Below are 54852 nucleotides of genomic sequence, written 5' to 3' on the forward strand. Positions count from 1 at the left end.
GGTCGTGGCGGATCTGGCCAGATAGCACGTTGAAGAACGTTCTCTTCATCTGCAGCCAGAATCGCTTGCGCAGCCCGACGGCGGAGCAGGTGTTTTCCAAGCGGCGGGACATCGAGGTCGCTTCGGCCGGCACCAATCACGATGCCGACACTCCGTTGACGCATGAACTCGTCGCCTGGGCCGACATCATCTTCGTGATGGAAAAAACGCACCGCGCCAAACTGCAGCAGAAATTCAAGACAAGCCTGAAAAAGGCTCGAGTAATCTGCCTCGATATTCCCGACGACTATGCGTTCATGGACCCGGCTCTGGTGGGCCTGCTGGAGGCGCGTGTCTCCAAGTATCTGGGTTGAATGATACGTCGCGGGGCATCGCAACCGCGCTTCGAGAACTGCCTCGACCAATCACTAAGGTTTGCGGGGGTCAAGCCTCGTGCTTGTGGCGGTGTTTGGCGCGATCTTTTTCGCTGGTCTCTCCGGAACGGGCCGGCTTGATCTCGCTTTTGTCACGCGAGGCATGGTGCTGGTCGTCTGTGGGATGTGATGCTGCACCGTCGCGGGCGCTTTTTGTTTCGAGGCGGGTGATGAAAATGTCGAAGCGATTGGGCATCGTCCGGTCAGTGCTCCGTCGTGCTGTCGGTTTCGGTTGCGGGCTTGCTCTCTGCCGATCGCTGGCGTGCAAGCGGCTTCTTGGCTCTGCCATCTACGGCTTCGGCAGGCCGGGCCGAAGAGCATGGCGCGGCAAAGCGCTTGCGGCCGGCATAGTAGGGTTCGAAAACGTCCTGTATCGCCAGGCTGTCCATCCTGCTCCTCCCGAGATCAGGGGTAAAATTCGCCGGCAACGGTTTCGTTCCCTACTATGGCGAAGGCATGGCGGCCGGTTCACATCGGCATCCCTTTTAGAACCCGGGCGTTCGCAACCCAGACTTTTGCAACCAAGCGTGAGCCGTGCCAAACAGGGTCGAACGGAGTTGTGCAGGTGACCGGCGAATTGGCCAAACGCAGTTATGTGGTCGGACAGACCGAGATTGCCGCCCGGCCGCTCGAGCCGGCGCTCTATCTGGTGGCGACGCCGATCGGCAATCTTGCCGACATCACGCTTCGCGCGCTGGAAACGCTCGCCGCCGCCGATATCGTCGCCTGCGAGGACACACGTGTCAGCCGCGTGCTGCTCGATCGCTATGGCATCCGCCGCCGCACTACCGCCTACCATGAGCATAATGCCGGCGAGGCCGGGCCGAAGCTGATCGCAGCACTCCTGGCCGGGCAGAGCGTGGCGCTGATCTCGGATGCCGGCACGCCGCTCATCTCCGACCCCGGCTACCGGCTGGTCGGCGAGGCGCTGGAACGCGGCATTCGTGTCGTGCCGATCCCCGGCCCATCAGCAGCACTTGCCGCTTTGACGGCATCCGGCCTGCCTTCGGATGCCTTTCTGTTTGCCGGCTTCCTGCCGGTGAAGACCGGGCAGCGGCTGACGCGGCTGGAAGCGTTGAAGGCGGTGCCGGCAACGTTGATCTTCTTCGAATCACCGCGCCGGCTGGCCGAGACGCTCAATGCCATGGTCGAGGCACTGGGCGGTGTCCGCAAGGCGGCGATCGGCCGCGAGCTGACCAAGACTTTCGAGGAGATGCGGACCGGCACCCTGCAGTCGCTTGCCAGCCACTACGCCGCCGCAGACACGCCGAAAGGCGAAATCGTTATTTGCGTCGGCCCGGCCGATGCGGTCGCTGATGAGCCTGAAGACATCGACCGGCTTCTGCTTTCGCTGGCCGCCGAGATGCCGGCCTCCAAGGCAGCGGCGGAAGCCGCCAAGATGACGGGTGGCCAGAAGCAGGCGCTCTACCGGCGGCTGCTCGACCTCAAGAATGCCGGAAGAGATGGAGCCGGCGGAGACGGCGATGGCTGAACGGCCGAGCGCCAGCCGGCAAAAGGCCTACCGGCGCGGCCATCACGGTGAATGGCTGGCGGCAGCGGCGCTGATGCTGAAGGGCTATCGGATTTTGGCCCGCCGCCACCGCACTAGGTTCGGCGAGATCGACCTGATCGCGCGGCGCGGCGATCTGGTACTGATCGTCGAGGTCAAGGCGCGCCGCACGCTGATGGAGGCAATGGAAGCAGTCGGCCGCGAATCGGAGCGCCGCATCGAGGGTGCCGCCGATTTCTGGCTGTCGCGCCAATCCGACTACGGAAAATTATCGGTGCGCTTCGACATGGTGGCGGTGCTGCCGTGGCGCTGGCCGGTGCATGTCGAGAACGTTTTCTACGGGCGGAGCTAGGCTATTCCCGAAGTGGGGCCGGTTTTGCTGCGATCTCCGGTTCAGATCATGTTGCCTGTCGTCTCGTCGATGGGAACAAGGAAGTCGTGCCGTTTGCTGACCTTCGATGCGCCGCGCAAAGCGGACGTCCGGCAGGAGGCGTTCGGGGTTTTTCGTCGGCAGCCCTCGATCATGTGCCGGCGCTCACCTGCGTTCGCTCAATTGTTCAGTTTGTCTACCTGACTGGAACAAAAGCGTTCCGGCGTTGTTCTCCAATCGTCCTGATGTTCGACGGGCTGGTTCAAATGCCGGCCAGGGCAGTCCTCGTGGCAGCTATGCGAGGACAAGGGATGGCGAGGCAAATGGATCCTGACGATCTCAACCCGGAACGGATCGTCACCGTGTTCGGCGGAACCGGCTTTCTCGGGCGAAGGATCGTGAAGCGGCTCCTGGAAAGGGGTTTCACGGTCCGTGCCGTATCTCGCCATCCGGCTCGCGTGGCACTGGTCTTTTCCCCGATTACAAGGATGCCCGAAGCAGTCGAGGCGGATATATTGGATACGTCCTCGATCGGGTCGGCCATTACCGGATCACAGGTGATCGTGAATGCCGTCAGTCTTTACGTCGAGCAGGGCGTCCAGACCTTTGAACGCGTCCATGTGAAAGCCGCGGCCGATCTCGCTGCCGCGTCGCGCAACGGCGAGGTCGACCAGTTCGTCCAGATTTCAGGGATCGGCTCCGATCCTCAATCGGATTCGAATTACATAAGGGCACGTGGGCGCGGAGAAGTTGCCGTGGAAAGCGCCTTTCCCGGCGCTTTCATTGTGCGTCCCGCCGTCATACAGGACCTGACGACGCTTTCCTCACGACCATTGTGAGGATGATACGCCTCCTGCCGGTCTATCCGCTGTTCGGCGATGGTGGCACACGGCTTCAGCCGGTCTATGTGGCAGACGTCGCAGAAGCAGTGAGCCGGCTGATCGACGGGCGAACCCACAAGGGTTCATCCATATTCGAATTCGGTGGCCCGCGTATCTATACCTATAAGGAACTGCTTCGGGAGATCGCCCGACAGCTCGATACGCACGTCAAGCTGATGCCGGTGCCGTTTGCGGTATGGGACGCCTTGGCTGGCGTCGCGGAACTCCTCCCGGCCGCCCCCATAACGCGCAGCCAGATCGATCTTATGCGTCAGGATAATGTGGCAGCAATTGACGCGCCGGGCCTGAAGGAACTCGACGTCGAGCCGCGGGACATCGACGAGGTGATCCGCGCGATCGAACAGCGCCGTGGCGCAGGCTCGCACTCGTCTCCATAGGACGGCCCCCTGATCCTGGCGGGAACCTATCGCCGCGCGACAGGTTGGTCGAGCTTGAAGCCAATGAAAGAAGGAAAAGAACTATGGCCAGATGCGATCAATGCGGGAATGACTACGATAAGGCTTTCAAAGTGACGATGGCCGAGGAGACCTACACATTCGACAGCTTCGAATGCGCGGTCCAGAAACTTGCTCCGATATGTCCGCACTGCGCATGCCGGATCATCGGACATGGCGTCGAACAGGATGACATCATCTACTGCTGCGCACATTGCGCCGCGGAGGAAGGTGCGAACGCGCTAACCGATCGCGCGCCTTGACGCACCTCCTTTGGCGTCTCCAGGGCGAGCATTCCGAATGACTGCGCCGGTTCACCCCATACGGCCGGTGCTGCCAGCCCAACGACGACCAGCCGAGGTCAAGGCCGCCGCAGGCTGATGGAGGCAATGGATGCAGTCGGCTGCGAATCGAAGCGCCGTATCGAAGGTGCCGGCGATTTCTGGCTGTCGCACCAATCGGACTACAGAAAATTGTCGGTGCGTTTCGACAAAAGGCAGCGTGCGTCGTCTTGATCGCACCAGAGCTGTCATGTTCTTGCACGTTCAACAACCCGCGTTCGACGGCTCGGTTAGACGCCGTTCCGTGGCAAGTCGGCTCCCGCCTGGACAAGCCGCTCCACGACGGCGGCCACCTCCTCTGGAATGGCCGGTATGGTGCCCGACTTCCGCGTCGATCCGAAATCGAGGCCGGCGAAAAAGAGACCTGGAACAGCGCCGACGCCATCCTCGTGGACGGGCTGGCCGGCTGCATCAAGCGCGCCGGCAAGCCGAACCCATGAGAAATCGCCGGTGAAGCCCGTGCACCAGATCACCGACCTGATGCCGCTCGCCGTCCATTCGAGGGAGCGGATCGGCGGATCGGGCAAGCGCGGTTCAATCGTCTCACCCGGATCGTCCTCTGCCGGTGGCGCATCGAGGCCGGTGCGCTCTATGTACTCGTCAACCAGGCGCTTGGCATTCGCCGAAACCTCGTCGGCAAATCGCATATGGTCGTCGAGTTCGTCGCCGAAGACGAGGCTGCCGTTCTCCACGCCCCTGAAGCGGCCGAGCAGCACCACGCCCTGCGCACTCAGCGATTGCAGGCTGATCGTATGGGTCGCGCCGACCAGCGCGCGGGCCTGCAGCTTGCCGGAGGGGAGGACGAGTTCCTTGCGCGGAACGTCGAGAAAACCGGACAGCGTCAACCATTTAAGTATGTTGCCCCCGCGGTAGCGCCGCACCCAACGGCCGTTGCGGCTGGTCGCCAAAAAGACCACACGTCCGGCCAGCGCCAGATCCTCGGCGATCTGGCCGCCCGACTGGCCACTGCCGACCACTAGCACCGCGCCACTCTCGAACTCGGCCGGGTTGCGATAAGCCGAGGAATCGACTTGGCGAATTGCGGTTGGCAAATCAGTCGACCCCGGTGGCCGGACCTGCCGGTTTTGATCGCCAGTAGCGATCACCACATTGCGCGCCAGAAATGCCCTGTCCGTCGTGGTGATGCGAAAGATCCCATCGTCTCTCGTCAGCTCTTGCACCGGAGTTTGGGTGCTTACCGGCAGGCGGTGCCGCTCGACATAGCCTTCGAGGTATGCGACGAACTCGTGGTGGGTTATCGCGCCCCACGGCTCCGGCCCCTCGTAGGAATCACCGGGTAAGATGGAGCGAATGGTGGGCGAATTCAGTCGAAACGAGTTCCACCGCTGCGTTCGCCACGTCTCGCCGATTCGGCCTCGATCGAGCACGCGGTGGTCGCGGCCCTGCCGTTTCAAGAAATAGCTGACGCCGAGCCCCGCCGGACCGGCGCCAATAACGAGGGCGTCAAGAACTTCGCTCATGCTTTCCCCCTGCCAACCATACGTCCACAAGATCGTATGGCTCGGCGTGGGGCAAGAATAGAGTTCCGGCTGGGATTGCGCTATCCGCGCCGGCTCACCCCCAGATTACCAGCCCCGTCAGGCCGACGATGCCGACGACCAGCCGCCACCAGCCGAACAGCGCATAGCCATGGCGCGAGACGTAGTCGAGCAGGAAGCGCACGACGATTAGCGCGGTGACGAAGGCGGCGACGAAGCCGACGGCGATGATGGGCAGGTCGGCGCTGCTCAGTACATTGCGGTTCTTGAACAGATCGAAGGCGAAGGCGCCGACCATCGTCGGGATGGCAAGGAAGAAGGAGAATTCCGCCGCCGCCCGCTTGTCGACGCCGAGCAGCAGCGCGCCGACGATCGTCGAGCCCGAGCGCGACGTGCCGGGGATCAGCGACAAGCACTGAAACAGCCCGATCTGCAGATAAAGCCTGGTCGGGAACCGCTCGACATCGTGGTAATACGGCTTCGGCTTCATGCGATCGACCAGCAGCAGGATGACGCCGCCGATGATCAGCATGATGCAGATCAGCCGCGGCGATTCGAACAGCACCGTCTTGATGAAATCATGCGCCAGCGCGCCTATGATTGCCGCCGGCAGGAATGCGATAAGGATGCCAAGGACGAAATGCCGCGTCAGCCGGTCATAGGGCAGCTCGAGCAGCATTGTCCAGAGACGGCGGAAGTAGACGCTGAGGATCGCCAATATGGCGCCGAGCTGGATCAGGATTTCGAAGGCCTTGCCGGTCGAATGAAAGCCGAGGAAATGGCCGGCGAGCAGGATATGACCGGTCGAAGACACCGGAATAAACTCGGTCAGGCCCTCGAGCATGCCGAGCAGCAGCGCTTCAACGACAGTCTGGCTTTCCATGGCAACCTCGGCGTTGGAGGGAGGGCTTGAGAAAACGGCTTGCTTGTCACGGCGCGGAACTCCCCCTATAGGTCGCAGCACCCTGACAGCCCCTGAATCGGGCGGCCAAGACTTACCGGCGCAGCCGGCGATTTGCCAGTGCGCTCTATTATCGCGGGACCATGCTGACGCTTTTCCACCATCCGATGTTCGCCAGCTGCCGCTTCGTCCGCCTCGCCTTTGGCGAGTATGGCGAGGAACTGGCGCTGATCGAAGAGAAGCCGTGGACGCGGCGCAAGGAGTTCCTGGCGCTGAACCCGGCCGGCACGCTGCCGATCCTGCTTGCCGAAGGCGACGTGCCGATCGTCGGCGCAGCTGTCATTGCCGAATATCTCGACGAGACGCGCGGCGTACTCAAGCGCGACAAGCGGCTGTTCGCCGAGGATCCGATGGAGCGCGCCGAAATCCGCCGGCTAACCGACTGGTACCTCAACAAGGCGGAAAGCGAGGTTACCCGGCATCTGGTGCGCGAACGCGTCCTGAAGCCGGTGATGCCGGAAACGGCAGGCGGTGGCTCGCCCGATTCGGCGGCGATCCGCGCCGCCCGCGCCAATATCCGCCAGCACATGAAATACACCAACTGGCTGGCTGGCACCCGTCATTGGCTGGCCGGCAACAAGGTCACCTATGCCGATCTCGCGGCGGCGGCAGCACTGTCGGTGCTCGACTATCTCGGCGAGATCGACTGGCGCGAACACAGCGCCGCGCGCGAATGGTATACAAGGGTGAAATCACGGCCTTCGTTCCGGCCGCTTCTGTCCGACCGGGTGCGCGGCCTGTCGCCGGTGTCACATTATGCGGACCTCGATTTCTGATACGGCAAAGCTGCGCGCGCTGATCGACCGCGAGGCGCGGAATGCCGGCTTTGACGCCGTTGCCGTCACAACGCCCGATGCGATTCCGCAGGCGCCGGAACGGCTGGCCGAATTCGTTGCCGACGGCTTTCACGGCTCGATGGGCTGGATTGCCGAAACGCTCGAGCGGCGAGGCAAACCGACGACGCTTTGGCCAGAGGTCCGCTCGATCATCGTGCTGGCGATGAATTACGGCCCCGACCACGACCCACGCGAGGTGCTGGCGAAGCGCGACCGCGGCGCGATCTCGGCCTATGCGCAGAACCGCGATTACCATGACGTGATGAAAGGCCGGCTGAAGGAGATCGCCGGCAAGATCGTGGCGCGCGCCGGCGGGGACGTGAAAGTGTTTGTCGACACCGCGCCGGTGATGGAAAAGCCGCTGGCCGAGGCGGCCGGCCTTGGCTGGCAAGGCAAGCACACCAACCTGGTCAGCCGAACGCATGGCTCCTGGCTGTTCCTCGGCACCATCTTCACGACGGCCGAACTGGTGCCGGACGCGCCTGAGGACGATCATTGCGGCTCCTGCCGGGCCTGTCTCGACGCCTGCCCGACGGACGCCTTTCCGGCGCCTTACCGGCTCGATGCGCGGCGCTGCATTTCATACCTCACCATCGAGAACAAAGGACCGATCCCACATGAGTTCCGGGAAAAGATCGGCAACCGTATCTATGGCTGCGACGACTGCCTGGCTGCCTGCCCGTGGAACAAGTTCGCCCAAGCCGCTTCGGAGGCAAAGCTTGCCGCCCGCGCGGACTTGCGCGAACCGCCGCTCGCCGAGCTGCTGCGCCTCGACGACGCTGCCTTCCGCGCGCTTTTTTCGGGCTCGCCGGTCAAGCGCATCGGCCGCGACCGTTTTATCCGCAACGTGCTGATCGCCGCCGGCAATTCCCAGGACTTGTCGCTTGCCGGCGCCGTTCGCGCGCTGCTCGACGACGCCTCGCCCCTGGTTCGCGGAGCCGCGGTATGGGCGCTGTCGCGGCTGGTGCCGCGTCGGGAGTTTGCCGAACGTGCCGCAGCCGCTTTGCAAGCAGAACATGACGAGGCGGTGAGAGGCGAATGGCTTCTGGCCCTGCCAAAGCCTATCGAGGCGCATACATGACCAAACAGCAGATTTTCATCTTCGGCGCCGGTTATTCGGGCAAGGCTTTCGCCCGCGCCAACAAGGATGCCGATACAACGATCTTCGGTACAACACGGTCGCAGGGAAAATTGGCGGCGCTGCGGCAAGCCGGTATCGTGCCGCTGCGTTTCGATGGCACGCTGACCTCCGAAATCGGCGATGCGCTTGGGAAGATAACCCATCTCATCGTCTCGGTCGCGCCGGACGAGGCCGGCGACCCGGTCCTGGGCGCGGCACGCGCGGTGATCGCGGCCAACATGCCGGAGCTCGAATGGATCGCCTATCTCTCCACCGTCGGCGTCTATGGCGACCATGGCGGCAATTGGGTGGACGAGGCCGCCGAATGCCGGCCAGTATCGAAGCGATCAGTGATGAGGGTTGCCGCCGAGCAGGATTGGCTGAAACTGGGCCACGACATCGACCGGCCGGTGGCGATCCTGCGGCTTTCCGGCATTTATGGGCCGGGCCGCAACGCCCTGGTCAATCTCGAAAACGGCACCGCCCGGCGACTGGTCAAGCCGGGCCAGGTGTTCAACCGCATCCATTGCGACGACATTGCCGGCGCTCTCTGGCATCTCGCCGAAGGCAATCGCGGCGGCGTCTTCAACGTCACCGACGACCTGCCGGCGCCGCCGCAGGACGTCGTCGCCTATGCCGCCCGATTGATGGGCATCGAGCCGCCGCCCGAAATTCCGTTCGAGACCGCCCAACTTTCGCCCATGGCGCGGTCCTTCTATGGCGAGAACAAGCGTGTCGCCAACGCGGCGATCAAGGCGGCCGGCTATGGCTTTCGCTTCCCCGACTACCGCTCGGCTCTCGACGCCATGTGGGCGAGTGGCGGCTGGCGCGACGGCGAGGCGCGCAGCCCGATGAAACGGTCATGATCGATACGTAGCGCGGGCCGTGGTATGATGCGGTTCAAATCGCGGAGGGGTCCAGCTTGCAGAAGACGTTAACGCGAGCCTTGCGGGGAAAAACACTGCTGCTGACGGCAGCACTGGCCGTCGCCGGCCTAACGCTTGCCGTGCAGACGGCGAGCGCCGAGCAACGGGCAAAAGACCTGTTCGGCGCCAAAAAGCTGCCGGCACTCGCAGCAGCGCAATCGATCGGCTTTTATTCCAAAGGCTGTTTTTCCGGCGGCGTCGCCCTGCCCATGGACGGCCGGCACTGGGAGGTGATGCGACCGTCGCGCAACCGCCGCTGGGGCCATCCGGCAATGATCGCGCTGATCGAGAAACTGTCGCGCGATGCCGCGGCCGACGGCTGGCCGGGCCTGCTGATCGGCGACATCTCGCAACCGCGCGGCGGACCGATGCTGACCGGCCATGCCTCGCACCAGATCGGCCTCGACGCCGACATCTGGCTGACGCCGATGCCCGACCGCAAGCTTTCGACCGAAGAGCGCGAAAACATCAGCGCTACCTTGATGGTCGATGAAAAGACCCATCTGGTGAAGGACGGGCTGTGGACGCCGATGCATACGCGGCTGTTGAAGCGCGCTGCGAGCTATCCCGAAGTGGAGCGCATCCTGGTCAATCCAGGGATCAAGAAGAAGCTCTGCGACACGGTCAAAGGCGACCGCAGCTGGTTGCGCAAGGTCAGGCCATTCTGGGGCCACGATTACCACTTCCATATTCGCATCGGCTGCCAGCCTCGGTCACCCGACTGCAAGGCGCAGGAAGCGACGGCGCCGGGCGATGGCTGCGACCAGGCGCTGGCCTGGTGGTTCACCGAGGAGCCGTGGCGCCCCAACAAAAATCCGGACAAGCCGAAGGCACGCGACGTGATGACGATGGCGAACCTGCCCAGGCAATGCCAGTTCGTGCTCGACGCGCCGGCTCCGGCCTCGGCGGAAGCAGTCACCTACTATGGCGACGGCGTACCGATCGCGGCCGCACCTGCTCCCGCGGCAGAGCCTTCGCCACCGCCGACGGTCGCAGCCGGCGCGGCAGCGCTTCCAGCCTCGGCGAGCGCCTTTGTGGCGACCCCCGAGATCGGCATTCCGCTGCCGCGGCCACGACCGGGGCACTGATGCGGACAGCGCGTTCGCTGTCTGCATCTGTGCATCTCCACTTCGAAAACCGATTTCTCTTTTTGCGGTCATGCGCTAGTCAACGAGAGACCGGCGATACGCGTCGGGAACGGACGAGAGCATGCCAGGCGTAAGCGACGACGACACTCTGTTGCGATTTCCGATCCTGATCGGCGACATAGGCGGCACCAATGCGCGCTTCTCGATCGTGCTCGACGCGAATTCCGAAGCCGGCGAGCCGACGATCGTGCAGACCGCCAACTTCAATACGATCGACGAGGCGATCCAGTCGGCCGTGCTCGACCGCTCGTCGGTCCGGCCGAATTCAGCTGTGCTGGCGGTAGCCGGTCCTGTCGAAAGCGACGAGATCCCGCTTACCAATTGCCCATGGATCGTCAAGCCGAGACAGATGTTCGCCAGTCTCGGTCTCAGCGACGTCGTGGTGCTCAACGACTTCGAGGCGCAGGCGCTGGCCGTCGTCGCGCTCGGCGACGAGCATATGGAGAAGATCGGCGGTGACGCGCCGGAACCGAATTCCGGGCGGGTGGTGCTCGGCCCGGGAACCGGGCTCGGCGTCGCCGGGCTGGTTTATGCGCTGCATCACTGGATACCGGTGCCCGGCGAGGGCGGCCATATGGATATCGGCCCGCGCTCGCCGCGCGATTTCCAGGTGTTTCCGCATATCGAGAAGCTCGAGGGCCGCATCTCCGGCGAACAGATTCTGTCAGGGCGCGGCCTGGTCAATGCCTACCGGGCGGTGGCCAAGGCGGACGGCAAGCCGTCGCCCTTCACCACGCCCGCCGAGGTCACCGCCGCGGCGCTGGCAAAGAACGATCCGGTGGCCGAAGAGGCGCTGTCGATCTTCGTCACCTGCCTGGGGCGCACCGCCGGCGACCTCGCTCTGGTGTTCATGAGCCGCGGCGGCGTGTTTCTCACCGGCGGCATCGCGCAAAAAATCCTGCCGGCGCTGCGCACCGGCAGTTTCCGCGCCGCCTTCGAGGATAAGGCGCCGCACAGCGCCCTGATGCGCAGCATGCCGGTCTACGTCATCACCCATCCGCTGGCGGCGCTTTTAGGGCTGGCCGCCTATGCCAGAAATCCGTCGCTGTTCGGCGTGCAGACGGCGGGGCGGCGCTGGCGGGTCTAGGACATAAGCTGCGCCGCGACGAAGTTTCGCCGTCCCCGGCCATAGGCAAGCCGCCATTGGGGCGTTAAGAGGTTGCCGAATTGCAGCCCGGCCGAACCGAAACCACAAAGCGCTCCAACTTTGACAATTCCAGCACCAACCAAAGGGAAAGTCCGTCCCAGCGAGATCGTGGCAGTGATCCGCCGCATCATCGCCGAGAACAGCCGCGATTATCGCTGGTACTATGCTCTTGCCGTGCTGTGCCTGGTGACGATCGCGGCAACGACCGCCTTCACAGCCTGGATCATGAAGGATGTCATCGATCAGATATTCTACCAACAGCGCGGCGATCTTATCGCGCTGATCAGCGTGTCGATCCTGGCCGCCTTCATGCTGCGCGGGCTGGCCAGCTACGGCCAGGCAGTGACGCTGGCCAAAATCGGCAACAATCTGGTGGCGCGCTATCAACGCCGCATCTTCGACCACCTGATGAAGCTCGGCGTCAGCTTCTTCAACGACACCCGCTCGGGCCGGCTCGCCGCACAGATCAACGAGAACGTCAACGGCATCCGCGATCTCCTGTCGATGACGCTGACATCGCTGGCGCGCGATGCCGTATCGCTTGTCGCGCTGGTCGGCGTCATGATCTGGCAGGACCCGATGCTCTCGGCGATGTCGCTGCTGATCGGCCCGCCTTTGATCTACAGTGTCACCTATCTGATGCGCCGGGTGCGTCGCATCACCCGTGAATCGGTGCAGATCAACTCGCGGCTGATCGGCGCCATGCAGGAAGCGACGCAAGGCATCGCTATCGTCAAGGCCTTCACCCTGGAAGACGAACTGTCGCGCCGCATCGGCGGCCTCGTCGCGGGCGCCGAGCAGCGGGCAAACAAGATCGCCCGCGTCTCGGAACGGCTGACGCCGATCTCCGAAATGCTGGCCGGCTTCGCCGTCGCCGGCGTCATCGCCTATTCCGGCTACCGGGCGACCGTCGGCGGCCAGCCGCCGGGCGCGGTGTTTGCCTTCATCACCGCCCTGCTGCTTGCCTATGACCCGGCCAGGCGACTGGCGCGTATGCAGGTCGGCATGGAGAAGTCGCTGGTCAATGCGCGCATGATCTACGAGCTTCTCGACCTCGAGCCGCAGCAGGGTGACGTGCCGGGAGCCGCCGAGGCAAAATTCACCTCTGGCGAAGTGCGCTTCAACAATGTGTCCTTCCGCTATGTCGAAGAGGCGCCGGTCCTCCAGGACCTGAGCTTTGTCGCCGCCGCCGGCAAGGTGACCGCGATCGTCGGCGCCACGGGCGCCGGCAAGACGACTCTGGTTGCGCTGCTGCAGCGCTTCTACGACGTCGAGTCGGGCAGCATCGAAATCGACGGCCAGGACATTTCAAAGATCACCAAGCATTCGCTGCGCGGCTCGATCGCCTATGTTTCGCAGCAGCCCTATCTGTTCGAAGGCACCATCCGCGACAACATCCGCTACGGGCGACTGAGCGCGACCGACGCCGAGATTGAACGCGCCGCGCAACAGGCCGCGGCAGACGATTTCATCCGCCAGCAGCCGCAAGGCTACGACACGCCCGTCGGCGAGAACGGCGTGACGCTGTCGGGCGGCCAGCGCCAGCGCGTATCGATTGCACGCGCTATCGTGCGGCAGGCGCCGATCCTGCTGCTCGATGAAGCCACCTCGGCGCTCGACAACGAGGCCGAGGCCCGCGTCCAGGAAGCGCTGACCCATGTCATGGAAGGGCGCACCACCATCGTCATCGCGCACCGGCTGTCGACGGTGGTCAATGCCGACCATATCATCGTGCTGGAGCAGGGCCGGCTGGTCGAACAGGGCACGCATGCCTCGCTGATGGCCGACCCGCGCAGCGTCTATGCGCGGTTCCACCGGGTGCAAGGCAGGAAAGGGCTGGGGCTTGTCGATGACGCCAAGCCAATCCAGACTGCGGCGCAAAATGGTCGCGCGAAAAAGGCGGCCGGGAGACATTCATGAGTGACACGCCGACCGCCAACATCAATGAAACGGAGGAAATGGGCCTGGTGGTGGTGGGTGCGGCCGGCCGTATGGGCCAGGCGCTGATCCGCGCCATCCACACGATACCGGGCGCGCGTGTCGCCGGCGCGATCGAGCGGGCCGGTTCGCCCCATATCGGCAAGGATGCCGGCGAGCTGGCCGGCGTCGGCAGGCTCGAGGTGGCGATCGGCGACGATCCGCTGCCGGCCTTCGCCAAGGCCGACGGCGTGCTCGATTTCACCACGCCGGCAGCGACGGTCGAATTCGCCGGCTATGCCGCGCAGGCGCGCATCGCCCATATCATCGGCACCACCGGCTGCTCGGCCGAAGACAATGCCAAGATCGCGGCGGCGGCGCGGCACGCGACGATCGTCAAGTCAGGCAATATGAGCCTCGGCGTCAATCTGCTGGCGGTGCTGGTTGAGCAGGCCGCGCGCGCGCTCGACGCCGACGATTTCGACATCGAGATCCTGGAAATGCACCACCGGCACAAGGTCGATGCGCCGTCGGGCACTGCGCTGCTGCTCGGCGAAGCCGCCGCTGCCGGGCGCGGCGTAGCACTTGCCGGCAACGATGTTCGCGTGCGCGACGGCCACACCGGCGTGCGCAAGAGCGGCTCGATCGGTTTCGCCAGCTTGCGTGGCGGCTCGGTGGTCGGCGACCACAGTGTGGTGCTGGCCGGTACCGGCGAGCGCATCACGCTTGCCCATCATGCCGAGGACCGAGCGATCTTTGCCCGTGGCGCGGTCAAGGCAGCCCTGTGGGCGCGCGGCCGCAAGCCGGGCCTCTATTCGATGCGGGACGTACTCGGCCTGACAATCTGATCAACAGAATTGGCTGATCCACAAGATTTGATCCACAAAATTTGAAGGAGCAAATATGTCGAGAACTCTCGTGCTCGTGCGCCACGGCCAGAGCGAATGGAACCTGAAGAACCTTTTTACCGGCTGGCGCGACGTCGACCTGACCGAATTGGGCCATGCCGAGGCCAAGCAAGCCGGCGCCAAGCTCAGGGCGCGCGGCATGAAATTCGATATCGCCTTCACGTCGTCGCTGATCCGGGCGCAGAAGACCTGCCAGCATATTCTCGACGCCGTCGGCCAGAGCGACCTCGAGACCATTCGCGACCAGGCGCTGAACGAGCGCGACTATGGCGATCTCTCCGGCCTCAACAAGGATGATGCGCGCAAGAAATGGGGCGAGGAGCAGGTGCATATATGGCGCCGCTCCTACGACGTGGCGCCGCCCGGCGGGGAAAGCCTGAAGGATACCGGCGCGCGCGTCTGGCCCTATTACCTGCACGATCTGCAGCCGTATGTGCTGCGCGGCGGCACCGTGCTGGTGGCGGCGCACGGCAATTCGCTGCGCGCGCTGATCATGGCGCTGGACGGCAAATCGGGCGAGGAGATCGTCAAGCTCGAACTCGGCACCGGCGTGCCGGTCATCTACACGCTCAACGCCGATTCCACGGTGGCATCGAAGGAAGTGCTGGAGGGCTGAAGCGGAGAAGCAACGCGGCTTTCAAAAAAGCGCGTTGACACTCATCCCTCGCCCGCTTAATGAGCGCGCACCAGCCCAGATGGCGGAATTGGTAGACGCGCACGGTTCAGGTCCGTGTTCCGCAAGGAGTGGAGGTTCGAGTCCTCTTCTGGGCACCAAATTCCCGTTTCGAACTTTTTGATGAGGTTCAGAAACCCAAGAAAAAGCCCGGTTTTGCCGGGCTTTTTCTTGTTTCGCGGCCTTTTTTGGGTCCGGTCGGGGGTGTGCTGCCCTTACTGTTAAGCGCGCCGGCTAGCGGCAACAGACATTGCGGACATAATTGTTGCCATAAGTGACGTAGGCGTCGTTGGGGATCGACCCGTTTTCCTTCATCGCCTTGGCTAGGTTCTTAGCGGTATCCTGGGCATAGGTGCCGCGTAGCGTGATGGCGAACCACCCGTTGGTGGCGAGATAACCGACAAGCGGGATTGATGCCGATCGCACATAGGCTTCCGCATCGGCAAGATTGTCGAAGCTCTTGACCTGGATATGACGCTGTCCGAAGGGGCCGCTCTCATACTGGTCGACGTAGACCCAGGTGTCATGCATGTAGCCGACCTGACCGTCTGCACGGACGCGGTACCATCGCTCGACATTACCCAAGATCACGACTGAGCTGCCGTTTCGCACATTGACGAGGGTGGCAGATCTTACCTCAGGGAGCGCCTTTAAAGGCGCCGCGCCCTGGGAGCGGAGAACCCGGCCCGAGCGGGCCTGGGGAATAACAAGTGAAGGATTCGTGGAAGCAGGCGGCAAAGACGCGACAGGGGGTTGTCGCGGCGCTTGCTGGGACGATGGCGTCGAAGATGGTGGCTGGCTTGCGACCGGCGGCCAGCTCGCTTCGGGTTCCAAGGTAACGACCTTGTACTTCGCCATCTCGCTCCTAGAAAGATAACGTATGTCGTCACTGTCATATTGCAGCGAAAGCTGAAGCAGAGCGGGGTCCACGCCCATTTCGATCATGTAGGTGATGATGTCGGCGGTCACCTGCTGAACGCCGGAAACGGCGTCCTTGGTGTTTACGGGAATGTCGCCACTGAATGAGGACCTGTGGACGCCGATGGAACCCGGCTCGGCGTAGCGCACAACGCCACCAAGGAACGCCAGGGAACAGGCCGAAGCACACTCGACAGCCCTGAATTGAGCCGTGCTGAGATGGAGCCTGCGAATAAGGCGGCCAAGCTCCATAGCCTTCTGGATGTTGCCGCCGGGGGACTGGAGGGTGACAGCGACTGATGCATTGGACCGCGCCAATGCCTCGAAAACCGATAGGTCATCCTGATACGAGAAATCACCCGATACGAGTATATACCGGAATCCGGAATCGGTCTGCCCAACTTGAAACTGCAAACCGGCATGGGCCGCCGGAGCTCCCAGCAGCACCGATGCAACACACAACATGACGCGAACGACCAAGGCGCGAGACATGACCCCAAGAACAACCCCAAAACCCAGCCTACCCCCGGTGAACGCGACTGTCGAATCTTCGATGCAGATCTGGTGCTAGCAACTTTAAGCCCATGCTTTGGTCGCGACCGGCAGGGGAGCGCCGTCATCTCTTTTCGAGGCATCAGGGCAATCTTCCAATGTGGCCGTCTCAATTGTCCACCTATCCTACAGAAACTGCGGCACACTTTTGGCGCAGCTGCGTACACCAACCGCCGAACCCTATGGTGTAATTTTTCATCGAGTAGTCCTCTTCTGGGCACCAGATTCCAGTTTCGAACTTCTGATAACGTTCAGAGCCCAAGAAAAAGCCCGGTTTTGCCGGGCTTTTTTGTTGGTGATGTCCTAGACTAGGCTGTCCGATAAGATATCCAATAATTATCCCTCCGGGTTAGGCAGCGATCTGTCGTTGCGGCAGCGCGCCAGCGGAAGGATTTGGCCCGAGATCACTCTGGTGATCTTTTGCTGCTTGGCGTTGGTCGCGACGGTCATGCACGCACATCCGTAGCCGTGGCCCGAACCAGGCACATTGGTCTCGACGAATTGTCGCTCGTCAAAGGCCGGCACATTGTCGATGCCTTTGGGATCCGGCCGTCCCTGCATCTGGATCCACCAATCCCCGTCACTGTCGGCCAGGACGAGGTTGCCTGGTGTCGGGCTGGAGTACCAGCCACAACGACGCTCGGCATGGGCGGCAGCAGGCAAGGACATGATGGTCAGGCCGAAACACATAGCGAACAATGGCCGCATGGAGAATCTTTACCTCCCTTGAGCAAAGCAGGTCATGCCGCCGATAATCTGCGTTGGCGCCGGTAACGAGTCGGCATGATTTTGTGTGCCTTATGGCCTCAACTTCGTGTCCACATTTTCTTCGATCAATCCGCAATGAAGCGTCACAGGCTTCCTTTGGACATCGCTTAGTGGACCGTCGATGAAATCGCAGCTGAGCAGATTGTCCGGACTGCTCTTGCGCGCCGACGCAACGTTGACGTTGACCTCGGGAGGGCCGGCAAGCCAGTCGAGACGCTTCGTGTCGACCTTTGTGCCGCTGATGCGGGCGTGGCCCGCTGTGCCCGCTATTTCGATCTCTTCGTCCTGCGGCGTGAGATCGATCTGGCCGACTTCGTTGGCGTGCTTCTCGGCGCCCCGCTTCGGATCGCCGTAATAGGAGGCGAGGACAACGATCGCTTCCTTTTTAGCCGCGAGCTTGGCGGCTGCTTTTTTGGACAGCGTGACGTTGACGTCGAAGCCAAGGTCGCCCTGCGCTGTCGCCGGCACAGCACATGCCAACAGCGCAGATGCTGCAATCGTTACTGCGGGCAGTGATCTATAGCGTTTCACAATCCACCTCCTTTAGCCCCTCACGCAATGCCGATACCCCGCATCCTTTCGTGCCTGGCTCCGGCATCGCGCTCGCCGCCGGCTTCATCATTCAGTTTCCTCGTGATGCAACATTCAGAGCAACGCGCGACAGTTGAGGATCTGCTGGAGGCAGATTCAAACGCTTCAATCTGTCGGCGGTTTCCTGCTCGATGTGCAGCCCCCAATCGGAAAAGAACCGGGTCAGGTCCTGATTTGCGACCGTGCTGGCACGCAGGATGAAGGTTTGTACCTTGACCGTATCCTGCTCATTGGCATCATCCAGTGGATGCTCGCGATAATATCGGTGAAGCTTCGGATAGAAATCCTCGCCGAGACCCCGGCGCAATTGATCGAACATGACCAGCCGCGCCCAAAGCTCATCGTCGTCATCCGCGTTGACACGCATCTGTTTTTCATTGTCGAAATCGCGCGTCTTCCGCGCCAGATATCGCGCCGCCAGATCCAGCGGCGTCTTGCCGGTAGAGTCGTCGCGCTCTTTCAGGCGGGACGGATGGCCAAAATGTGCTTGGGCATTGAGCGAATAGATATTGACCGTGGTTTCTACGATCTCGCCCCAGGTCCAATCTTGCTGCTGGTACATATGGCCGGTTTCATGCCAGATCGACCACGCTTGCCGCAGCTTATTCACGTCCAGCAAATCACCCATGTTGCTGCCGGGGACACCCATAAAATAGTTGCCTGCGTACATGTATACGCCGTCGTCGAAGACCTTCGCCGGTGTCACCGTGTCCTGCTGATAGTGCGTGCGCAAACGGGAAGGCCGATGAAGTTTGGAGGAACCGTCGAGGCCGGATAGCGCATCGTACCAGCCTAGAATTTGCTCGAGTGTGTCGAGAATTTCCGCGGGGTCGTCCTGAGGCGCCCTCATATAGACTTTGCGGGTCGCGGTAATGGCAACACGCTCGCTTATCATCTCGACGAATGGCGCACCGGGCATGTCGGTGAGCATTTTACGCCAGCCTTCGAAGCTTGTTTTTCCCTTGACGTAGAGGGGGATCGAACTGCCGCCGCGCACGATGGCCACGTCGATCGGAGGCGGAGCCGCACTGAAGCCGCTGTCGACGTAGCGGAAATAGATCAGCCCGTCGCGCTTCGCCGTGAAATCGGTGCGCCCTTGCTTGGCAATGACCAATTGCGGGTCATCCTGGGGTCTTTCGTCATAGAAGCTGTTCATCGGGCCGATCATGATCATCAAGCCGTCCGGGGAACGCGGCAGGCCTTCGGCCGTAACCGATACTGCCTCTCCCTTTTTCACGAACACACCGCTTGGCTGATCGTCCATCAGCTTCGTGCGTCTCAGCCTATTGGCCTCGGGTGTGGCTGCAGGCATTGGGGCGAGGCGATAGCGTTTGTTCAGATTGTCGAATTCCGACACCGCTGCCGACGCCGCTGCCGGTTGGTCGCCATTGCCGGCCGGATAAAGCAACCACTGGGCATTATCGTCCAGGCTGGCGTCATAGACGATGATCCGAGCGTTGTCCGCACGTTCATTGGCCCTGACGTTGAGCGTCGTGCCGCTGTCATTCAGCTCGACGCCATAGCTGTTCAGATGCGGCTTGAAGCGCCACCCTCCGGCGGGCTGTTCATTCTCGAGGACGACACTCGTGTCCCCGTTTTCGTCTTCGTCGCCGCCGGCAAGATACGTCCCGTATCGTAGAGACCGGATCTGATAGGTTGCGCCGTTCGTTTCCCCGGTCGCCCTGGTGATGGTCCACAGCTGCGCGGGACCATCCTTGGGTTTGCGAGCGGACTGACCAAGCACGACCTCGCCATGCCCGTCTTCAAAGGCGGTGAGCGCTTTGTAGGAATGCTTCGCGACGATGTAATAGTCCCCTTCGGGGATCTCAGCGGCACTTGCGACCGCAACAATTGCCGCCAGCAACAGCCCAGCTATCAAGTGCACTGCAGATACGATGAAGGTCTTCATCCCGGCACCGAGGTGTCAATTCGCGGCCGGAACGGGACAACTCATCGGATCGCCCTGCTTGCCGCATTTCAGGTAACCCTCGAAGGCTTTGACCCGGGATTGCGCCAGGCTGTCCATGCACTGCGCGGTGAGCATCGGCATTACGCTTCCTCCGGCCGCTCCTGAAGTCTGGAAACTGCACTCGGCGTCGCGAAATTTGTCCCAATCCCGTTGAGCTTGGACAAGAAGCTTCCTGGTATCCGCATCGTCCTTCAGGCGGGCTTCGATCTGCTTGTAAAGCTCATTGAGCTTCTTGTCGGATTTCTTGAACGCCGCATCGGCGCACGCATTCAGCGAGGCCTGATCCTTGGCGGCGTCGTAGCACTTGTCCTGGGCAAAGGCGAAAGTCGGCATGGCCAGAACCACGGCAGCAGTCAGAATTGCGGTTTTCATCGATTTCCCTTTCCCGATTATCTGGTTTTCATTGGATCAGCTTTGCCACCTTCGGCGACCATGACGCTGCCGAGCGTTCCTAAGCCGGTCAGCCTGCCGCCTTCCTTGACCGTGACTTTGCCGGAGGCCTCCCCGTCAACGACAAGCAATCCCGAGACGGAAATGTCACCGGTCAAAGAGCCGGTCACGCGCAACTGCGCCCCTGACGCGACTTCCGTCACGCCGGAATAGTTGTTCTTGCCGCTCAGCGTCAGCTTGCCGCCGGCGACAACGAGGCCGCCGCTCATGCCGCCGGCGTCATCAAAGTCCGCTATGGTTCCATCAAATTGCCCGTTGGCTTCTGTCAGGATCAGTCTGCCCGCACCCAGATAGACATTGCCTTTACCGCTAAGGTTGCGAATGGCCGTATCGTTCATGGAGTGCGCCACTCCCCAGGGCTTCAGGTGGTTTCCTTTCTGATCGATGTTGAGCACACCGTCGACCATGACGCGCGAGGAATGCTCAATGCTGCCCGGCCCGGCCAGAGTAAGATACCCATCGGCCGCGATATGGGTTGTGCCGGTGTAGGTATTGGCCCCGGTCAAGCGCACGTCGGCGTCCTTCTCGATCGTGAAGTCGCCGGCGCCGGAGATGATGCCGGCCAGTCCGAGCCATCCTTTGCTTCCAGCAGCGCTGGTCGCGCGATTCAGCTGCACTTGATCCTCGGCAGCCGCGTCTGTCGTGAAGTTAGCAGCGCTGACAAAATAGGGTGAATATGCGGTCGTTCTGTTTTCCAGATCATACATTACGGAGTTGGACTGAAAGAAGGGTATGCCGACAGTAACTCCATTGCCGTCACCCTCATTGCTTTGGCGATCGATAACGATGTCGCTGTATTCATTGTTGTTGAAACTATCTTCAAATCCCAAAAACTTAAAATTGCTTATAGTTGAATTATATTCATTAAGCTCGAATCCTCTCGATCGAAGCTTAGTTAAAACTTCTTCTGAGGTAATGGAGACAAAGGTCGACGTTCCTGTATCCAATAAAACAGGCCCACTGAAATCAACCGATTGCTTCTTTCCCTTATGATCAAAAGAAATTGTATAACGGTAAGACCCTTCTAACTCATTGGATGCGTTCGCGCCTGATCGTGGAAATTTCCTCTGAGCGTCTTTGTAGTCCAGCTTGCCCCACGGGGTCAGGGCCGTGAACTGAGACCTCAGACTGGGGGACAAATTCAGCGTTAGGCAGGGAACGCAGCCCGGTGTGGTCTTCTTTTTTCCAAGATTTGCATTGGCGGAGACCACATAGCCGCTTTGGGTTTGACTGCCGGGGGCAGTGGTCTGGTCTCCTGCAAAGATAAAATCGCCAGCTCCAAAGATGCCGTAAAACGTCGTCGAACCACCGGGTTCGCCTTTCTGCATGCTCTCGCGAGCATTAAGATCCGCATAGACCGGCGTATCGCCATGGTAGCCCACGGGCTTTTGCGTCAATTTCAAATCCTCGAGGTCGCCGAAACCCTTGGTGTAGACGTAATCCACCACCCGAGCAGCGCCAAAGCCGCCATCGAGGGTTACGACAGGCTTTGAGGGATCATCCGGATCGTAATAGGACAGGCTGTCGAAACGGACCTGTTGTACCCAATCGCCATAGGTGCCGTCTCCATAGGGGTACATTTCAGGCTTGCTGCCGGGCACCGGCTTTATGCCGGGGACACTCGAATCGATCTCCGCGTTGAACTCATCCGACCCGGTGTCGAATTCGTACAGACGAGGCTTGGCACCATTGATGCCCACCACGATCCCGAGTTTGTGATAGATGACTTCATCACTGTCGGTTCCGTAGTCCCTGACATGTTGCAATGGAACGGGTATCGGGTCGGCAGCCTGGGCAAGGCCGGTCTGGCCGTTCTCATCGGCCACGGCAGGTACGGCAGGTGGTGTGTTCGCTGCCGGAACGGGGCAGCTCGGATCGCCTTCCTGGCATTTCAGGTAGCCCTCGAAGTCTTTGACACGGGATTGCGTCAGGCTGTCCATGCACTGGGCGATGAGCATTGGCACCACGCTTCCTCCAGCCGCTCCCGCGGTCTGGAAACCGCACTCGGCGTCGCGAAATTTGACCCAATCGCGCTGTGCCTGAACAAGAAGCGTCCTGGTATCCGCATCGTCCTTCAGGCGGGCTTCGATCTGCTGGTAAAGCTCGTTCAGCTTGTCGTCGGATTTCCTGGACGCGGCATCGGCGCACGCGTTCGGGGCGGCCTGATCCTTGGCGGCGCACTTGTCCTGGGCAAATGCTAAACCTGGCATGGCCAGAACCATGGCAGCGGTCAGCATCGCGGGTTTCATCGATTGTCCTCCGTTTAGAGTTACCGGCACGGTCGGCCGCTAGTTGGCATCGTCATCGTCCGATCCGTCAGCGTCGTCGGTACTGCCATCCGACGCATCGTCATTCGTGCTATCGTCGTCGGTGTCGGTGCTGTCTTGATCATCATCACCGGCCGTTGAGTCTTCATCGTCGTTCTGATCGGTCGAATCATCCTGATCATCGGAATTATTGTCGTCGGTATTGTCATCCGAGCTATCGTCGTCGGTGTTGTTGTCGTCATCACCATCATCGTCATTCTGATCGCTCGAATCGCCCTGATCATTGGAACTGTCGTCGTCGGTGCTGTCGTCCGAGCTATCGCCATCGGTGTCCGCGTTGTTATCGTCGGAATCGTCATCAGCATCGGGAGGAGTTACGTCTGGACTGGCGTCGCCGGGCAGCGAGTCGTCTTCGCGATAGCTTGTGTCTTCGAGGCTTGTCTCCATCTCGTCGTCGTACTGATCGACGATCTGCGTCCACTCCTCATGGTTATCGACGCTCGTCCATTGCGAGATATTGTTGACCGAGATGTTGGTATTGAAGTTGTTGACGGTGATGTTGGTATTGACCTCGACGACATCTGCGGCTTCTGTTCCGCGGTTCACGCCAAACAGAAAACTGGTAGCGCTCACGGCAAGAGCGGCCCAAACGAGTCGGTCGACATCGGTCGGCGTCGAAATCGGTTGATGCCGCACTGTGGCAAGCACGTCACCCGGCCGGATGCCTTGCCGCGCGGCAACGCCATGGGGTGCAACGGCCAAGACATACACCCCGCGAAGCTTGGGCGGTATCTGGTAGCGGTGCCGAGAGGCGTGGTTGATGGGTATCAAAACCGCGTTAAGAGCCCGGGAAACATAGGGTTTCGGCAGATCATATTTGCTGGCATACGCAATATTGATCGTCTGCGGGACAGCTACGCTGACGACAGCCACCATTTTCACTGAAGTTGCCAACGCGCGGGCGAACTGCACGATCAGTCTGGATTTTCGAAGAGCGAGCATTTTTCTACATCCTTCCGCAGGCGCCGGTGGCTAGAACAAGACGTCGAGCTTGGGTTGAAGCCGTTCTCGTGGACACCCGAACTGGCCCCGATAGGAGACGCCCAAGGCTGCGGTCTCAGTCATGTCGAGATCGAGGCCCGCTTTTCTGATCGTCGTGAAGGGCTGAACCCTGTTGCGGGAAATGAACACCGGCCTTCCTTCCTCTATCGACATCAGTCGTTAATGGCGATGATCCTGATCGTCTGCTGTTCGCAGGCTTGGTTGCTGCAAATGCCGCTGAACCAGATTTCTCCATCGCCGATGGAAACGCCCTGCCAGTTCGCAAAAAGCGTCGCGTAGGTTTGCTTGGTCACAGCACCCTTCACCTTCGGGGTGATAATCTGGTCGTAATCGGTCAAGAACTGCTTCTGATCCTTGATCTTCAGGGCCTTTCCCTTGATGCGGGCCTGGAACGGATAGGCGACCAATGCGGCAACGGTCGCCTTGTCATCGGAACCGACCGCTTTTTTCAACTTGTCGAAGAAGGTCTGGTACGGAGCATGACTTCCGAACAGCGTGTCCAGGTTGCCGTTCACCTCCGCAGCCGATTGCGCGGACGCTGATCCGGTGCTGATTGCTGAGATCATCCCCAACGCAAAGAGAAAAGCGTGTCTTCTGGCCATTGTTCGAATCTCCTCGATGTGTGAACCCTTGACGGTCATGCAGTCCTTGATCAGTTTCTGCTGATCCATGCCTTTTCGATGCCATTTGCTACGCCGGCGCCACCGCGGCGATCGCCAGCGATCATCACCGTCATTCCGTAACTTCGTCGGCAAAACACTTTGCCAGGTCTTGCGGCGCTCCGAGTTTCTTTGCCCAGGATACGAGTTCAGGCTTTTCCGATGGGTCGGCATAGCCGCCCCATACGTCGCGAAACTGCTTCTTTCCGTTGACTGTCTGGAAGAACATCACGCCGTCATCGCTCACCGGCGTGGAGACGTAGGCGGCACTCCAACTGCCGCTCTCCATGATCGTGATGAACTTCGCCTGAGCGGGCTTGAACTTTTTGTCCAACGCCGAGACGACGAGAGGGGCATACTCCTGCTTGCGCGCCTTCGTCACTTCGACCTTTACACCGTCACAGGCGCTATTCGTGGCGAAAGCGGACGTCAGCGTCATTCCCAGCCCCGCAAGGCCGACCATGACGATTTTGGCAGGCCGACGGATGAGACCGTTCAATTCAGACATGAGTGGCTATCCTCTTCCTTGTTCGTTGCAGGGCCATCAATCGGAATCGTCATCTTCTGGCGCATCGACCTCGCAGCCGATGCCGCGGCAGCCTTGGTAGTTGCCTTGGGTATCGAAGTTGGGATTGCCTTCCTTGTCGTACTGCGGTCTGTCGTCGATGCTTTGATCCCCGTCATCAGGATCGTCGACTTTACATCCGAGCCCATGGCAACCGATGTAACGGCCCCTGGTATCGAAGTTGGGATTGCCGTTCCTGTCGAACTGCGGCCGGTCGTCTACCTTCCGGCTCCCCTTATGGGACCGATCAACCAGGCAACCCCTTCCCCGGCAACCATCGTAGTCGTCGGTGGTACAACCGGAGATCGCCATCAAAGCAGTGGCCAGGGTCGCATAGATTACGAATTTCATGGTTCATTCCTCCGACTGCCTGGCGGCTGGGGGATCGTTCGTATCCGAAAACTATTGCAGGCGGCGGTCCCCGCTCTTATCGGCCGCCGCGAAGTCCTTCATCACCCGGTTCATGAATTCGTCCCGACTGACACGGCCGTTCCCGTTCGCATCGGTTGCTGCGAACTGATCGGCGTTCAGGACGTCGGCGGTTTCGGCTTGGCTGAGAGCGCCGTTATTATCGGCGTCCAGCTTTTCGAAGGCCCTGGTCATGAAGGCCTGATACTCCTGTCGGTTCACCGCGCCGTTGTCATCGGTATCAAGTTGGTCTTGGTGACCCTCGTACATGGACTGCTGTGCCGTGGCCGCGCCGGCGCAAAGCAGGAGCAAGGAAACTGTGGTCGCGATTATGGATTTCATTGTCTTGTCCCTTTCTTCTCGTCTCAGCCGCAGGCAAGACGATTGCCGAGGTAGCCACCACCGCCGATGCCAATCGCGGAACCGATCACACGTCCGGTTCCACCACCAATGGTGCTGCCGATCAGGCCGCCCACGATCGCGCCACCGACAGTACCGGCGATGCAGCCGAACTCGCTGTTGCGCGCCTGAACTTCCGGGTTGGATGACGACTGGCACGCCGTAAGCGCGAAAGTGCCCGCGAGCACGATTGCCAAGGTTGATTTCCTCATCGCTCTTTCCTGATCTGATTGCTGATTGGTGCCATCCGCGGAGGACAGAGCTTCGCCGGCCTCGAAAGAGCCAGACCGTGGCCATGCATTCGAAGACTTAGTCGCTGGCTGTCGTGATCTCTTACGTCGAGGGGAAACGCTCCCCACGGGGGGCCGCATTAGCGAATATCGATTTCCCTCTCCATGCTTCGCGCCCGTCCGCCCAAGCATGCCAGCAACCAACTAACGCGGCTGCTGTTGCCAGAAAGTTGCATCCGAAGTCGGCGTATGGCAAGGAAAAATTGCAGTATCGCGGGTTGAATTTCGCAAATGCTTAATAATTAAGAACCAATGCCGGCTATCTTAGCGGATACTGAAATCCGCTTCACAGCAATGAACCAGCACAGAAAATCGACTTTATTCCATTGGCTGTATGTTGTTACAAGTAATATACCACGTTGTTATGCATTTACGCAGATCGAAAAAAGCCAATGGCGAAATCGCTTCTTATACGATTGCCTGTATCCTGATCTATTGTCGGTATCTTTTTTTGACCGAGCCCATCCGGCTGCGCAGGTCGAAAGAAACGTTGCTCACTTATTCGAGTTTTTTCAACGCTGCGGCGCGCCACATCGAGGCGCAGTGGGGGTGCTGCGGCCGCGTTGTGAGCATCTTCCCAGCCGGATTGTCATCGGGTAGCGTGCAGGGGCGGCACGTGAAGGCGCTCTCTTTGGCGAACGCACTGCTGCACCTTCAGCCGTTGCCCGTCAGAAGATAGGGCTGGTGCTGCCTCGTGGACACCGACGGCAACGTCAAATCGGTTGAGCCCGTCTGATCCGCTCCGGTCGATGAATTTTGCGACCGATCTGACCATTGGCGCCTTGGGCTGCGGACATGACGATGTTTGGGGCGGCCAGCCGAGATGAGCGGTTTAGAGAACCCGGCTAACCGCGCCTGCTTCACCCGAGCCCGATCCGCCTGGCGCCTTGCCGGAACAGCGCCTCGGCGCCCGGCTCGAAGCGGAAGGTGCCGATGAAATCGTCGGCGCAGTAGTTCGGCAGCATCTTGCGCAGCGCAGCGGCGAAACTTCGTGCCTCGTCCAGCCGCCCCGCCAGCGCAAGGCACTGCGCGGCAATCGCGAGGATGATGGCGTGGGCGTTGGGACGCGCGGCTGCTTTCAGCGCCCATTCGGCGGCTTCGTCGAACTGGCCGAGCCGGACATGCGACATCGCCCTGGCGCCCAGCATGCCGAACAGCAGCGGATCGAAGGGGCTCAGACGCCTGGAATGGTCGGATGAGCCGATCGCGGCCTTCGGGTCGCCGGACTGCGAGTGGACGAAAGACAGCGCATAGTGACCGAGCGCGAAATTCGGGCTGAGGTCGACGGCGCGTTCCAGCTCAATGAGGGAGCTGTCCTGCTCGCCGCGCAGCCACAGCGCCCGCCCCATGGCCCAGTGAGCGGCCGGATTGTGATCGTCGACGAGCAGGCTCTGGCCGGCTGCCTCGAAGGCCAGGGCGCTTTCCTGGTCGCGGTCGCCCCAACGCTGGAAGGCATTTTGCCAATGGGTGAAGGAGAGCCCGGCATAGGCGCGGGCGAAGGTCGGATCGAGCTTCAAGGCTATGTCGAAGAAATGCCGGGCCTGCTCGTTTTCCGTGCGAGTGAAGCGATACATGTGCCAGAGGCCGCGGTGGTAGGCTTCCCAGGCGTTCAGCGAATTGGGCGCCTTCAGCATGGCGCGATTGCGCTCGACCGTCTCGATCTCGGTCGAGATCGACGAGACGATGCTGTTGCCGATATCGTCGAGCACGGCAAAGATGTCGTCCGGCTTGCGCTCGAACGTCTCGGCCCAGACGATCCTGGCCGTGCCCACTTCGACCAGCTCGACCGCGACGGTGACGCGGCCAGTCTGGCTGCGTACCGTGCCGGTGGCGACATAATCGACATTGAGCCGACGGCCGGCATCTTCCGGCGCAATGTTTTTTTCGGCGAGCGCAAACACCGAGCCGCGCGCGATGACGAAAAAGTCCCTGAGCTTGGCCAGGCGGGTGATGATGTCGTGGGTGAGGCCGTCGGCCAATCCACCGCGCGAGCCGCCGACAGCCGCCTCTTCGGCAAACGGCATCACCGCGAGCGAAGCCTTCTGCGATGCAGCAATATCGGAACGGGGATGCATAATTGACGCGTGCGGGGCCGCGGGTACGAGTGACGGTCGCGCCCTGAGCGTCGCGGCAGGTCGTTCGCCGCGGATCGTGCGCCATGCCTCACGAACGGCTCCGAAATCCAGATCCTCCGAAGTAAACAGCCGCGCCGCGGAAGCGAGATGTTCCTCGCCCGCGTCAAACTGGCCGCGCTGCGCCAGCCTGCTCAGAAGAGCCACATGTGCGCGCCCGTCGAACGGAGCGAGTTCCAGCCATTTGTCCAGATACGCAGACATTTCGTCGGCATCCGCCGGAAGCTTGTTGACGAGATGTTCCAGGATGGCGGCGTGCCCCGAGGTGAAGCGGCGGCGCTGAGCGATCAGCCAGCTGTTGAAATGCGGGCTGCGGTCGATCTCCAGCCCATCGAGAAAGTCGCCGGCGAACCTTCCGGAAAGAGCCCGCAGCCGCTCTAGATCGAGCGTCTCAACGCCCTTGGCGGCGGCCGAGGCTATGTCGACAGCGTCGACGGAAGCACCTCTCAGATCAAGCGCGATCGTGTCGCCTGGTGTCTCTACCCTGCGATGATGCGGTTCATCGAGGATGCCTCTAAGCTTGCTCAGGCACCAGCGAAGCTCGCCGCGCGGGTCGTTCGGCACATCCCACAAAAGCTCGCACAGGCGGCTGCGGCCGACCGGATGCGGCGCCAGCGCCAGATAGGCGAACAGCGCACGCAGTTTGCGCGATTTTGGGAGCTGGATGATGATGCCGTTGCGTGCGATTGTCAGCGGTCCGAGCAGACGCACGGAAAGACCGGCCATCTCGCCGCCGAGGCTCGATCGGGCGGATTCCACGTACGTTTCCACGCCTGCTCCCACGCTGGCCAGTCGGCCATTGTTTTATCACCAAACGCGACACGGTGCATCCGGCAGCGAATTCCCGCGCCGGATGCTGGCATTGCCGGGAGGCAAATGTAGCGCGGCAAGGTCTCGAAACCTCGCCGCCCAAGCCACCGGTCTGTAACCGGCCCGTGACCACAAGAGACAACGACAAAGCGAGGAGCTCGACATGTTGCATCAACAGAAAATCAGAACCACCGCCGGGCGCGGCCGTCTCTTCGACAGCATTCTCGACACGGTCGGCGACACGCCGGTGATCCGCATCAACAATCTCGGACCGGACCATGCCACGATCTATGTGAAGGCCGAATTCTTCAATCCCGCCGCCTCGGTGAAGGACCGCCTGGCGCTCAACATCATCGAGGAGGGCGAGCGCAGCGGCGCCTTGAAGCCGGGCCAGACCGTGGTCGAGGCGACCAGCGGCAACACCGGCATCGGCCTGGCAATGGTCTGCGCCCAGAAGGGCTATCCGCTGGTGGTGACGATGGCCGACAGTTTTTCCATCGAACGCCGCAAGCTGATGCGCATGCTGGGCGCCAAGGTGGTGCTGACGCCGCGCGCCCAGAAGGGCTTTGGCATGTACAAGAAGGCGGTGGAGCTCGCCGAAGCCAATGGCTGGTTCCTTGCCCGCCAGTTCGAGACCAAGGCCAATGCCGCCATTCACGAAGCGACGACGGCGCGCGAGATCATCAACGATTTCGCCGGGGCCCGGCTCGACTGCTTCGTCACCGGCTACGGCACGGGCGGCACCGTGGCCGGCGTCGGACGCGTGCTGCGCCGCGAGCGGCCGGAGACCCGGATCGTGCTCGCCGAACCGGCCAATGCCCAGCTTATCGGCAGCGGCAAGCCGCAGCAGCGCGGCGCCGGCGGCGCGCCTGCCGCCAGCCATCCGGCGTTCGAGCCGCATCCGATCCAGGGCTGGACGCCCGACTTCATTCCGGACGTGCTGCAGGAGGCGATCGACGCCGGCCTCTATGACGAGGTGGTGCCTATTGCCGGGCCCGAGGGCACGAAATGGGCCAAGGCGCTGGCGCAGAAGGAAGGCATTTTCACCGGCATCTCCGGCGGGGCGACATTTGCTGTCGCGCGGCAGATCGCGGAAAAGGCGGCGCCCGGCTCGGTGATCCTGTGCATGCTGCCCGACACCGGCGAGCGCTACATGACGACGCCGCTGTTCGACGGCATCGAAGCGGAGATGGACGCCGAGGAGACTGCGCTTTCGCAGTCGACGCCCGGCTGCCAGTTTCCGGCGTGACGGCGGCACATCGGGAGCGGCCTGCATGGACACGAAGCCTGGACTGGCCGTCACGGCCACCGAGGAAACGCTTGACCCCTCGAACTGGCCCGACGTGCAGGTCTTGTCGCATCGGATCGTCGATGATGCCGTCGCTTACCTGCGCAATGTCAGAGAGCGTCCGGTGTGGCAGGAGATGCCGGTTGATGTGAGGACCTTCTTCACATCGCCGCTGCCGCGTTCGCCGGCGCCGCTGGCAGAAATCTATGGCGACGTCTCCAGGAGCTTGATGCCCTATGCGATGGGCAACATCCATCCGCGCTTCTGGTCCTGGTATATGGGCTCGAGCAATTTCACCGGCGCGCTCGGCGATTTCCTGGCAGCGATCCAAGGCTCCAACCTCGGCGGCGGCAACCATGCCGCCGCGTTGATGGACAACCAGGTCGTCGACTGGTGCAAGGAAATGATGGGCTTTCCGCAATCGGCCAGCGGCACGCTGGTCAGCGGCGGCTCGATGGCTAACATCATAGGACTGACCGTGGCGCGCAACGCCACAGCGGGTATCGACATACGCGAGCATGGCGTTGCTGGCATCGACAAGCCGCTGCGTTTCTACGGCTCCGACCAGCTTCACTCCTGTCACCGCAAGGCGATGGAAGCGCTCGGCCTCGGCAACCGGGCGCTGCGTCGCATCCCGAGCGATGCCGGGCTGCGGATCGACATCGCTGCGTTGCGGGCGGCGATCGCCGAGGACCGCGACGCCGGCTTCAAGCCGGCCTGCGTAATCGGTACGGCCGGCACTGTGAACACCGGCGCAATCGACGATCTGCAAGCGTTGGCTGACCTGGCGGCAAAAGAGGATCTGTGGTTTCACGTCGACGGCTGCATCGGCGCCCTGCTTGCGATTGCGCCGGACAATTCGCATCGCGTCGCCGGCATCGAGCACGCCCACTCGATCGCGCTCGATCCGCATAAATGGCTGCACGCGCCCTTCGAGGTCGGCTGCGCGCTGATCCGGGATGCCTCCGCGCATCGCGGCACGGTCGCGGTGACGCCGGAATATCTGGAATCGACGCCGCGCGGCCTGGCCTCCGGCCAATGGCTGCACGATTACGGCCTGCAGACGACGCGCGGCTTCCGGGCGCTGAAGGTGTGGATGGCGCTGCGAGAGCACGGCATCGAAAAGTTCGGCCGGCTGATCGACCAGAACATCGCGCAAGGGCATTATCTCGGTGCGCTGATCGAGGCCGAACCGGCGCTCGAACTGGTGGCGCCGGTGAACATCAACATCGTCTGCTTTCGCTACAGCGCCGATGGGTTGGACGCTGAGCGCCTGAAAGCGCTCAACACCGAGATCATGCTGAGGCTGCAGGAAGACGGCATCGCCGCCATTTCCGACACGACGGTGCATGGCCAGCATTGCCTCAGGGTGGCGATCAACAACCACCGCACCCGGCGCGAGGATCTGGACCTGCTGGTGCGGGAGACGGTTCGGCTTGGACGGGAGATTTCAAGGCCTGGCGCCGGCCGCTGATCATCGTCAACGCTCTGGGGTTGGCGGGACAGCGGCTTCATTCCAGCTTGGGTTCCTCGCCCCCACGGAAGTGGGGAGAGGGGGAGAGGGGGACTGCGCCGCCCTACGAAAGGCCCCCTCTCCGGCCGCTTCGCGGCCACCTCTCCCCCGCCCTTGGCGGGAGCGAGGAACCCAAGTCTTCAGAGACTTTCGCCAATCGCAACACCGGAACGCAGGCGGATGCTACCGACTGCCCGGACCGGCAACGACAAGGCTACGCCTCAATCCAGACCTTCTCGAAATGCTGCTCGAGCGACTGGTGCTGCTCGCAGCCATGCACGCCCTTGCGATAGGTGCGATAGACCGAGCGCCAGTAGGGCTGGATGATGACGCCGGAATCGCGCAAATTCTGTTCGATCTTGGCCATGAGCTCTTTGCGGGCGCCGGGATCGGGCATTGCCAGTGCCTTGTCGAGCAGAGTATCGAATTCCGGGTTGGCATAGGCGCTCTCGTTCCAGGCGGCGCCGGACTTATAAGCGAGCGCCAGCACCTGCACGCCGAGCGGCCGGCCGAGCCATTCGGTACAGGAGAAAGGATATTTGCTCCAGTCGTTCCAGAAGGTCGCGGCCGGCAGCACCGTGCGCTTGATCTTCAGCCCGGCCTCGCGCATCTGCGCGGCGATGGCGTCGCCGGTGCTCTTCTGCCAGTCGACGTCGACCGAGATGAGTTCGTATTCGTGGTCGGCCTTGCCGGCCTCGGCGAGCAGGGCCTTGGCTTGATCGGTGTTGCGGACGGACGGGCCGATATCGGCATATTCTGGATGCATCGGCCCGACATGATGGTTCTCGGCAGGCTTGCCGCGATTGTCCATGCCGATCTTCAGCACGGCGGCGTTGTCGACGGCCAGTTGTGCGGCACGCCGAACCTTGATGTCGTCATAGGGCGGATTGCCGATGTTGAACCGCGCGACGATGGTCGAGCCGGTGGCGATCTCGGAATTGCTCAGGCCCATGGAATCGGTCTGCGCAACCGTGTCGGAGGCGGTTTCGTGGTCGGTGTCGACCTCGCCCGATTCGAATGCCGACAGCATGGCGTTGGGATCGGAGCCGTAGTCGACCCATTTGATGCCGTCGAGATAGAACTCGCCCTTCCACCATGGCTTGTCCTTGCGGCGGACTTCGGCGCCGACCTCGGCATCCCATGCGACGAGTTCGCAGGGCCCGGTGGCGATCGCCAATGCTTTCAGCGGATCGCCGTCGCCTTCATAGCTGCGGTGCATAATCAGCGCCGGGTAGTCGGCCATGCCGGCGATAAGCGAGATGTCGGGCTTGGGCAGATTAAGCCGTACGGTGAAATCGTCGACGCGCTCGATGCCGCCGTCGACGGCCTTCTTGGTGTCGGCATTGACCAGCGCGCCCATGCGGGCGGCGACCGAATTGCCGGCGACGGACGCATCGCACCAGCGCGTCAGATTGTGGATCACGTCGTCGGCGTTGAAGGTGTCGCCGTTCGACCAGGTGATGCCCTTGCGGACCTGCAGCGTCAGCACGCGAGCGTCGTCGCTGGTCTCCCAGCTTTCGAGCAGCCATGGCTCGAAGGTGAAGTCGCGCTTCCAGCGCACCAGATATTCGTTGCACTGACGGGCGACGTTGGACATCTCGACGCCGTCGAAGGTGCGCGGATCCTTCCAGCCCTTGACGTTCATGGCGACACGCAAGATGCCGCCGCGCTTCGGTTCCTCGGCCCTGGCCGGCGACGGCGCAAGCCCGCCCAGCGCCACCGCGCCGGCAGCGCTGACGCCGAGCGCAGCCATGGTGGCGAGATATTCGCGCCGGTTCATCTGGCCTTTCCTGAAGCCGTCGGCGACGGGCTCGGCCTGCGGATGTGGTTTTCGATCGGTCAGCATGAACTTCATCGTTGTCATTCCCCTGTTGTTGGGCACCTCTGCCGATCGCAAAACGCGGGGGACGGACGCGATCGCCGGAGCGCCATTGCCTCGGGGGATGATAGGGCGAGCTCCCGTAGGGGAGTGTTCTGACTTCCGCAGTTCTTGTGCGCTGTTCCGCAGCGGCAGAGCTTGCGCGGCGATGCGGGTATTGGATATTGGAGACGCCGGCGGGACAGCGCCCCCCTCTGTCCTGCCGGACATCTCCCCCACTTGGGGGGAGATCGGCTGTCATCTCGGCTTTCGCTAATCTGAATCGTCTCAGGAATGGGCGGAGCATCGAAGTTGCCAATCTCCCCCCTCGTGGGGGAGATGTCCGGCAGGACAGAGGGGGGCGCGAAGGATCGCCGGCGTTTGAGTCAACCGTGGTCCCCGTGGCCGGACTTACCCAAAGCGGAACACCGTCACTCCGACCAATCACCTTTACCCAACGCCGCGACCGCCTCGATTATGCGATCAAAGGCCTCGCCGGCGCGCGGCACGGTTTTACGTGCGCGCAGGAAGCTGTGCACCAGCCGCGGTTCTTCGCGCCACCAGGCCTTGCCGCGGGTGGCAAGGATGCGGTCGCGATAGGCTTGGCCGTCCGCTGACAGCGGGTCGCATTCGGCAGTGATGATGACCGTCGGCGGCAGGCCGGAGAAGTCGCTATCGCTAAGCGGCGAAAATGTCGGGTCGTCCGGCGACTGTCCCTTCCCTGCCCGGATATGCCGATAGAATTCGACATCGCGCAATGTCAGCAGTGGCGCCTCAGCGTGCTCGACATAGGAGCCGGTGCTCTCTTTGCTATCTAACTCCAGCTCGTCACCGCCGAGCTCGGGATAGATCAGCACCTGGCCGATCGCATGGTGAGGATGGCGGCGTGTCGCCTGTGCCACCGCAGCGGCCAGGTTACCGCCGGCGCTTTCGCCGCAGAGCACGATCGGCAGTTCCGTCGTCGCCGTCGCCCATTCGAATACGGCCAGCGCATCCTCGAAAGCCGCCGGATGGAGATGTTCCGGCGCCAGCCGATAGTCGGCGGACAGAACGGCAAAGCCGGTGCCGGCGCAAATCTCGGCGCAGATGTCGTCATGGCTGTCGAGCCCACCAAGCACGAAGCCGCCGCCGTGATAATAGACAACGATCGCTTGTGGCGCCGTGCCCGCCATTTGGTAGCGCCGGACTGGGATCGCATGGTCGCCGACGCTGCTGTCGCTGGCCTTGACACCGGGTGGATAGGGCTCGCGAAACGCCCGGCACATGGCGTCATAGACCGCCCGCTGCCGCTCGATCGGCATGTAGACGATCTCTGGCGGATACCACTCGTTGACCCGGTCGATATAGGCCCACAGCTCCGGATCGAGCAGCGTTTGGTACTTTCCGCGCTCTGTCGTTTCGGGTCGCTCCGCCTCGGTGATCATCGCTGCGCGATCCCGCTCAGAGCTCGGCGTAGAGCCGGGCAGCATTTTCATAGCTGAAGCGCAGCGGCACCGAGCCCTCGACCTGCCAGGCTTCGACCGTCTCGCCGGCCAGCAGCCGGCAGGCGCCGTCGGTGGTGGTGACGCCGCCGCCATAGAGCCGGTTGGCGAGATTGAGAATGGCCGTCTGGTGCATCGCCGTGCTGCCGCTGCCGCAGGCATCCTTGACCAGCAGCACGCGAAACCCGAGCGCCACCGCATCCTTGACGGTGGCATCGATGCAGGCCTCGGTCCAGACGCCGGCAACGACCAGCCACTCGATGCCCTCGGCCTTCAGCCGCTCGGCGGCAGGCCCCGCGCGAAAGGCGCTGGCATCGGTCTTGACCAGCATCGTCTCGCCTGGCAACGGGCCGACCTCTGGACAGATCGCCGTCAGCGGATCGTCCTTGTCGGAAAACGCCGACTTGCCATTGGCCTCGACCGGGTGGAACGGCCGTGCCGTGGCGAGATCGACGATATAGGCCCAGTGATACAAAGGCACATGATTGGCTCGTGCCACTGCCTGCAGCCGCTGGACGTTGGCGAGGATGTCGCCATAGCCTTCGACCAGATAGCGCTTGTCCCGCCGATGCTCCTCCTGGAGATCGATGAACACCGCCGCCGCCGTACCGCGCTTGATCGAGATCGGGCTTTTCATGCAAAACTGCCTGTCAGCACTCAAACGTGTCTGTCAAGGAAATCGTCCTCATAGGGGAAGCGCGACAGGAGCTCGGTGCCGGTCTCGGTGATCAGGATTTCGTCCTCCAGCTTGACGCCCTCGCGGCCACCCTTCTCGCCGATATAGCTTTCGACGCTGACCACCATGCCGGGCACGATGACACCGTCGCGGCCATAGGTCTCGTAATCCATGGCATGCGCGATGAACGGCGTCTCGCCATGCATACCGACGCCGTGCATAACCGAGGTATAGCGCTGGTCGATGAAGCGGTCCGGGATTTTCCAGGCCTTTTCGGCAATCTCGCGAAACGCCATGCCCGGCTTGACGACCCCGATATTGTGCTGAACCTGATCGTGCGCCATGCGGTAGAGCGACTTCTGATAATCCGTCGGCTTGCCCGGGCCGCAGCGGAAGGTGCGCGAAAAGTCCGAATAATAGCCGTAGCAGCCGATCGTGTCGGTATCGAGCGCCAAGAGTTCGCCTGGCCTGATCTTGCGGCCGCTCGCCTCGTTGAACCATGGATTGGTGCGCTGGCCCGAGGTCAGCAGCCGGGTTTCGATGAACTCGCCGCCCTGCCGGATCACCTCGCCATACATGATGGCGAACAGCTCGTTTTCGGAAACGCCGGGCTTGATCGCCTCGCGGACAGCATAGACCGCAGCCTCGGCGCCAGCCATAGACACCTGCAGGCATTTTACTTCCTCTGGAGTCTTGACCGCGCGCACCGCCAAAATCTCGCCCTGGCAATCCCGGACCTCGCAGCCGCGCTTTTCCAGCGCCAGCGCCTGCAGATGGCTGCAGCGGTCAAGGCCGAGCTTCATCGAGCCGCCGCCATGCGCCTTGAGCAATTCGGCGATCTCGTCGGCGAACGGATCGGCGGTTTCGTCGTCACGGCCCGACACTGATGACCAGACCAGCTTCGACGGCCGCGCCTCGTCGATCGTGTCGAGCACCATCGAGACATGGTAGCTCTGCGGATACTCGAACAACACGATTGGCCCTTCTGTCGGGATGAAGAAGTAGCGGGTCGAGTTGCGCAGGAAATAGCCGAACATGTTGCGCGAGCCGGTGGCGTAACGCTGGTTGTAGGGATCGAACAAGACCACGCCGCCATAGCCGGCCTCGCGCAGCCAGGCGCGCAGCCTGGCAAGCCGGCCCTTGCGCAGCGCGTCAGCATCTATGAAGGACGGCTCGGTGTCCGACAGCCACATGCCGCCTGCCGGATCGGCCGCCGCCGGATGGCGCATGCGATCCCCAAAGTCGACATCCTCGGTGCTGTCGGGGTCAAAAACGACAATGCTCATGGGTGCCTCCTGGAAAGGCAGACCATGGGGCAAACGACGTACCGGCATTGTGCGGAAAACCGCAAATGTCGTGCCGGATGCCGTAGACAGGTTGGCGGGACAGCACCCCCCCTCTGGCCTGCCGGCCATCTCCCCCGCAAGGGGGGAGATTGGATGTCGCGTCGGCCTTCGCCTATGACCAACGCAGCAGGATATGCGGCGGGACCAAAGCTGCTGATCTCCCCCCTTGCGGGGGAGATGGCCGGCAGGCCAGGGGGGGTGGGCGGGAACTCGGCGTGGAGCGGTTAACGCATCTAATGCCGCCGCATCACCTTCGGCGCGTGGCCGTGTTCCTCTCGGAACGCCCGGGCAAAGCTCGACATCGAAGCAAACCCGCAGGCCAGCGCGACGTCGCGCACCATCAGCGTCGAATGCGCCAACAGGTCGGCGGCGCGCTTCAACCGCAGGCGGCGGTAATAGCCGTTGGGCGAGATGCTGAGTTCGGAGCGGAAATTGCGTTCGAGCTTGTCGGAGGAGACACCAAGCCGCCCCGCCAGTTCCGCCATGCCGAGCCGCTCCTCCACCGCATCCTCCATGATGGCGATGGCCGACAGCACCAATTCGTTCTGCACGCCGGTGCGTAGGCGCAGCGGCATCAGCTTGCGGTCGACGCTGGAGCGCAGCGGGCTGTGCACGAACCATTCGGCGACGCCGGCGGCAAGTTCGGCGCCATAATCGCTGGTGATGATCTCCAGCATCATGTCGAGGCTGCCGACGCCACCGGCCGAAGTGAAGCGCTTGCGGTCGATAACATAGAGATCGCGCCTCAGCTCGATGTCCGGAAACGCCTCGGTGAAGGCTGCCTGGCTGGTCCAGTGCAAGGTGCAGGCATGACCGTCGAGCAGGCCGGCCCGAGCCAGGAAGAAGGCGGCATCCGCCACCGCACCGATATGGGCGCCGCCGCGCAGGCTCTTGCGGATCCAGCTCACGGCATCGTGCGCGACGAGATGATCGGCATCGCCGCCCGAGCAGACGACGACGCGATCGACCTTCGGCGCGTCATGGGCGGCAAAGCCGGGCTGGATGACGACGCCATTCGAAGCCTCCACCGGACCTTCGGTGGCGCCGACGATGATCCAGCGATAGCAGTCCCGCTTCGCCAGCACATTCGCCGCACGCAACGGCTCGATCACCGAACTGAACGCCATCATCGGAAAGCCTGGGAAGACCAGGATGGCGAAGGTGAGCGGGACGTTGTTTGCCGTTGGCTGGGTGCGTTGTCGGTTGTTCATAGCTTCCGGAGCCGGGAGGATCGGTCGCTACAATTCAGGCAGAATTGGCCTGGGTCAACGGAATAGCGTGCGGGGCGCGACACAGAACAATTGTCGCTTGTCGGTGATCCTTCACCCCTCTGTCCTGCCGACGTCTCGCAAGGTTTCTTGTTACCGGACTCAACTCGCCAACGCCTGATCCAGATCAGCGATCAGATCGTCGCCATCCTCGATCCCGGCCGACAAGCGCACCAGCGAATCGGAAATGCCGATCTCGGCGCGTTTTTTCGCCGGGATCGAGCCGTGCGTCATCAGTGCCGGGTGCTCGATCAGGCTTTCGACGCCGCCGAGGCTTTCGGCCAGCGTGAACAGTTGCGTGTGTTCGAGGAAGCGCTTGGTGCCGGCGAGGTCGCGGTCAAGCTCGACGGTGATCATACCGCCGAAGGCGTGCATCTGCCGCCTGGCGATGGCGTGCTGCGGGTGGCTGGGAAGGCCTGGATAGATGACGCGACGGATGTCGGGGCGGCTTTCCAGCCAATGCGCGATCTTCTGGCCGTTCGACGAATGACGCTCCATCCTCAGCGCCAGCGTCTTCAGTCCGCGCAGCGCCAGGAAACTGTCGAACGGCCCGGAAATGGCACCGATGGCGTTCTGCAGGAATTTCAGCCGGTCGGCGAGATCCTTGTTGTCGCCGACCACGGCGACGCCGCCGACCATGTCGGAATGGCCGTTGAGGTATTTCGTCGTCGAGTGAACAACGATATCGATGCCGAGCTCCAGCGGCCGCTGCAGATAGGGGCTGCAGAAGGTGTTGTCGGCCACCGACATCACGCCCTTGCGTCTGGCCAGTGCGGCGACGCCTTCGAGGTCGACGACACGCAGCAGCGGGTTGGTCGGCGTCTCGACCCAGAGCATTTTGGTTTCCGGGCGGATCGCCGCCTCGACCGCGGCAAGATCGGTGAAGTCGACGAAGTCGACCTGCAAATTGGCCGAGCGTTTGCGCACCCGTTCCAGCAGCCGGAATGTGCCGCCATAGATGTCGTCGGTGGCGACGATATGCGCGCCAGAATCGAGCAGTTCGAAAATGGTTGCGATCGCCGCCAGCCCCGAAGCGAAGGCGAAGGCGGCTGTGCCGCTTTCGAGGTCGGCGACCGCGCGCTCGAAGGCGAAGCGGGTCGGGTTCTGGCTGCGGGCATATTCAAAACCCTTGTGCACGCCGGGGCTCTGCTGACCGTATGTCGAAGTGGCATAGATCGGCACCATCACCGCGCCGGTCGTCGGGTCGTGGCTCTGGCCGCCATGGATGGTGCGCGTCGAAAAGGCGAGGCGGTTTTTGCCCGATATTGTGGCTTTGACGGTCATCGGGCGCGCCTCAGATGGTTGATCAGGTCGATGCGGGTTATCAGGCCAATAAATTCGTCGCCATCGAAGACGATGGCAACCTCGTTGCGGTCGAACACCGGCAGCAGCGCATCCAGCGTCTGGCTGGCCTGCAGCGTGTGCAGGTTAGAGGTCATGGCCGTACTGACCGGGGCCTTGAAGCGGTCCCAGCGGCTGTCATAGGGCCCTTCGACCTTGGCGAGGATATCGCTTTCGTCGATGATGCCGACGAGCTTGCCCTCGTCCAGCACCGGCAGTTGCGAGACATCCGAGCGGCGCATCCGGCCATAGGCGTTGAGCAGGCTTTCGTCGGGGCCGACCGACACGACATCGCCGGTGCGGAGCGTGCGCATGACCAGGTCGCGCAGATCGCCATGCTGCTCCTGCTCGGCCAGGCCCTGCTCGACCAGCCAGAAGTCGTCGAAGACTTTCGACAGGTACTTGTTGCCGCTGTCGCAGACGAAGGTAACGACGCGCTTCGGCACGGTCTGCTCGCGGCAGTAGCGGAGTGCTGCCGAAAGCAGCGTGCCAGACGACGAGCCGGCGAGAATGCCTTCCTTCGAAAGCAGGTCGCGCACCGCAAGCATGCTCTGCTTGTCGGGAATGGAATAGGCCTTCTTGACCAGCGACAGATCGGCGTTGGGCGGCACGAAATCCTCGCCGATGCCTTCGACGGTCCAGCTTCCGGCCTCTACCATCTTGCCGGTCTTGATCAACGGTGCCAGGACCGAACCGACCGGATCGGCCAAAATCATCTCGGTCTTCGGCGAGACTTTCGCGAAATAGCGGCCAAGCCCGGTCAGCGTGCCGCCGGAGCCGACGCCGACGACCACCGCATCGACATCGCCTCCGAGCTGCTGAAAGACTTCCGGCCCGGTCGTGGTTTCGTGGGCCAGCGGATTGGCCGGGTTGGCAAACTGGTTGGCGTAGAAGGCGCCGGGCAGCTCGGCGGCGATCTTTTCGGCCATGTCCTGATAATATTCGGCATGGCCCTTGCCGACGTCGGAACGCGTCATGCGCACTTCCGCGCCGAGCGCCCGCAGATGCTGGATCTTTTCGCGTGACATCTTGTCGGGTACGACAAGGATGATGCGGTAGCCTTTGGGGATGCCGACCTGGGCTAGACCAAGACCGGTATTGCCGGCGGTCGCCTCCACGATCGTCCCGCCGCGTTTCAGTTTGCCCTGTTTTTCGGCGGCGGCAATCATCGACAGCGCGATGCGGTCCTTGATCGAGCCGCCGGGATTCTGGCTTTCGAGCTTGATGAACAGCCGGCACTTGCCGATGTCGAATTTGGTCAGCTCGACGACCGGCGTCTGCCCGATCAGGTCGAGAACCGACGCATAGGGCGGGCGCAGGCGGGACGATGCATCGTCCGGTGCCACGATCTTGTGCTTGCTCATGTCAGATGCTCCGTTGCCAGAATGAGCAACCGCCCTGGAAGACGGCAACCTACCGTCTTTTCCAGCCGTTTGCAGTTGGAAAGAAGATAGATCGTGCCAATCCGGCCGCCAGCAGGGGAATGGAATTTCGCAAAAGCTTCGCCGGCCTGCAGGCAGGGCAAAAGATCTGCAGAACCCGCTTAGGGTTCAGGCGATCGCCGCCTGGGCTTCGATCTCGATCAGAAAATCCGGATTACCGAGGCCGGCGACGCGCAGCACCTTGATGATCGGCGGCGCGCCGCGGTTTGCCCAGAAGGCCATCCAGGCGCCGAAGGCCGGCCCTATGTCCAGGTCGCCGGCGATATAGACCGCGAGGCTGACGAGGTCTTCAGGCTTTGCCCCACCGGCTTCGAGCACTTTTGCCAGGTTGGAAAGCGCCTGAGCGGTCTGCGCAGCGAGATCGTCCCTGGCGACGATCCGGCCTTGCGCGTCGACGCCATTCTGGCCGCCGACCAGCACGATGCGCGCGGATGCCGGCAGCGACACGCCTTGCGAATAGGCCGGATTGCTGTGCATGCCCTCGGGGTTCAGCCTTTCGATGGTCACCGCGCTTTTCCTCCTCTTCGGCAAAAATTATCCCGCGGCTGCCCGGCCGCCCATAGAGATCGCGCGGCACAGAATGGCAATCGTGCGGCCGTTTCAACGCACCATCTCGTTCGTTGCGGTCGCCGATTCCGCCATGCTACCCGGCGCTGGACGAACAGCAATGCAAGGAATGGCCGATGAAGATTCTTGCCTATGACAATTTCAAGCCCGGCGTCACGCTCGACGACCTGCGGCCTTATTTGCGCGACGAAGTTTCGAACGTCTGGCGGCTCTGGAAGGCGGGGATCGTGCGCGAGAATTATGCGCGCGCCGATATTGGCGGCGTCATCATCGTCTTCGAGCTCGATAGCGTCGCGGAAGCGCGGCGCTACACCGAGGACTTCCCGCTGTCCAAGGCAGGGCTGCTGGAATGGCATTTCATCGCCTTCGACGCGCCCTTGCCGCTGGAGTTCCTGTTCGACCCGACCGTCGACATCGCCAAGCCGTGGGACCGGACTGCAGCATGATCCGGTCGAGCGACGGGATCGAAATCCCGGCCAGCTTGGCTGAGTGGTGCGATCCGCGCCGCACGGCGCTGGTGGTCTACGACATGCAGGTCGGCATCTGCCACCAGGTGGCCGGCGCCGCGACTATCATCGAGCGCACCGGCACGGTGCTGGAAGCGGCGCGCGTGGCCGGCATGCGGGTGGCGTTCACGCGCCATCTGTCGCTGCCGCGCAAATGGATGGGCGCGACGCAGCTGCGCACCGCCATGGCCTGGCAGCGGCGCGACAGCCCCGACACCGTCGAGCCGTGGTTCCCGCGCGACGCCGAAGCGACACGGATCGTGCCCGAGCTGGAACCCCGCGATGACGAGGCGGTGTTCGACAAGCTCACGATGTCGGCCTTCGATTCCACCGCGCTCGGCTTTGCCTTGCGCGATTGCGGCGTGCGCACGATAGCGCTCGCAGGCATCGCCATGGAAATCGGCATTGAGCCGACCGTTCGCCAGGCGACTGACAATGGCTTTGTCGCCATGGTCATCGAGGACGCCTGTGGCTTCGGCAACCGCGAAGCGCGCGACCGCTCGATGGCGACGCTACGCTTCCTCGGCGAAGCTGTTGTCACCGATGTCGCAAGCTTCTGCAGCGCGCTTGCCGGACCGGGTTGAGGACAGTCGGCTTCCTAGAGCGATCCACCCTTTCACGGAAACGCCGAACCGCTCTGTGCCTTTGTTTTCCAGGCAATTGCGGACGGAAAGCCGCTTCGCGCTTTCCTGGAATTGATCTAGGTGGTGGCTGCGCTGTCGGTGCGAAAACGCACACCCTCGGCGCGGCCATGCACGCTGCCCCAGTCGTAGAGCGCCTCGAGCGCGGCGGCGAGATCTTCGCCGCGCCCGGTCAAGGCGTAGCGCCCCTTGCCGTCGGGCGACGTCTCGAGCGTGACGAAGCCGATCTCGACAAGCTCGGCCAGCCTCTGCGTCAGCATCTTGTCCGAGAGTGAGGGGATCAGCCGGCGCAGTTCGGAATAGCGCATCGGCTGTTCCTTGATGCGCGCCAGGATCACCGTCTTCCATTTGCCGCCGAGCGCGTCGAGAGCGAACTCGACCGGACAGCCGTAGAGTCTTCCGCGTTGCGTCATGCGCCCATCGTAGGCAAGGCACCGTGGCGACGGAAGCAGAATTTGCCCGGTCATCTGGCCAGGGTCGCGTCCTGCGGCCAATCCACGGAGGAGAACGAAGATGAGCGTCCGCGACACCAATCCGGTCAATGCGAGACAGCCGAAACGTGTGGCGTCATCGCCAACCCGGCTGTCTCGACCAGCACGGGCTGCTTCTGGTGGAGCGAGCTCACGCACCCCTGGTTCGCCTTCACCGAGCGCGGTTATGCGGTCGAGATCTTTTCCCCCGACGGCAGCGGTCTTGCATCCGGAATTGCGTCAAGACAACGAGATCCTCATCCGAGCAATCGCTTGCTGAGCCGCGCGCACTGCACGCGAATATCCGGAATAGCGTCTATCTCGAAGAATGTGCCGCGCGTCAGTGGCCCGACGGCGAGGATCTTGGCCGATACAGTGCCGTCGCTGGCGATGACCTCGCAGTTCGCGGTCACGTCGAGGCCGAGGCGCAGCGGATCCGGCCGTGCTAGCCCACGGTCGACCAGCGACCGCACCACGCTGTTCGACGTGGTCGAGATGTCCCTGGCGATGCCTGTGCAATCATAGATGCGGGTGACGTCGAACCTTTCGAGGCGCTGCGTGTGGCGCGACTGGACCTGTACGCTGAAACCGTCGCCGGCGGCGATCTCGACGACGCGCCCGGCGACAAGGCGGATGCGGCCCGCTTGCACCGCCTCGGCAACGCGGGCGTAGACTTCCGGCGCCATGCGATGGCGGTGGATGTCCCACCAGGCCTTGGTGTGCTCGACGAAGCGGCGCTTGGCCGAGGACGGCCAGTTCTGCCAGATCTTCTGGTTAAAGGGTCTCAGACCGTCGACGACGTCGCGCCAGTCGATGCCGGCCCTCTGGTTTTCCCGGATCAGGTCGCGGAACCAGCCGACGAAATAGGAAAGCTGGGTGCCGAGCGGAATATCGGCAACGTCAAGCTTGATCGGATTGCCCTTGCGATGCGGCGAAGGCAGCAGGCCGCGCCGCGACACCGCGACGATCTCGCCGCGGTGGCCGCGCTGCTCGAGCGACAGGAAGGCATCGACCATGCTCAAGCCGGTGCCCAGCACCAGGACCCGGGCTTCGGGGTCGAGCTCGGTGTCGGCCTCCGAGCCCATCCTGATCGCGCGGCCCTGACCGGCGCCCGGCTCCTCGTCATGGCCTGTCGCCAGCACTGCAAGGTGCGCAACCACGCTAGTGCCATTGGCCAGCGTCACCTCGACGCCTGACGCGGTCGGCGAGATCGACAGGCTCTCCTCGCGGATCAGGCGCAGCCGGCCGGTCTGCTGCTCACGCGCCTCGAGCTCGTCGAGCAGCTCCTTGAGATAGCGGGCGTAGACGCTGCGCGGCGCGTAGACCGGCGCCTGCTCCGGCGTAGCCAGGCCGCGTCCAAGCAGCCAGCGCGAGAAATTGCCGGGATCGTCGGCATAGGCGCTCATGCCCGCCGCGCTGACATTCAGCACATGCGCCGACAGCAGCGTTGAATAGGCCATGCCTTGCCCAAAATGCGGGCGTTTTTCGACCAGGCTGACGCGGAGATCGGGATTGGGCGACTTCAGCAGATGCGCGGCAAGCACGACGCCGCTGGCGCCGCCACCGACAATGATGATCGAACTTGGCGTAGCGCGCCCGGTCATGCGCACACCAGCTGTCCTGGCGATCGTCGCCGGCTCAGGGGAGAGTGGTTCAGGCCTGCACTTTCAACGCCGCCGAAAGGTCCTCGTCGCCGGCGATGTCGCGCATTTCGGCGAGGCTGCGCTGGTCCAGCACCTCGGCGATGGCCTGCCGGACCTCCAGCATCAGGTGTCGGACTTGGCATGTCGCCTCGTTGCAATCTTCGCAGCGCTGATACTGGGTGCGGCTGGCGCAGGGAATGGGGGCAAGCGGCCCGTCGAGCACGCGCACGACGTGGCCGACCTTGATCTCGTCCGCCGGGCGTGCCAGCCGGTAGCCGCCCTCCTTGCCCTTGCGGCTCTGGACGAAACCGGCATTGCGCAATTCGCCAAGAATGGCATCGAGGAACTTCTTCGGAATATTGTTTCCTGTGGCGATGTCGTTGACGAAGGCGAGCTGTCCAACCGGCAGGCGCGCCAGATGGACGAGCGCCTTGAGGCCGTATTTACCTTTTTTCGTGAGCATAACCCGAACGTTTCTCTGTCATGCGATGGCGCAAGGCCACCGGTTGCGAAACGCCTGGCGTGCCTCCCCGCCGCGTCCAAGCTGTCACTACAGATAAATTCTAGTGACATGATATACAAGCCGAGAAACGTTGATTTTGCTTCGTTTTCAAGCCGTAATGGCCATTTTGGCAGGGGTTTGTGCTCTTGGAAGCACAGAAGCCGCCGCCAATGGCACACCGCCAAACTGGCCGGCGGCAGGAATGTCCCGATCGGCGAGAATCCGGACAGCAGCTTCTGCCCCTGAATTTGAAGGCCAAAGCATGCCGCGCGCGGCAACAAGGAGGGTGGCGTCGCTCATCGTCCTCTCCAATCCTTCAATGTCGATAAGGATACTAGACTTAACCGCGAACACAGGGAACTTGTTTCCAATTTCTTGGCTATTCACAGCACGGATTTGCCGATGCAGGGGCGAAAACGGGAAATCCTTGTTGCGCGCATGGACGACGTGGAAGCGGTTCCCGGGCAAGGACGATGGTTCTCACCCGGGCCATCACCCAGAAGCGTGCGAATGGGCAGCTGCGATAGCCAGATGACTTTTTCTAACAAGACCGAACCGATTGGAAGGATTTAACTCTACAAGAACGATAGAGTTAGGTGACTATGAAACGCAATCCGGGTTTTTCTCTTTTCCAAGGAGCCTTTCATGTCCATCATTTCGCGACGTATCGTTCTGTTGTCCTCGGCGGCCTTGGCTGGTGCCGCCTTTCTCGGCCCAGCCGATGCTCAGGACCTCAAGATAACCATCGGCTACCAGACGGTCGTCGAACCCTCGAAGGTGCCGCAGGCCGACGGCGCCTATGAGAGCGCGACCAAGGCGGCAATCGACTGGCGGAAATTCGATTCCGGCGCCGACGTGATCGCCGCCATCGCTTCCGGTTCGGTCGACATCGGTTATGTCGGCTCGAGCCCGCTGGCGGCGGCGGCGAGCCGCGAGCTTCCAATCCAGACAATCTTCATTGTCGGGCTGATCGGCGAATCCGAGGCCCTTGTCGCCCGCAACGGCGCCGGCATCGAGAAAACTGCCGACCTTGCCGGCAAGAAGGTGGCGGTGCCCTTCGTTTCGACGACGCATTACAGCCTGCTTGCCGCGCTGAAGCATGAGGGTGTCGACCCGAAGTCGGTCGACATTCTCAATCTGCGGCCACCGGAGATCGCGGCGGCATGGGCGCGCCGCGACATCGACGCCGCCTATGTCTGGGATCCGGCACTCGGCCAGATCAAGACGACGGGCAAGGTCGTGCTGGATTCCTCGCAGGTCGCCGCCTGGGGCGCGCCGACCTTCGACGCCTGGATCGTGCGCACCGACTTCGCCGAAAGGAACCCGGAAGCGGTGCGCGACTTCGTCAAAGTAACGGGCGCTGCCTATGCCGACTTCCTGGCCAAGCCGGATCAATGGTCGGTGTCCTCGCCGCAAGCGGCCAAGATCGCCAGGATCACCGGGGCCAAGCTCGAAGACGTGCCGCAACTGCTGAGGGGCTATGTCTTCCCGACGCTCGAGGAGCAAGCCTCGGACAAGTTCCTCGGTGGCGGCACTGTCAAGGCGGTCGAGGCGACATCGGCCTTCCTCGAGGAGCAGGGCAAGATCGACGCCGTGTTGCCGGATTATTCGAAATACGTGTCGTCGAAATATGTCGGCGAGGCGCTGGCCTCGAATTAGCGGCGGCTCAATACGCGCGTCCTCCGTTCCCTGAGCGCGCGATGCCTGCCCCGGAGCCGCTGACGAGGAACGGCTTCGGGGCAAGCAGGTTTCAGAATATCGGCGACCCCACATGACGCATCTCGTGCTCGACCAAGTCTCGGTTCATTATGACGGCCAGCCGGCGCCGGCCGTCGAACGCGTGTCGATTGACATCGCCAAGGATGACTTCGTTGTCCTGGTCGGCCGCTCAGGCTGCGGCAAGACCTCGCTGCTCAATGTCGCCGCGGGCCTGGTCGAGCCTGTGCGCGGACGCGCCACGATTGGCGGCAGGCCGATCACGGCGCCAGGCTCGGACCGCGCCGTCGTGTTCCAGAACGACGCATTGTTTCCGTGGCTGACCGCGCGGGAAAATGTCGCCTTTGCTCTCAGGCTGCGCGGTGTCGGGGCCGCCGAACGGGCGCGGACTGCCGACGACCTTCTGGCGCTGGTGAAGCTCGACGGCGCCGGCGACAAGCGCATATGGGAGCTTTCCGGCGGCATGCGCCAGCGCGTCGGCCTGGCCAGGGCGCTGGCAGCCGCGCCGCAATTCCTGCTGCTCGACGAACCGCTGGGCGCACTCGATGCGCTGACACGCGAACGCATGCAGACAACGCTGCTCGATCTGTGGACGGCAAGCCAGGTCGGCGTGCTGATGGTCACGCACGGCATCGACGAAGCGCTGGTTCTCGCCACCCGTATCATTGTGCTCGCTCCCGGCCCTGGCCGGGTGGTGCGGAGTTTCGAGGCCAGCTTCAGCCGGCGCTATGCAGCCGGCGAGGCCATTCGCAGCATCAAGGCCGATCCAGCCTTCGCCGCGGCGCGTGGCGAGCTGACCGACGCGATCTTCGAAGGGGAGGCAGCATGACCGTTACCTCTTATACCGAGCGGCCGCAGCGCTCCAAAGTCGACGACGGAGCCGACGCGCTGTCGGTGCCATGGTCGCGGCCGCGACCGAGACGCAGCCGCGTTTCGGCCCGCGTGGTCAGCGCGATCACCATTCTGATCGTGCTGGCGGCGTGGACGGCATCGGCCCGCCTGCAATTGGTGTCGCCGGTTTTCCTGCCGTCGCCTGTGGCAGTCTGGAACAAATTTGTCGTCGTCGCCGGTGACGGCTTTGTCGACGCGACGCTGCTCCAGCATATCGCCGCCAGCCTGTGGCGGGTGTTTGCAGCGCTGATCGCGGCCGTTTTCGTCGGCGTTCCCATCGGGCTGGCTATCGGCATCAGCACTACAGGGCGCGGCATCTTCGATCCGCTGCTCGAATTCCTGCGGCCGATCCCGCCGCTCGCTTATCTGCCGCTGATCATTATCTGGTTCGGCATTGGCGAGCCGTCCAAGATCCTGGTGATTGCCATTGCCATGCTGGCGCCGGTTGCGCTGTCGACGGCATCGGGTGTTCGCGGCGTCTCGCAGGAACGCATCAATGCAGCGCGCTCGCTTGGCGCCACGCAGCGCCAAGTGATCAGGCACGTTATCCTGCCCAGCGCGCTGCCCTCGATCCTGACCGGTCTGCGCATCGCGCTTGGCGCCGGCTGGTCGACGCTGGTTGCCGCCGAGCTGGTGGCAGCGACTCGCGGGCTCGGCTTCATGATCCAGTCCGCTGCCCAGTTCCTCGTCACCGACGTGGTGGTGATGGGCATACTGGTGATCGCGGCCATTGCCTTCGTGCTCGAATTCATCATCCGCAGGATCGAGCGGATGCTCGTCCCTTGGGCGGGGCGGGAGTGACCGACAATGCGCCATTCCATCGCTGTATTGTTTGCGCATTTCGGCCAATGTATCCGTCTGATCAAGGCCGGGGACAAACAGCCGCCTGACGGCGAACGCAAAACGCCGACGCCGGTGCAGCTGGACGCGGAGCGCAACCGCCTGCCGCCGCGCGACGAAAGTTTCTACTGGGGCTGGCAATACTGGTCGCGGTGACCGACCGCCACGGTCCGCTGTGCGCAGCTCTGGCGGGAGCCTGAGCATGGACGCCCGTTCAAATGCGCGAGCGGTTTGCCCAGGCCAGGCCACCCAAGCCGACCAGCACCGTCACGATGCCGGCATACAGCCATTGCGACTGGCCGGTCATGAAGCTGCCGCGGATGAAGCCGATGCCTTGCAACGTCCACAGCATGCCGATGGAGAGCACAATCAAGGCCAGCAGATTTTTGATCAATCTCATTGCTGAAACTCCTTTCCAAGTCGATCATCAGCCCGGCTCCGGCCGGAATGGAACAGCGAAAAGAAGCCGCTCGATTACACCAACTTCTACTTAGATGCTAACCTCCGATCTTGCGCAAGACACGCGGAGATCGGTGCAAAGATCATCAAGGAAGCTGTGCCGCTCTGCGGAAAGTCTCTGACAAATTGTTTCGCGCCGACTCCAAACGTGTAACATTGCCATGGAACCGACAGATCATTGCCGCATTTGCTGCCTCATTCGTCCCTAACCGCTGCGGGTCTGTCAACGGAGCAGTCCCCAACCCATGAACAAAAGCAACCAGACCGCGCTTGTCGCGGCCATGATCGCGGCTGGCCTGATGGTCGGCGCATCCAGTGCCAGCGCCGCCGCCCAATGCGGCCGTGCCTCCTGGTACTCACTGCATTCCAGAACCGCTTCCGGCGAACGCATGAACCCGTCGGCGCTGACCGCAGCGCATCGCAGCCTGCCGTTCGGCACCAAGCTGAAGGTGACCAACCGCAACAATGGCCGCAGCGTCGTCGTGCGCATCAACGACCGCGGCCCGTTTATCAGGGGCCGGATGCTCGATCTGTCGAAGGGCGCCGCCAGCCAGCTCGGCTTCATCAGCTCGGGCCATACCGCTGTCTGCATGGCACGCGTCTAACTGCTCGGCCCTTCGCCGCGGCCGGGGCGCGCCTCCGACGGTTGTACCGATGACCGTGGCCTGCTACTCCTTCGCACGTGCACACTGAGCCGGCTGTTGCCGTTCCAGGCGGATTCTCAACGCCTTGGACGAAAGAACGAGCATAAATCACGCAAGTTGACGTATTGCATCGCAGCAGATTGTTGCTAACTTCCCTGCAAGGTATTCAAGGCTCGGCGCTGCTCGTCGGCCCTTCGATCGCAGTCGGCAGCGGGGTTCTCGATGTTCTACCAGCTCTACGAACTGAACCACGCCGCCTTGCAGCCGGCGCGCCTCTATGCCGATGCGGTGCGCCTGTTCTACTCCAATCCGCTCAATCCGGTCTCACACACCTCCTGGGGCCGCTCGGTTGCGGCAACGGCCGAACTGTTCGAGCGCACGACGCGCCGTTACGGCAAGCCGCAATTCGGCCTGACCAAGACCGTCGTCGACTGGAAAAACGTCGAGGTCAGCGAACGCACCGTCTGGTCGCGGCCATTCTGCAACCTGGTTCGTTTCGAGCGCGCAGTTCCGGCCGGGCGCCGGCCGGATCCGAAGCTGTTGATCGTCGCGCCGATGTCGGGCCACTACGCGACGCTGCTGCGCGGCACGGTGGAGGCGATGCTGCCCTATGCCGACGTGCATATCACCGACTGGGTCGACGCCCGCATGGTGCCGCTGGCCGACGGCAGCTTCGATCTTGACGACTATATCGACTACATCGTCGACATGCTGCATGCGCTGGGTCCCGACACCCACGTGATGGCGGTGTGCCAGCCTTCGGTGCCGGTGCTGGCGGCGGTGGCATTGATGGAAGCCAAGGGTGATCCGTTCGTGCCCTCGACGATGACGCTGATGGGCGGCCCGATCGACACCCGCCGCAGCCCGACGGCGGTCAATCTGCTGGCCCAGGAAAAGGGCATCGACTGGTTCCGCGACAACGTCATCATGCGCGCGCCCTGGCCGGTGCCGGGCTTCGGCCGCGAGGTCTATCCCGGCTTCCTGCAGCTTTCGGGGTTCATGAGCATGAACCTCGACCGCCACATCATCGCCCACAAGGACTTCTTCATGCACCTGGTGAAGCATGACGGCGACAATGCCGAGAAGCACCGCGAGTTCTACGACGAATATCTGGCGGTGATGGATCTGACGGCGGAATTCTACCTGCAGACCGTCGACACCGTGTTTGTCCGCCAGGCCTTGCCCAAGGGCACGATGACGCATCGCGGCGTGGCGGTCGACCCTTCGGCGATCCGCAATGTCGCCCTGTTCACGGTCGAGGGCGAGAACGACGACATCTCCGGCCTCGGCCAGACCAAGGCCGCGCACGACCTTTGCATCAACATCCCGGCCGACAGGCACGCCCACTACATGCAGCCGGCGGTCGGCCATTATGGTGTGTTCAACGGCTCGCGCTTCCGCTCCGAAATCGTGCCGCGCATCGTCGATTTCATTACCAGCTACGGCCGTCAGAACCGTGTTGCGGTGAAACCCAAGCTGGTCAGGACCGGCAAGAAATAGGCGACCAGTGATGATGCCCGTCAATCCGCATCAAGGTCGGTCAATGCCAAAATCATCGGTTGGCGGGGCCGTGCGGCCGGTCGACCTGTTGCACAATAGTCGCGTTGGCGCCACGCGGGTAACCATGCCGCAAAAATCAATCCATCCTCATAATTGACACGGACTGTAAATACCCCTTAACGTTTCGTTAACAACAAGGGACAAGCGGGGACAATGACTTCCTCACCAATGGCGAGAACGCTGCGCCTGTGCGCGCTGGCTGGACTTACTGTGGCGGCAGGTTGGGCCGGTTCGGCCTCGGCAGCCAGCCCGATGATAACAGGCGGCCCGACCTCGCAGCCGATCGGCCATTATGATTTCTGCAAGAGCTACGCGTCCGAATGCTCGATCCGCCCGAAGGATCTGTCGCCCGCCAGCCTGACCGGCTCGCTGTGGCGCAAGCTGCTCAGCGTCACGGCAAAGGTCAACGCCGCCGTCAAGCCGGAGAGCGATTTCGACATCTACGGCAAGGATGAGGTCTGGGCCTATCCCGACAAGGGGGTTGGCGATTGCGAGGACTATGTCCTGGAAAAGCGCCGTGAACTGAACCGGCTGGGCGTCTCGTTTGCCGATCTGCTGATGACCGTCGTGCGCAAGCCGGATGGCGAAGGCCACGCCGTGCTGACGGTGCGTACCGACAAGGGCGACTACATCCTCGACAATCTGACCGACCAGGTTCGTTCCTGGGACCAGACCGGCTATCGTTTCCTCAAGCGGCAGGCGATCGACAATACCGGCCGCTGGGTCTCCATCCGCGGCGGCCAGCAGGTGCTGGTCGGCTCGGTCCAGTAACAAAGCAGCTCATTTCGGCCGTGCCAGTGCGGCGCGGAGCGACGCAATGATGCGGCGAAGCTCGGCTTCGTCGAGCTTTTCGATGTTGTCGGCCAGGAGATTGGCAAGCTCGGTCGCCGCCGGGCTAAGGCCCGACGTGTCGAGCTTGACACGCGGATGTGAGGTTTCGGCCAATCGCGCCAGTTCCTCGGCGTCGTCCCAAATGATGTTGAAATAGCCGATGATCTTCTGGATCAGCGTCCAGCTCGGCGCACCGCGGCGGCCGTGTTCCAGCGCCGAGAGATAGGCTGCGCTGACGCCGATCGCCTTGGCCATGTCCTTCTGGCTGACGCCGCGCTCGTTTCGCAGCACGCGAAGCTTTTCGCCGAACGGGGTCACAAGCCCACCTTCATGGGTGCATCCTCATAGGTGCGTCCCTCATGGGCGCGCCCGCCGCAAGCGGACATAGAGCGCGCCCAAGCCGCCATGTTTGCGGGCGGCATGGTCGTGGCTGGAGACGAGGGGCCGGAAGGCGGATGTCGACAGCCATGACGGCACGGCGCGCCGCAAGACGCCATCGCCGCCCGACGAAGAGCCCTTGCCGGTGATCACCAGGACGTAGCGGATGCCGCCGGCGTGCGCCCGGCGCAGAAAGGAAAACAGCAGCGAATAGGCTTCATCCTGGGTCAGGCCATGCAGGTCGACGCGGCCCTCGATCGGCAGCCGGCCCTTCGACAGCTTGTCCAGCGTCGGTTCATCGAGTGCGTGGGAGACATGCTGCGCCTTCGGCTTTGCCGCCGTGGCAGCATTGCCCGCGACCTGTGCCGGCGGCGGCGCCTGCCTGGTCTCGTCGATCTCCAGCCCGACGTCTGGAATTTCGACGGCGATTTTGCCCTTCAGCGGCTTTGCCGTGCGCGCCACCAGGTTCCACAGCACCCGGTCGTCCTCGCTCAGCCTGTCGATGCGCCGGGTCATCGGCCTGCTCCTGCAACCAGCGACCGGGGGATCAGTGCATAAAAATCTGCGGCGTTGCGGATAACGCCGGCGATCTCGCCGGCCGCATCGCCCGACCCGGCAAACAGATCGCCGCGGGCCGGCCCGGTGATCGCCGAGCCGGTGTCCTGCGCGATCATCAGCCGCCGGAACGGTTTTCCGTCGAAGGCGGTCACCGACGGCGCATCGATATGGAAAGGCGTGCCGAAGGTGTGCAGCAGCCGGTCGACGGCGATCGAGCGGCCGGGTGTCAGCGGCACCTTGGCGGCAGCGATCGGGCCGAGCTCTGGGCCGTCGACGCCCATCTCGCGGAAGAAGATGTAGGAGCGGTTGCGCCAAAGGATCTCGTCGACGCGCTCCGGATGCGCCTTGAACCAGGCACGGATCGACTGCATCGTCACCTTCTCCAGCGGGATCTCGCCTTCCTCGCTCAGGATCTTGCCCGGCCCGGTAAAGCGCTGGCCGGATTTGGCGGCATAGGTGATGCGGCGAAGCCTGCCGTCGGTCATGTTGAGCCGCGCCGCGCCCTGCACGTGAATGAAGAAGGCGTCGACCTTGTCGGCGAGCCAGGCGATTTCCAGCCCTTTTCCGGCAAGCGCGCCGCGTTCGATCTCGCCGCGGTCGAAATATTCGACCGGGCCGTTCGGCGCCGCACGAGCGAAGGCGAGATAGGGATCCAAGCCGGAAGGACGGTTGCCGTCATCGATGTCGACAAGGTCGGCCGGGCGCGACAGCAACGGCACCGAAAACCGTTGCGTGCGCACCGGCGAGGCTTCGACCTCCGGTTCATAAAAGCCGGTTACCAGGCCGGGACCACCATCTTCGGCATCGATACGGGCCGGAACGAAATGGCGCTCGAAAAAGCTTCGGGCCTGCAACCGATTCGCCGGCGAAACGGTACGCGCTTCGGCATAGGCGTCGGCAAAGCCATTGTAGTCGACGCCGAGCGCGCCGGAGCGGTAGGGTTTGGTCAGGATATGAAAGGCCGAGCGGCGAAAGGCGTCAAAGGCAGGGAGATGGTCGTCCTCGCCCCAGCCCGGCAATTCGCCAAAGGATTTTTCGCTGAAAGCTCCAGAAAGCGACACGACAGCCCCCGCCGCCGTCCAGTTCAGTCTTCTTCTTCGGTGGCGACGAGCTTCCAGTTCGGATCGCGCGAGCGCGCGTCGCGGGCGAAGGTCCAGACGTCCTTGACCTCGGCGACAGTCTCGGGATCGCCGTCGATGACGGCGCCGGCCTTGTCGCGGGTCGCTGAAATCAGTTCGCTGACGATGCGCAGCGTGATGTGCGCCTCGCTGCCCTTCATTTCGGCCGAAACGATGTCGGCCTTGTCGATGCCGACGAAGGAGGACTGGATCTTTTCGGCTTTCGCCTCGCGGTCGCCGATGGCCGCGACGAAGCCGTCATAGACCTCGCGCGACAAAAGGTTCTTCAAGGTTTTGCGGTCGCCATCGGCGTAGGCCATGACGATCATCTCATAAGCCATCTTGGCGCCGTCGACGAAGGTCTTCGGGT

At 62.5% G+C, this 54852-nt stretch carries 59 protein-coding genes and 1 tRNA gene (2 of these 60 cut by a window edge); 27 read left to right on the forward strand and 33 right to left on the reverse strand.

Annotation, left to right across the window (positions count from 1 at the left end; genetic code table 11):
- A protein-coding gene (gene hemW / locus NKJ46_RS12180; protein WP_352665194.1) for a radical SAM family heme chaperone HemW crosses the window boundary here: on the forward strand, positions 1-25 show its 3' portion. 1139 nt of this gene lie to the left of the window's left edge; only the last 25 of its 1164 coding nucleotides appear in the window; its start codon lies off the left edge, out of view; it ends in the stop codon at positions 23-25.
- A 4-nt stretch (positions 26-29) separates the two neighbouring features.
- Positions 30-353: a low molecular weight protein tyrosine phosphatase family protein gene (locus NKJ46_RS12185; protein ID WP_352665195.1), complete on the forward strand. Its 324-nt coding sequence runs from the start codon at positions 30-32 to the stop codon at positions 351-353.
- A gap of 70 nt (positions 354-423) precedes the next feature.
- Here NKJ46_RS12185 and NKJ46_RS12190 read toward each other — a convergent pair whose 3' ends face one another.
- Complete coding sequence (locus NKJ46_RS12190) at positions 424-609, reverse strand: hypothetical protein (protein WP_352491204.1); 186 nt, start codon at positions 607-609, stop codon at positions 424-426.
- Between the two features lie 369 nt (positions 610-978).
- On the opposite strand from NKJ46_RS12190, the gene rsmI reads away from it, so the two are divergent.
- From rsmI to NKJ46_RS34755, 5 genes are all read left to right on the forward strand, one after another.
- Positions 979-1905, forward strand: a complete 927-nt coding sequence (gene rsmI / locus NKJ46_RS12195) for a 16S rRNA (cytidine(1402)-2'-O)-methyltransferase (protein WP_352665196.1) — start codon at positions 979-981, stop codon at positions 1903-1905.
- Positions 1898-2275, forward strand: coding sequence for a YraN family protein (locus NKJ46_RS12200; RefSeq protein WP_352469370.1), 378 nt, complete (start codon positions 1898-1900; stop codon positions 2273-2275). Before rsmI ends, NKJ46_RS12200 begins: the two co-directional genes overlap by 8 nt.
- Positions 2227-3132: an NAD(P)H-binding protein gene (locus NKJ46_RS12205; RefSeq protein ID WP_352665197.1), complete on the forward strand. Its 906-nt coding sequence runs from the start codon at positions 2227-2229 to the stop codon at positions 3130-3132. The genes NKJ46_RS12200 and NKJ46_RS12205 overlap by 49 nt, the downstream gene beginning before the upstream one ends.
- Before the next feature lie 2 nt (positions 3133-3134).
- Positions 3135-3572, forward strand: coding sequence for a Rossmann-fold NAD(P)-binding domain-containing protein (locus NKJ46_RS12210; protein WP_352665199.1), 438 nt, complete (start codon positions 3135-3137; stop codon positions 3570-3572).
- Between the two features lie 83 nt (positions 3573-3655).
- The gene (locus NKJ46_RS34755; protein ID WP_502903396.1) at positions 3656-3892 is read left to right on the forward strand and encodes a metallothionein; all 237 of its coding nucleotides are present in this window, start codon (positions 3656-3658) and stop codon (positions 3890-3892) included.
- 308 nt (positions 3893-4200) lie between these two features.
- Here the strand turns inward: NKJ46_RS34755 and NKJ46_RS12215 are convergent, their stop codons facing one another.
- Positions 4201-5451: a flavin-containing monooxygenase gene (locus NKJ46_RS12215; RefSeq protein ID WP_352665200.1), complete on the reverse strand. Its 1251-nt coding sequence runs from the start codon at positions 5449-5451 to the stop codon at positions 4201-4203.
- A gap of 94 nt (positions 5452-5545) precedes the next feature.
- Positions 5546-6352, reverse strand: a complete 807-nt coding sequence (locus NKJ46_RS12220) for an undecaprenyl-diphosphate phosphatase (RefSeq protein ID WP_352665201.1) — start codon at positions 6350-6352, stop codon at positions 5546-5548.
- Positions 6353-6513: 161 nt separating this feature from the next.
- Between NKJ46_RS12220 and NKJ46_RS12225 the strand changes: the two genes are divergently transcribed.
- From NKJ46_RS12225 to NKJ46_RS12265, 9 genes are all read left to right on the forward strand, one after another.
- Positions 6514-7206, forward strand: a complete 693-nt coding sequence (locus NKJ46_RS12225) for a glutathione S-transferase family protein (RefSeq protein ID WP_352665202.1) — start codon at positions 6514-6516, stop codon at positions 7204-7206.
- Positions 7187-8347, forward strand: coding sequence for a tRNA epoxyqueuosine(34) reductase QueG (gene queG, locus NKJ46_RS12230; RefSeq protein ID WP_352665204.1), 1161 nt, complete (start codon positions 7187-7189; stop codon positions 8345-8347). The genes NKJ46_RS12225 and queG overlap by 20 nt, the downstream gene beginning before the upstream one ends.
- Entirely contained in the window at positions 8344-9252 is a 909-nt protein-coding gene (locus NKJ46_RS12235; protein WP_352665205.1) for an SDR family oxidoreductase, read from the forward strand. Before queG ends, NKJ46_RS12235 begins: the two co-directional genes overlap by 4 nt.
- A 56-nt stretch (positions 9253-9308) precedes the next feature.
- Positions 9309-10400: a penicillin-insensitive murein endopeptidase gene (gene mepA / locus NKJ46_RS12240; protein WP_352665206.1), complete on the forward strand. Its 1092-nt coding sequence runs from the start codon at positions 9309-9311 to the stop codon at positions 10398-10400.
- 121 nt (positions 10401-10521) lie between these two features.
- Positions 10522-11547: a glucokinase gene (locus NKJ46_RS12245; RefSeq protein WP_352491215.1), complete on the forward strand. Its 1026-nt coding sequence runs from the start codon at positions 10522-10524 to the stop codon at positions 11545-11547.
- Between the two features lie 120 nt (positions 11548-11667).
- The gene (locus NKJ46_RS12250; protein ID WP_502903394.1) at positions 11668-13527 is read left to right on the forward strand and encodes an ABC transporter ATP-binding protein; all 1860 of its coding nucleotides are present in this window, start codon (positions 11668-11670) and stop codon (positions 13525-13527) included.
- Positions 13524-14372 (forward strand): 4-hydroxy-tetrahydrodipicolinate reductase, encoded by an 849-nt coding sequence (dapB, locus tag NKJ46_RS12255; protein WP_502903395.1) that lies wholly within the window; start codon positions 13524-13526, stop codon positions 14370-14372. Before NKJ46_RS12250 ends, dapB begins: the two co-directional genes overlap by 4 nt.
- 55 nt (positions 14373-14427) lie before the next feature.
- On the forward strand, positions 14428-15048 hold the full coding sequence (locus NKJ46_RS12260) for a 2,3-bisphosphoglycerate-dependent phosphoglycerate mutase (protein ID WP_352665208.1): 621 nt from the start codon (positions 14428-14430) through the stop codon (positions 15046-15048).
- A 73-nt stretch (positions 15049-15121) separates the two neighbouring features.
- A tRNA-Leu gene (locus tag NKJ46_RS12265) sits at positions 15122-15206 on the forward strand.
- A gap of 133 nt (positions 15207-15339) precedes the next feature.
- Here NKJ46_RS12265 and NKJ46_RS12270 read toward each other — a convergent pair.
- The 13 genes from NKJ46_RS12270 to NKJ46_RS12330 form a co-directional block, all read right to left on the reverse strand.
- Positions 15340-16515, reverse strand: a complete 1176-nt coding sequence (locus tag NKJ46_RS12270) for a COG3904 family protein (RefSeq protein WP_352665209.1) — start codon at positions 16513-16515, stop codon at positions 15340-15342.
- Positions 16516-16911: 396 nt separating this feature from the next.
- The gene (locus NKJ46_RS12275) at positions 16912-17265 is read right to left on the reverse strand and encodes a DUF4087 domain-containing protein (protein ID WP_352665210.1); all 354 of its coding nucleotides are present in this window, start codon (positions 17263-17265) and stop codon (positions 16912-16914) included.
- 108 nt (positions 17266-17373) lie between these two features.
- Positions 17374-17874, reverse strand: a complete 501-nt coding sequence (locus NKJ46_RS12280; RefSeq protein WP_352665211.1) for a hypothetical protein — start codon at positions 17872-17874, stop codon at positions 17374-17376.
- A gap of 91 nt (positions 17875-17965) precedes the next feature.
- Positions 17966-19843 carry a M60 family metallopeptidase gene (locus NKJ46_RS12285; protein ID WP_352665212.1) on the reverse strand — a complete coding sequence of 626 codons (1878 nt, stop codon included), beginning with the start codon at positions 19841-19843 and terminating at the stop codon, positions 17966-17968.
- A gap of 15 nt (positions 19844-19858) precedes the next feature.
- The gene (locus NKJ46_RS12290) at positions 19859-20275 is read right to left on the reverse strand and encodes a lysozyme inhibitor LprI family protein (protein WP_023718799.1); all 417 of its coding nucleotides are present in this window, start codon (positions 20273-20275) and stop codon (positions 19859-19861) included.
- 17 nt (positions 20276-20292) lie between these two features.
- Positions 20293-22602, reverse strand: a complete 2310-nt coding sequence (locus NKJ46_RS12295) for a lysozyme inhibitor LprI family protein (RefSeq protein ID WP_352665213.1) — start codon at positions 22600-22602, stop codon at positions 20293-20295.
- 39 nt (positions 22603-22641) lie between these two features.
- On the reverse strand, positions 22642-23622 hold the full coding sequence (locus NKJ46_RS12300) for a PDZ domain-containing protein (RefSeq protein ID WP_352665214.1): 981 nt from the start codon (positions 23620-23622) through the stop codon (positions 22642-22644).
- Between the two features lie 212 nt (positions 23623-23834).
- Positions 23835-24353, reverse strand: a complete 519-nt coding sequence (locus tag NKJ46_RS12305; protein WP_352665215.1) for a hypothetical protein — start codon at positions 24351-24353, stop codon at positions 23835-23837.
- A 61-nt stretch (positions 24354-24414) separates the two neighbouring features.
- Positions 24415-24849: a hypothetical protein gene (locus NKJ46_RS12310; RefSeq protein ID WP_352665216.1), complete on the reverse strand. Its 435-nt coding sequence runs from the start codon at positions 24847-24849 to the stop codon at positions 24415-24417.
- A gap of 36 nt (positions 24850-24885) precedes the next feature.
- Positions 24886-25257 (reverse strand): hypothetical protein, encoded by a 372-nt coding sequence (locus NKJ46_RS12315; RefSeq protein WP_352665217.1) that lies wholly within the window; start codon positions 25255-25257, stop codon positions 24886-24888.
- Positions 25258-25308: 51 nt separating this feature from the next.
- Entirely contained in the window at positions 25309-25656 is a 348-nt protein-coding gene (locus NKJ46_RS12320; protein ID WP_352665219.1) for an EF-hand domain-containing protein, read from the reverse strand.
- A gap of 23 nt (positions 25657-25679) precedes the next feature.
- Positions 25680-25925, reverse strand: a complete 246-nt coding sequence (locus NKJ46_RS12325; protein WP_292658193.1) for a YMGG-like glycine zipper-containing protein — start codon at positions 25923-25925, stop codon at positions 25680-25682.
- A 938-nt stretch (positions 25926-26863) separates the two neighbouring features.
- Entirely contained in the window at positions 26864-28861 is a 1998-nt protein-coding gene (locus tag NKJ46_RS12330) for a transcriptional regulator (RefSeq protein ID WP_352665319.1), read from the reverse strand.
- A 247-nt stretch (positions 28862-29108) separates the two neighbouring features.
- On the opposite strand from NKJ46_RS12330, the gene NKJ46_RS12335 reads away from it, so the two are divergent.
- Both NKJ46_RS12335 and NKJ46_RS12340 read left to right on the forward strand, forming a co-directional pair.
- Positions 29109-30194, forward strand: coding sequence for a PLP-dependent cysteine synthase family protein (locus NKJ46_RS12335; protein WP_352665220.1), 1086 nt, complete (start codon positions 29109-29111; stop codon positions 30192-30194).
- A gap of 25 nt (positions 30195-30219) precedes the next feature.
- Positions 30220-31707: a pyridoxal phosphate-dependent decarboxylase family protein gene (locus NKJ46_RS12340; RefSeq protein WP_352665221.1), complete on the forward strand. Its 1488-nt coding sequence runs from the start codon at positions 30220-30222 to the stop codon at positions 31705-31707.
- A gap of 253 nt (positions 31708-31960) precedes the next feature.
- Here NKJ46_RS12340 and NKJ46_RS12345 read toward each other — a convergent pair whose 3' ends face one another.
- The 8 genes from NKJ46_RS12345 to NKJ46_RS12380 all read right to left on the reverse strand — a co-directional run bounded on the left by NKJ46_RS12345 (position 31961) and on the right by NKJ46_RS12380 (position 41665).
- Positions 31961-33601: an ABC transporter substrate-binding protein gene (locus NKJ46_RS12345; protein ID WP_352665222.1), complete on the reverse strand. Its 1641-nt coding sequence runs from the start codon at positions 33599-33601 to the stop codon at positions 31961-31963.
- Between the two features lie 434 nt (positions 33602-34035).
- Entirely contained in the window at positions 34036-35028 is a 993-nt protein-coding gene (locus NKJ46_RS12350; protein WP_352665223.1) for an alpha/beta hydrolase, read from the reverse strand.
- Between the two features lie 16 nt (positions 35029-35044).
- Positions 35045-35722, reverse strand: coding sequence for an isochorismatase family protein (locus NKJ46_RS12355; protein ID WP_352665224.1), 678 nt, complete (start codon positions 35720-35722; stop codon positions 35045-35047).
- Positions 35723-35742: 20 nt separating this feature from the next.
- A complete protein-coding gene (locus tag NKJ46_RS12360; protein WP_352665225.1) occupies positions 35743-37047 on the reverse strand; it encodes a M24 family metallopeptidase in 1305 nt (434 codons plus the stop codon).
- 293 nt (positions 37048-37340) lie between these two features.
- The gene (locus tag NKJ46_RS12365) at positions 37341-38318 is read right to left on the reverse strand and encodes a GlxA family transcriptional regulator (RefSeq protein WP_352665226.1); all 978 of its coding nucleotides are present in this window, start codon (positions 38316-38318) and stop codon (positions 37341-37343) included.
- 159 nt (positions 38319-38477) lie between these two features.
- Entirely contained in the window at positions 38478-39659 is a 1182-nt protein-coding gene (locus NKJ46_RS12370; RefSeq protein WP_352665227.1) for a cystathionine gamma-synthase, read from the reverse strand.
- Positions 39656-41080 carry a pyridoxal-phosphate dependent enzyme gene (locus NKJ46_RS12375; protein WP_352665228.1) on the reverse strand — a complete coding sequence of 475 codons (1425 nt, stop codon included), beginning with the start codon at positions 41078-41080 and terminating at the stop codon, positions 39656-39658. The genes NKJ46_RS12370 and NKJ46_RS12375 overlap by 4 nt, the downstream gene beginning before the upstream one ends.
- A gap of 186 nt (positions 41081-41266) precedes the next feature.
- Positions 41267-41665: a RidA family protein gene (locus NKJ46_RS12380; protein ID WP_352665229.1), complete on the reverse strand. Its 399-nt coding sequence runs from the start codon at positions 41663-41665 to the stop codon at positions 41267-41269.
- A 176-nt stretch (positions 41666-41841) separates the two neighbouring features.
- Between NKJ46_RS12380 and NKJ46_RS12385 the strand changes: the two genes are divergently transcribed.
- Both NKJ46_RS12385 and NKJ46_RS12390 read left to right on the forward strand, forming a co-directional pair.
- Positions 41842-42171: a hypothetical protein gene (locus NKJ46_RS12385; RefSeq protein ID WP_352458586.1), complete on the forward strand. Its 330-nt coding sequence runs from the start codon at positions 41842-41844 to the stop codon at positions 42169-42171.
- Positions 42168-42815: a cysteine hydrolase family protein gene (locus NKJ46_RS12390; protein WP_352665230.1), complete on the forward strand. Its 648-nt coding sequence runs from the start codon at positions 42168-42170 to the stop codon at positions 42813-42815. The genes NKJ46_RS12385 and NKJ46_RS12390 overlap by 4 nt, the downstream gene beginning before the upstream one ends.
- 116 nt (positions 42816-42931) lie before the next feature.
- On the opposite strand, the gene NKJ46_RS12395 is transcribed toward NKJ46_RS12390, so the two are convergent.
- The 4 genes from NKJ46_RS12395 to NKJ46_RS12410 all read right to left on the reverse strand — a co-directional run bounded on the left by NKJ46_RS12395 (position 42932) and on the right by NKJ46_RS12410 (position 45787).
- On the reverse strand, positions 42932-43285 hold the full coding sequence (locus NKJ46_RS12395; RefSeq protein WP_352665231.1) for a winged helix-turn-helix transcriptional regulator: 354 nt from the start codon (positions 43283-43285) through the stop codon (positions 42932-42934).
- Between the two features lie 314 nt (positions 43286-43599).
- A complete protein-coding gene (locus NKJ46_RS12400; protein WP_352665232.1) occupies positions 43600-44946 on the reverse strand; it encodes an FAD/NAD(P)-binding protein in 1347 nt (448 codons plus the stop codon).
- Positions 44947-44995: 49 nt separating this feature from the next.
- A complete protein-coding gene (locus NKJ46_RS12405) occupies positions 44996-45448 on the reverse strand; it encodes an RrF2 family transcriptional regulator (protein ID WP_352665233.1) in 453 nt (150 codons plus the stop codon).
- A 147-nt stretch (positions 45449-45595) separates the two neighbouring features.
- Complete coding sequence (locus NKJ46_RS12410) at positions 45596-45787, reverse strand: hypothetical protein (protein WP_352665234.1); 192 nt, start codon at positions 45785-45787, stop codon at positions 45596-45598.
- Between the two features lie 345 nt (positions 45788-46132).
- Between NKJ46_RS12410 and tauA the strand changes: the two genes are divergently transcribed.
- The 4 genes from tauA to NKJ46_RS12430 all read left to right on the forward strand — a co-directional run bounded on the left by tauA (position 46133) and on the right by NKJ46_RS12430 (position 49090).
- A complete protein-coding gene (gene tauA, locus NKJ46_RS12415; RefSeq protein WP_352665235.1) occupies positions 46133-47146 on the forward strand; it encodes a taurine ABC transporter substrate-binding protein in 1014 nt (337 codons plus the stop codon).
- A 112-nt stretch (positions 47147-47258) separates the two neighbouring features.
- Positions 47259-48032, forward strand: a complete 774-nt coding sequence (locus NKJ46_RS12420; RefSeq protein ID WP_352665236.1) for a taurine ABC transporter ATP-binding protein — start codon at positions 47259-47261, stop codon at positions 48030-48032.
- Positions 48029-48895 (forward strand): ABC transporter permease subunit, encoded by an 867-nt coding sequence (locus NKJ46_RS12425; RefSeq protein WP_352665237.1) that lies wholly within the window; start codon positions 48029-48031, stop codon positions 48893-48895. Before NKJ46_RS12420 ends, NKJ46_RS12425 begins: the two co-directional genes overlap by 4 nt.
- Before the next feature lie 6 nt (positions 48896-48901).
- Positions 48902-49090, forward strand: coding sequence for a hypothetical protein (locus tag NKJ46_RS12430; protein WP_352665238.1), 189 nt, complete (start codon positions 48902-48904; stop codon positions 49088-49090).
- A gap of 58 nt (positions 49091-49148) precedes the next feature.
- Here the strand turns inward: NKJ46_RS12430 and NKJ46_RS12435 are convergent, their stop codons facing one another.
- Entirely contained in the window at positions 49149-49334 is a 186-nt protein-coding gene (locus tag NKJ46_RS12435) for a hypothetical protein (protein ID WP_352665239.1), read from the reverse strand.
- A 304-nt stretch (positions 49335-49638) separates the two neighbouring features.
- On the opposite strand from NKJ46_RS12435, the gene NKJ46_RS12440 reads away from it, so the two are divergent.
- The 3 genes from NKJ46_RS12440 to NKJ46_RS12450 all read left to right on the forward strand — a co-directional run bounded on the left by NKJ46_RS12440 (position 49639) and on the right by NKJ46_RS12450 (position 52368).
- Positions 49639-49998: a septal ring lytic transglycosylase RlpA family protein gene (locus NKJ46_RS12440; RefSeq protein WP_292659640.1), complete on the forward strand. Its 360-nt coding sequence runs from the start codon at positions 49639-49641 to the stop codon at positions 49996-49998.
- Between the two features lie 261 nt (positions 49999-50259).
- A complete protein-coding gene (locus NKJ46_RS12445; protein WP_352665240.1) occupies positions 50260-51537 on the forward strand; it encodes a polyhydroxyalkanoate depolymerase in 1278 nt (425 codons plus the stop codon).
- A gap of 213 nt (positions 51538-51750) precedes the next feature.
- Positions 51751-52368, forward strand: coding sequence for a transglutaminase-like cysteine peptidase (locus NKJ46_RS12450; protein WP_352665241.1), 618 nt, complete (start codon positions 51751-51753; stop codon positions 52366-52368).
- A gap of 9 nt (positions 52369-52377) precedes the next feature.
- Here the strand turns inward: NKJ46_RS12450 and NKJ46_RS12455 are convergent, their stop codons facing one another.
- The 4 genes in view from NKJ46_RS12455 to NKJ46_RS12470 are tightly spaced (at most 39 nt apart) and all read right to left on the reverse strand, a layout consistent with a single transcriptional unit that may run on beyond the window.
- Positions 52378-52746, reverse strand: a complete 369-nt coding sequence (locus tag NKJ46_RS12455) for a helix-turn-helix domain-containing protein (RefSeq protein ID WP_352473989.1) — start codon at positions 52744-52746, stop codon at positions 52378-52380.
- A gap of 39 nt (positions 52747-52785) precedes the next feature.
- Positions 52786-53322: a Smr/MutS family protein gene (locus tag NKJ46_RS12460; protein ID WP_352665242.1), complete on the reverse strand. Its 537-nt coding sequence runs from the start codon at positions 53320-53322 to the stop codon at positions 52786-52788.
- Positions 53319-54425: a murein transglycosylase A gene (gene mltA / locus NKJ46_RS12465; protein ID WP_352665243.1), complete on the reverse strand. Its 1107-nt coding sequence runs from the start codon at positions 54423-54425 to the stop codon at positions 53319-53321. Before mltA ends, NKJ46_RS12460 begins: the two co-directional genes overlap by 4 nt.
- Positions 54426-54448: 23 nt before the next feature.
- A protein-coding gene (locus NKJ46_RS12470) for a Tim44/TimA family putative adaptor protein (RefSeq protein WP_292659652.1) crosses the window boundary here: on the reverse strand, positions 54449-54852 show its 3' portion. It continues 304 nt past the right edge of the window; the window shows 404 of its 708 coding nt (coding positions 305-708); its start codon lies off the right edge, out of view — the gene reads right to left on this strand; it ends in the stop codon at positions 54449-54451.

Origin of the sequence: Mesorhizobium sp. M0166, from assembly GCF_040322255.1 — a bacterium.
Classification (GTDB): domain Bacteria; phylum Pseudomonadota; class Alphaproteobacteria; order Rhizobiales; family Rhizobiaceae; genus Mesorhizobium.

Bases quoted from the DNA above. Each gene is read 5' to 3' on its own strand.
- NKJ46_RS12375 (WP_352665228.1), bottom strand. From the start codon at position 41,080: ATGAGCAAGCACAAGATCGTGGCACCGGACGATGCATCGTCCCGCCTG.
- NKJ46_RS12345 (WP_352665222.1), bottom strand. From the start codon at position 33,601: ATGAAGTTCATGCTGACCGATCGAAAACCACATCCGCAGGCCGAGCCC.
- NKJ46_RS12225 (WP_352665202.1), top strand. From the start codon at position 6,514: ATGCTGACGCTTTTCCACCATCCGATGTTCGCCAGCTGCCGCTTCGTC.
- NKJ46_RS12270 (WP_352665209.1), bottom strand. From the start codon at position 16,515: ATGTCTCGCGCCTTGGTCGTTCGCGTCATGTTGTGTGTTGCATCGGTG.
- NKJ46_RS12320 (WP_352665219.1), bottom strand. From the start codon at position 25,656: ATGAAATCCATAATCGCGACCACAGTTTCCTTGCTCCTGCTTTGCGCC.
- NKJ46_RS12235 (WP_352665205.1), top strand. From the start codon at position 8,344: ATGACCAAACAGCAGATTTTCATCTTCGGCGCCGGTTATTCGGGCAAG.
- tauA (WP_352665235.1), top strand. From the start codon at position 46,133: ATGTCCATCATTTCGCGACGTATCGTTCTGTTGTCCTCGGCGGCCTTG.
- NKJ46_RS12260 (WP_352665208.1), top strand. From the start codon at position 14,428: ATGTCGAGAACTCTCGTGCTCGTGCGCCACGGCCAGAGCGAATGGAAC.
- NKJ46_RS12310 (WP_352665216.1), bottom strand. From the start codon at position 24,849: ATGTCTGAATTGAACGGTCTCATCCGTCGGCCTGCCAAAATCGTCATG.
- NKJ46_RS12410 (WP_352665234.1), bottom strand. From the start codon at position 45,787: ATGAGCGACGCCACCCTCCTTGTTGCCGCGCGCGGCATGCTTTGGCCT.
- dapB (WP_502903395.1), top strand. From the start codon at position 13,524: ATGAGTGACACGCCGACCGCCAACATCAATGAAACGGAGGAAATGGGC.
- NKJ46_RS12385 (WP_352458586.1), top strand. From the start codon at position 41,842: ATGAAGATTCTTGCCTATGACAATTTCAAGCCCGGCGTCACGCTCGAC.
- NKJ46_RS12220 (WP_352665201.1), bottom strand. From the start codon at position 6,352: ATGGAAAGCCAGACTGTCGTTGAAGCGCTGCTGCTCGGCATGCTCGAG.
- NKJ46_RS12275 (WP_352665210.1), bottom strand. From the start codon at position 17,265: ATGTGTTTCGGCCTGACCATCATGTCCTTGCCTGCTGCCGCCCATGCC.
- NKJ46_RS12285 (WP_352665212.1), bottom strand. From the start codon at position 19,843: ATGAAGACCTTCATCGTATCTGCAGTGCACTTGATAGCTGGGCTGTTG.
- NKJ46_RS12290 (WP_023718799.1), bottom strand. From the start codon at position 20,275: ATGAAAACCGCAATTCTGACTGCTGCCGTGGTTCTGGCCATGCCGACT.
- NKJ46_RS12360 (WP_352665225.1), bottom strand. From the start codon at position 37,047: ATGAGCATTGTCGTTTTTGACCCCGACAGCACCGAGGATGTCGACTTT.
- NKJ46_RS12460 (WP_352665242.1), bottom strand. From the start codon at position 53,322: ATGACCCGGCGCATCGACAGGCTGAGCGAGGACGACCGGGTGCTGTGG.
- NKJ46_RS12215 (WP_352665200.1), bottom strand. From the start codon at position 5,451: ATGAGCGAAGTTCTTGACGCCCTCGTTATTGGCGCCGGTCCGGCGGGG.
- NKJ46_RS12405 (WP_352665233.1), bottom strand. From the start codon at position 45,448: ATGCTCACGAAAAAAGGTAAATACGGCCTCAAGGCGCTCGTCCATCTG.
- NKJ46_RS12435 (WP_352665239.1), bottom strand. From the start codon at position 49,334: ATGAGATTGATCAAAAATCTGCTGGCCTTGATTGTGCTCTCCATCGGC.
- NKJ46_RS12390 (WP_352665230.1), top strand. From the start codon at position 42,168: ATGATCCGGTCGAGCGACGGGATCGAAATCCCGGCCAGCTTGGCTGAG.
- NKJ46_RS12340 (WP_352665221.1), top strand. From the start codon at position 30,220: ATGGACACGAAGCCTGGACTGGCCGTCACGGCCACCGAGGAAACGCTT.
- NKJ46_RS12300 (WP_352665214.1), bottom strand. From the start codon at position 23,622: ATGCTCGCTCTTCGAAAATCCAGACTGATCGTGCAGTTCGCCCGCGCG.
- NKJ46_RS12425 (WP_352665237.1), top strand. From the start codon at position 48,029: ATGACCGTTACCTCTTATACCGAGCGGCCGCAGCGCTCCAAAGTCGAC.
- NKJ46_RS12400 (WP_352665232.1), bottom strand. From the start codon at position 44,946: ATGACCGGGCGCGCTACGCCAAGTTCGATCATCATTGTCGGTGGCGGC.
- NKJ46_RS12190 (WP_352491204.1), bottom strand. From the start codon at position 609: ATGCCCAATCGCTTCGACATTTTCATCACCCGCCTCGAAACAAAAAGC.
- NKJ46_RS12355 (WP_352665224.1), bottom strand. From the start codon at position 35,722: ATGAAAAGCCCGATCTCGATCAAGCGCGGTACGGCGGCGGCGGTGTTC.
- NKJ46_RS12350 (WP_352665223.1), bottom strand. From the start codon at position 35,028: ATGATCACCGAGGCGGAGCGACCCGAAACGACAGAGCGCGGAAAGTAC.
- NKJ46_RS12450 (WP_352665241.1), top strand. From the start codon at position 51,751: ATGACTTCCTCACCAATGGCGAGAACGCTGCGCCTGTGCGCGCTGGCT.
- NKJ46_RS12245 (WP_352491215.1), top strand. From the start codon at position 10,522: ATGCCAGGCGTAAGCGACGACGACACTCTGTTGCGATTTCCGATCCTG.
- queG (WP_352665204.1), top strand. From the start codon at position 7,187: ATGCGGACCTCGATTTCTGATACGGCAAAGCTGCGCGCGCTGATCGAC.
- NKJ46_RS12305 (WP_352665215.1), bottom strand. From the start codon at position 24,353: ATGGATCAGCAGAAACTGATCAAGGACTGCATGACCGTCAAGGGTTCA.
- NKJ46_RS12430 (WP_352665238.1), top strand. From the start codon at position 48,902: ATGCGCCATTCCATCGCTGTATTGTTTGCGCATTTCGGCCAATGTATC.
- NKJ46_RS12445 (WP_352665240.1), top strand. From the start codon at position 50,260: ATGTTCTACCAGCTCTACGAACTGAACCACGCCGCCTTGCAGCCGGCG.
- NKJ46_RS34755 (WP_502903396.1), top strand. From the start codon at position 3,656: ATGGCCAGATGCGATCAATGCGGGAATGACTACGATAAGGCTTTCAAA.
- NKJ46_RS12200 (WP_352469370.1), top strand. From the start codon at position 1,898: ATGGCTGAACGGCCGAGCGCCAGCCGGCAAAAGGCCTACCGGCGCGGC.
- NKJ46_RS12365 (WP_352665226.1), bottom strand. From the start codon at position 38,318: ATGAACAACCGACAACGCACCCAGCCAACGGCAAACAACGTCCCGCTC.
- NKJ46_RS12330 (WP_352665319.1), bottom strand. From the start codon at position 28,861: ATGGCCGGTCTTTCCGTGCGTCTGCTCGGACCGCTGACAATCGCACGC.
- NKJ46_RS12420 (WP_352665236.1), top strand. From the start codon at position 47,259: ATGACGCATCTCGTGCTCGACCAAGTCTCGGTTCATTATGACGGCCAG.
- NKJ46_RS12370 (WP_352665227.1), bottom strand. From the start codon at position 39,659: ATGACCGTCAAAGCCACAATATCGGGCAAAAACCGCCTCGCCTTTTCG.
- NKJ46_RS12325 (WP_292658193.1), bottom strand. From the start codon at position 25,925: ATGAGGAAATCAACCTTGGCAATCGTGCTCGCGGGCACTTTCGCGCTT.
- NKJ46_RS12335 (WP_352665220.1), top strand. From the start codon at position 29,109: ATGTTGCATCAACAGAAAATCAGAACCACCGCCGGGCGCGGCCGTCTC.
- NKJ46_RS12315 (WP_352665217.1), bottom strand. From the start codon at position 25,257: ATGAAATTCGTAATCTATGCGACCCTGGCCACTGCTTTGATGGCGATC.
- NKJ46_RS12440 (WP_292659640.1), top strand. From the start codon at position 49,639: ATGAACAAAAGCAACCAGACCGCGCTTGTCGCGGCCATGATCGCGGCT.
- NKJ46_RS12395 (WP_352665231.1), bottom strand. From the start codon at position 43,285: ATGACGCAACGCGGAAGACTCTACGGCTGTCCGGTCGAGTTCGCTCTC.
- NKJ46_RS12210 (WP_352665199.1), top strand. From the start codon at position 3,135: ATGATACGCCTCCTGCCGGTCTATCCGCTGTTCGGCGATGGTGGCACA.
- NKJ46_RS12295 (WP_352665213.1), bottom strand. From the start codon at position 22,602: ATGAAACCCGCGATGCTGACCGCTGCCATGGTTCTGGCCATGCCAGGT.